This window comes from Marinobacter sp. V34 (assembly GCF_055524115.1).
The window spans coordinates 230687-288357 of sequence record NZ_JBUPZY010000004.1 but is presented as its reverse complement, the minus strand read 5'-3'; the positions used below and the strand labels follow the sequence as shown (position 1 = coordinate 288357).

Annotated in this window: 47 protein-coding genes (2 of these 47 running past the window's edge); 38 read left to right on the top strand and 9 right to left on the bottom strand. The window is 51.9% G+C overall.

Annotated features, from left to right (window positions below; translation table 11 throughout):
* The 7 genes from mdoH to prpF form a co-directional block, all read left to right on the top strand.
* Window positions 1-1854, top strand: partial view of a glucans biosynthesis glucosyltransferase MdoH gene (mdoH, locus tag AC0B60_RS09005; RefSeq protein WP_465085426.1) — the 3' portion only. 258 nt of this gene lie to the left of the window's left edge; the window shows 1854 of its 2112 coding nt (coding positions 259-2112); its start codon lies off the left edge, out of view; its stop codon occupies window positions 1852-1854.
* 29 nt (window positions 1855-1883) lie between these two features.
* Window positions 1884-3470, top strand: a complete 1587-nt coding sequence (locus tag AC0B60_RS09000; protein ID WP_465085425.1) for an OpgD/OpgG family glucan biosynthesis protein — start codon at window positions 1884-1886, stop codon at window positions 3468-3470.
* Window positions 3471-3598: 128 nt separating this feature from the next.
* Window positions 3599-4279, top strand: a complete 681-nt coding sequence (locus tag AC0B60_RS08995) for a GntR family transcriptional regulator (RefSeq protein WP_465085424.1) — start codon at window positions 3599-3601, stop codon at window positions 4277-4279.
* A 29-nt stretch (window positions 4280-4308) separates the two neighbouring features.
* Complete coding sequence (prpB, locus tag AC0B60_RS08990; RefSeq protein WP_278367441.1) at window positions 4309-5196, top strand: methylisocitrate lyase; 888 nt, start codon at window positions 4309-4311, stop codon at window positions 5194-5196.
* 33 nt (window positions 5197-5229) lie between these two features.
* A complete protein-coding gene (gene prpC / locus AC0B60_RS08985; RefSeq protein ID WP_465085423.1) occupies window positions 5230-6360 on the top strand; it encodes a bifunctional 2-methylcitrate synthase/citrate synthase in 1131 nt (376 codons plus the stop codon).
* Window positions 6361-6389: 29 nt separating this feature from the next.
* Complete coding sequence (gene acnD, locus AC0B60_RS08980) at window positions 6390-8987, top strand: Fe/S-dependent 2-methylisocitrate dehydratase AcnD (protein WP_465085421.1); 2598 nt, start codon at window positions 6390-6392, stop codon at window positions 8985-8987.
* Window positions 8984-10168, top strand: a complete 1185-nt coding sequence (prpF, locus tag AC0B60_RS08975) for a 2-methylaconitate cis-trans isomerase PrpF (protein ID WP_465085420.1) — start codon at window positions 8984-8986, stop codon at window positions 10166-10168. Before acnD ends, prpF begins: the two co-directional genes overlap by 4 nt.
* A gap of 73 nt (window positions 10169-10241) precedes the next feature.
* On the opposite strand, the gene AC0B60_RS08970 is transcribed toward prpF, so the two are convergent.
* Complete coding sequence (locus AC0B60_RS08970; protein WP_465085419.1) at window positions 10242-10982, bottom strand: PEP-CTERM sorting domain-containing protein; 741 nt, start codon at window positions 10980-10982, stop codon at window positions 10242-10244.
* Window positions 10983-11537: 555 nt separating this feature from the next.
* Between AC0B60_RS08970 and AC0B60_RS08965 the strand changes: the two genes are divergently transcribed.
* Window positions 11538-12368, top strand: coding sequence for a THxN family PEP-CTERM protein (locus AC0B60_RS08965; RefSeq protein WP_465085418.1), 831 nt, complete (start codon window positions 11538-11540; stop codon window positions 12366-12368).
* 72 nt (window positions 12369-12440) lie between these two features.
* Here AC0B60_RS08965 and AC0B60_RS08960 read toward each other — a convergent pair whose 3' ends face one another.
* Together AC0B60_RS08960 and AC0B60_RS08955 are read right to left on the bottom strand one after the other, a co-directional pair.
* Window positions 12441-13253: a PEP-CTERM/exosortase system-associated acyltransferase gene (locus tag AC0B60_RS08960; protein ID WP_465085416.1), complete on the bottom strand. Its 813-nt coding sequence runs from the start codon at window positions 13251-13253 to the stop codon at window positions 12441-12443.
* A gap of 118 nt (window positions 13254-13371) precedes the next feature.
* A complete protein-coding gene (locus tag AC0B60_RS08955) occupies window positions 13372-14994 on the bottom strand; it encodes an FAD-binding oxidoreductase (protein WP_465085415.1) in 1623 nt (540 codons plus the stop codon).
* Between the two features lie 459 nt (window positions 14995-15453).
* Here AC0B60_RS08955 and prpD point away from each other — a divergent pair, with 459 nt between their 5' ends.
* The 13 genes from prpD to AC0B60_RS08890 all read left to right on the top strand — a co-directional run bounded on the left by prpD (window position 15454) and on the right by AC0B60_RS08890 (window position 30261).
* Window positions 15454-16938, top strand: a complete 1485-nt coding sequence (gene prpD / locus AC0B60_RS08950) for a 2-methylcitrate dehydratase (RefSeq protein ID WP_465085414.1) — start codon at window positions 15454-15456, stop codon at window positions 16936-16938.
* A gap of 158 nt (window positions 16939-17096) precedes the next feature.
* Window positions 17097-17822, top strand: a complete 726-nt coding sequence (locus AC0B60_RS08945; protein ID WP_465085412.1) for a PEP-CTERM sorting domain-containing protein — start codon at window positions 17097-17099, stop codon at window positions 17820-17822.
* 189 nt (window positions 17823-18011) lie between these two features.
* A complete protein-coding gene (locus tag AC0B60_RS08940; RefSeq protein WP_465085411.1) occupies window positions 18012-19424 on the top strand; it encodes a TIGR03013 family XrtA/PEP-CTERM system glycosyltransferase in 1413 nt (470 codons plus the stop codon).
* A gap of 59 nt (window positions 19425-19483) precedes the next feature.
* The gene (locus AC0B60_RS08935) at window positions 19484-20128 is read left to right on the top strand and encodes an XrtA/PEP-CTERM system exopolysaccharide export protein (protein WP_465085409.1); all 645 of its coding nucleotides are present in this window, start codon (window positions 19484-19486) and stop codon (window positions 20126-20128) included.
* 57 nt (window positions 20129-20185) lie between these two features.
* On the top strand, window positions 20186-21712 hold the full coding sequence (locus AC0B60_RS08930) for an XrtA system polysaccharide chain length determinant (protein ID WP_465085408.1): 1527 nt from the start codon (window positions 20186-20188) through the stop codon (window positions 21710-21712).
* A complete protein-coding gene (locus AC0B60_RS08925) occupies window positions 21712-22626 on the top strand; it encodes a P-loop NTPase family protein (RefSeq protein ID WP_465085407.1) in 915 nt (304 codons plus the stop codon). Before AC0B60_RS08930 ends, AC0B60_RS08925 begins: the two co-directional genes overlap by 1 nt.
* Window positions 22619-23902 (top strand): outer membrane beta-barrel protein, encoded by a 1284-nt coding sequence (locus AC0B60_RS08920; protein ID WP_465085406.1) that lies wholly within the window; start codon window positions 22619-22621, stop codon window positions 23900-23902. Before AC0B60_RS08925 ends, AC0B60_RS08920 begins: the two co-directional genes overlap by 8 nt.
* 16 nt (window positions 23903-23918) lie before the next feature.
* A complete protein-coding gene (locus AC0B60_RS08915) occupies window positions 23919-24842 on the top strand; it encodes an XrtA system polysaccharide deacetylase (RefSeq protein WP_465085405.1) in 924 nt (307 codons plus the stop codon).
* Window positions 24836-25993, top strand: a complete 1158-nt coding sequence (locus AC0B60_RS08910) for a glycosyltransferase family 2 protein (protein ID WP_465085404.1) — start codon at window positions 24836-24838, stop codon at window positions 25991-25993. Before AC0B60_RS08915 ends, AC0B60_RS08910 begins: the two co-directional genes overlap by 7 nt.
* A 7-nt stretch (window positions 25994-26000) precedes the next feature.
* Entirely contained in the window at window positions 26001-27134 is a 1134-nt protein-coding gene (locus tag AC0B60_RS08905; RefSeq protein ID WP_465085403.1) for a glycosyltransferase, read from the top strand.
* A gap of 185 nt (window positions 27135-27319) precedes the next feature.
* Window positions 27320-28396 carry a CoF synthetase gene (locus AC0B60_RS08900; protein ID WP_465085607.1) on the top strand — a complete coding sequence of 359 codons (1077 nt, stop codon included), beginning with the start codon at window positions 27320-27322 and terminating at the stop codon, window positions 28394-28396.
* Window positions 28389-29492, top strand: a complete 1104-nt coding sequence (locus AC0B60_RS08895; protein ID WP_465085402.1) for a CapA family protein — start codon at window positions 28389-28391, stop codon at window positions 29490-29492. Before AC0B60_RS08900 ends, AC0B60_RS08895 begins: the two co-directional genes overlap by 8 nt.
* A 52-nt stretch (window positions 29493-29544) precedes the next feature.
* On the top strand, window positions 29545-30261 hold the full coding sequence (locus AC0B60_RS08890; protein ID WP_465085401.1) for a hypothetical protein: 717 nt from the start codon (window positions 29545-29547) through the stop codon (window positions 30259-30261).
* 21 nt (window positions 30262-30282) lie between these two features.
* Here AC0B60_RS08890 and AC0B60_RS08885 read toward each other — a convergent pair whose 3' ends face one another.
* Window positions 30283-31476 (bottom strand): glycosyltransferase family 4 protein, encoded by a 1194-nt coding sequence (locus AC0B60_RS08885; RefSeq protein ID WP_465085399.1) that lies wholly within the window; start codon window positions 31474-31476, stop codon window positions 30283-30285.
* Between the two features lie 102 nt (window positions 31477-31578).
* On the bottom strand, window positions 31579-33447 hold the full coding sequence (gene pth / locus AC0B60_RS08880; protein ID WP_465085397.1) for an aminoacyl-tRNA hydrolase: 1869 nt from the start codon (window positions 33445-33447) through the stop codon (window positions 31579-31581).
* 499 nt (window positions 33448-33946) lie between these two features.
* Here pth and AC0B60_RS08875 point away from each other — a divergent pair, with 499 nt between their 5' ends.
* The 8 genes from AC0B60_RS08875 (at window position 33947) to AC0B60_RS08840 (ending at window position 42595) form a co-directional block, all read left to right on the top strand.
* Window positions 33947-35278: a hypothetical protein gene (locus AC0B60_RS08875; protein WP_465085396.1), complete on the top strand. Its 1332-nt coding sequence runs from the start codon at window positions 33947-33949 to the stop codon at window positions 35276-35278.
* Between the two features lie 35 nt (window positions 35279-35313).
* Window positions 35314-36222 carry a glycosyltransferase family 2 protein gene (locus AC0B60_RS08870; RefSeq protein WP_465085395.1) on the top strand — a complete coding sequence of 303 codons (909 nt, stop codon included), beginning with the start codon at window positions 35314-35316 and terminating at the stop codon, window positions 36220-36222.
* A gap of 26 nt (window positions 36223-36248) precedes the next feature.
* Window positions 36249-37388, top strand: a complete 1140-nt coding sequence (locus AC0B60_RS08865) for a glycosyltransferase (RefSeq protein ID WP_465085394.1) — start codon at window positions 36249-36251, stop codon at window positions 37386-37388.
* 5 nt (window positions 37389-37393) lie between these two features.
* Entirely contained in the window at window positions 37394-38404 is a 1011-nt protein-coding gene (locus tag AC0B60_RS08860; RefSeq protein WP_465085392.1) for a polysaccharide deacetylase family protein, read from the top strand.
* Window positions 38405-38449: 45 nt separating this feature from the next.
* Window positions 38450-39838 (top strand): O-antigen ligase family protein, encoded by a 1389-nt coding sequence (locus AC0B60_RS08855; RefSeq protein WP_465085391.1) that lies wholly within the window; start codon window positions 38450-38452, stop codon window positions 39836-39838.
* Between the two features lie 123 nt (window positions 39839-39961).
* Window positions 39962-41086, top strand: coding sequence for a Mur ligase family protein (locus AC0B60_RS08850; RefSeq protein WP_465085390.1), 1125 nt, complete (start codon window positions 39962-39964; stop codon window positions 41084-41086).
* A complete protein-coding gene (locus AC0B60_RS08845; RefSeq protein ID WP_465085389.1) occupies window positions 41073-41714 on the top strand; it encodes an N-acetyltransferase family protein in 642 nt (213 codons plus the stop codon). Before AC0B60_RS08850 ends, AC0B60_RS08845 begins: the two co-directional genes overlap by 14 nt.
* Before the next feature lie 14 nt (window positions 41715-41728).
* Window positions 41729-42595: a polysaccharide deacetylase family protein gene (locus tag AC0B60_RS08840; RefSeq protein WP_465085388.1), complete on the top strand. Its 867-nt coding sequence runs from the start codon at window positions 41729-41731 to the stop codon at window positions 42593-42595.
* Between the two features lie 24 nt (window positions 42596-42619).
* Here the strand turns inward: AC0B60_RS08840 and AC0B60_RS08835 are convergent, their stop codons facing one another.
* Window positions 42620-43399 (bottom strand): sulfotransferase family 2 domain-containing protein, encoded by a 780-nt coding sequence (locus AC0B60_RS08835; RefSeq protein WP_465085387.1) that lies wholly within the window; start codon window positions 43397-43399, stop codon window positions 42620-42622.
* Between the two features lie 248 nt (window positions 43400-43647).
* Between AC0B60_RS08835 and AC0B60_RS08830 the strand changes: the two genes are divergently transcribed.
* From AC0B60_RS08830 to xrt, 9 genes are all read left to right on the top strand, one after another.
* Entirely contained in the window at window positions 43648-44775 is a 1128-nt protein-coding gene (locus AC0B60_RS08830) for a glycosyltransferase family 4 protein (protein ID WP_465085385.1), read from the top strand.
* Window positions 44776-44927: 152 nt separating this feature from the next.
* Window positions 44928-46307 (top strand): hypothetical protein, encoded by a 1380-nt coding sequence (locus AC0B60_RS08825; protein ID WP_465085384.1) that lies wholly within the window; start codon window positions 44928-44930, stop codon window positions 46305-46307.
* A 35-nt stretch (window positions 46308-46342) separates the two neighbouring features.
* Window positions 46343-47866 carry an oligosaccharide flippase family protein gene (locus tag AC0B60_RS08820; protein WP_465085383.1) on the top strand — a complete coding sequence of 508 codons (1524 nt, stop codon included), beginning with the start codon at window positions 46343-46345 and terminating at the stop codon, window positions 47864-47866.
* 17 nt (window positions 47867-47883) lie between these two features.
* Window positions 47884-49857, top strand: coding sequence for an asparagine synthase (glutamine-hydrolyzing) (gene asnB / locus AC0B60_RS08815; RefSeq protein WP_465085382.1), 1974 nt, complete (start codon window positions 47884-47886; stop codon window positions 49855-49857).
* Window positions 49841-50725 carry a glycosyltransferase family 2 protein gene (locus AC0B60_RS08810; RefSeq protein WP_465085381.1) on the top strand — a complete coding sequence of 295 codons (885 nt, stop codon included), beginning with the start codon at window positions 49841-49843 and terminating at the stop codon, window positions 50723-50725. The genes asnB and AC0B60_RS08810 overlap by 17 nt, the downstream gene beginning before the upstream one ends.
* 31 nt (window positions 50726-50756) lie before the next feature.
* Window positions 50757-51632 (top strand): glycosyltransferase, encoded by an 876-nt coding sequence (locus AC0B60_RS08805; protein ID WP_465085380.1) that lies wholly within the window; start codon window positions 50757-50759, stop codon window positions 51630-51632.
* On the top strand, window positions 51629-52702 hold the full coding sequence (locus AC0B60_RS08800) for a GNAT family N-acetyltransferase (RefSeq protein WP_465085379.1): 1074 nt from the start codon (window positions 51629-51631) through the stop codon (window positions 52700-52702). The genes AC0B60_RS08805 and AC0B60_RS08800 overlap by 4 nt, the downstream gene beginning before the upstream one ends.
* A complete protein-coding gene (locus AC0B60_RS08795) occupies window positions 52696-53826 on the top strand; it encodes a GNAT family N-acetyltransferase (RefSeq protein ID WP_465085378.1) in 1131 nt (376 codons plus the stop codon). Before AC0B60_RS08800 ends, AC0B60_RS08795 begins: the two co-directional genes overlap by 7 nt.
* 73 nt (window positions 53827-53899) lie before the next feature.
* A complete protein-coding gene (gene xrt / locus AC0B60_RS08790; protein ID WP_465085376.1) occupies window positions 53900-55447 on the top strand; it encodes an exosortase in 1548 nt (515 codons plus the stop codon).
* Here xrt and AC0B60_RS08785 read toward each other — a convergent pair.
* The 3 genes from AC0B60_RS08785 to AC0B60_RS08775 all read right to left on the bottom strand — a co-directional run.
* Window positions 55416-56504, bottom strand: coding sequence for a glycosyltransferase (locus tag AC0B60_RS08785; protein WP_465085375.1), 1089 nt, complete (start codon window positions 56502-56504; stop codon window positions 55416-55418). The genes xrt and AC0B60_RS08785 overlap by 32 nt on opposite strands.
* Before the next feature lie 89 nt (window positions 56505-56593).
* Window positions 56594-57262, bottom strand: coding sequence for a PEP-CTERM sorting domain-containing protein (locus tag AC0B60_RS08780; RefSeq protein WP_465085374.1), 669 nt, complete (start codon window positions 57260-57262; stop codon window positions 56594-56596).
* Window positions 57263-57410: 148 nt separating this feature from the next.
* Window positions 57411-57671 carry the 3' portion of a PA14 domain-containing protein gene (locus tag AC0B60_RS08775; protein ID WP_465085373.1) on the bottom strand. The gene runs 1704 nt beyond the window's last position, so 261 of the gene's 1965 nt are visible here — the last part of the coding sequence; its start codon lies beyond the right edge, outside the window — the gene reads right to left on this strand; the stop codon is at window positions 57411-57413.

Here is a 57671-nt window from a genome sequence, read left to right as displayed (position 1 = left end):
GGTGATCGTCACAGTCTTCTCAAACGACATCCGGAGTCGGAACTGGGAAATACGGCGCTGGCCAAAACCGCCATTGTTATGCCGATCTACCACGAGCCCGTGCAATGGACGCTTAGCGGGTTGAAAGCGGTCTATCAGGACATCGAACGAACCGGGCACCTGGACCATTTTGAATTTCATATTATTTCCGACAGCAGGGACCCGAATGTCTGGCTCCAGGAACAGGCCGAGTGGCATCGATTGTGTGAGGAACTGGGGGCTGAAGGGCGGCTGTTCTATCGTCGTCGGCGCGTCAATCTCAACTTCAAAAGCGGCAATGTTGCGGACTTTCTGCGGCGCTGGGGCCGCCGCTACCGCTACATGGTTGTGCTGGACGCTGACAGCCTATTGAGTGCGGAAACCATCGTGAAAATGGTTCGACTGATGGAGCGGGAACCCAACGTGGGTATCCTGCAGACCGCACCCTCCATTATCAACGGTGAGTCTCTCTTCGCCAGGGTGCAGCAATTCGCGAACCGCCTTTACTCGTCGTTGTTTGCCACCGGCCTGGCGGGTATACAGATGGGAGACGCTGCTTTCTGGGGCCACAATGCCATTCTGCGTGTTGAGCCCTTCATGGCGCACTGCGGTCTTCGTAAGCTGCGGGGCTTTGGGCTTTTTCGCGGGCCAATCATGAGTCACGATTTCGTGGAAGCGGCTTACATGGGCCGCGCCGGTTATGAAGTGTGGCTTGAGCCTGAACTCGGCAACAGTTTTGAAGAATCTCCGCCTACCATTTCAGATGAACTCTCCCGGGACAATCGTTGGTCCCGGGGCAACCTCCAGCACCTTTGGATTCTGCTGTTCGAGCGGAAGCTACGCTTGGCACACCGAATGGCACTGCTTAACGGCATCATGGCGTACCTGGCGTCGCCACTCTGGCTGGCGTTCCTGATTCTGACGACCGTTGAAGCCGTGCAAATGACAGTCGCCAGCATTAACTATTTCCCGGAGGGGCATCAGGGGCTTTTCCCCCTATGGCCGGAATGGCGGCCGGAATGGGCCATTGGGCTTGCGTTGAGCACCCTGTCGCTGCTGTTCCTGCCAAAATTCCTGTCCATCCTTGATGCCGTATTTCATGGCCTTGTGCGGGGCTTTGGAGGTGTCTGGCGGCTATTTTTGAGTGTGTTGCTGGAAATCGTCGTGTCCGTTTTGCTGGCTCCGGTCAGGATGATGGCGCACAGCCGATATGTACTCGGCGCTCTTCTCAACGTCTCTTTGTCCTGGGCCGGCCAGAATCGCACCGAAGAAACAACATGGCGGGACGCTCTTGTGACCCAGTTTCCCGGCATGCTCGTGGGGGCTGGCTGGTCCGCCTTTGCCTGGAGCCTGGACCCCATGTTTTTCCTCTGGTCCTTGCCCGTAGCGGTCCCACTTGTGTTGGCGGCCCCGACATCGGTGGTGCTCAGTCGTGTAGGGCTGGGGCGAGCGTTTCGAAAGAAAGGTCTTTTGGTTATCCCGGAAGAGCTCACGCCGGTCGCGGTATTGAACGACGCCAGAAGCGCAAGGGCCGTGAGTGATGAGGTCCCGGTGATTACCACTGTGGAAGCCGCCGTGATCCGGCCTCGCTTGAACCAGCTTCATCTTACCCTGGCTCGTGCTGACCGCCACCCCAGAAGGGCGGAGTTGCTGGCGCCATTGGTACAACGGCTCGCCGACAAAGGGCCGGATTCGTTGTCCCGGAACGAACTCAGCCAAGTGTTCCGTGACCGCACAGCGCTGGCGGAACTGCATCGGCTTGCCTGGCGTTCATCGCCGAATAGCTTCTGGGGGCGGCGAATATCCAGTCTGGGCAAGACAAAGCCTGAAGAGTAAAGAGCCTCAACATAAGACGGGAGCATGACATGGACAGACGCACACTGATCAAAACCTTCGTCAGCCTGGCGGGAGCCCAGGCGTTGCCCCTCTCGGCATTGGTTTACAGTGGTTCCAGCGTGGCGGGCGAGGTTGGTGAGCCCAAGCCGTTCAGTTACGCCTGGCTAAAAGGCCATGCGCGGGCGTTGGCCGACGAACCCTGGGTATCACATGAAGGGGAGTTGCCCGGCTCGTTGAAGAAGTTGTCCTGGGACGATTACCAGGCGATAGGTTTTCGCCCCGAAGAAGCGCTTTGGCGTAACGACGACAACGCGTTTCAGGTTCAGCTTTTCCATCTTGGTCTCTACTTCAAATCCCCGGTGCGCATCCACGAAGTGGAAAACGGCGAAGCCCGGGAATTGGCGTACAAGCCGGAATACTTTCGTTATGAGGGTGAACAGCCCCTGGGAACCCTGCCGGAGGATCTCGGCTACGCCGGTTTCCGTATTCACTTCCACACGGACTACGAGCGGGACCTGGCCGCCTTCCTCGGTGCCAGCTACTTCCGGGCGGTGGGGTCAGAAATGCAATACGGGCTCTCCGCCAGGGGGTTGGCGATAGACACCGCAATGGAAGGCGGGGAAGAATTTCCAAAATTTTCAGCGTTCTGGCTGGAGAAGCCGGAGCCGGGCAGCCAAAACATGGTGGTCTATGCGCTGCTGGATTCACCCAGCACAACCGGTGCTTACGTCTTTACGTTGACGCCCGGACGAAACATGGTGATGAGTGTGGATGCGGCGCTATACCCGCGAAAACCCATCCAGCGGGTAGGCATCGCGCCACTGACCAGCATGTATCAGACCGGTGAAAACGATCGGCGCATGGCCTATGACTGGCGTCCGGAGATTCACGATTCGGATGGTTTGTCGATTCTGAACGGGCAGGGCGAATGGCTGTGGAGGCCACTTGTCAATCCTCGTTCGCTCAGGGTAAACACGTTTGTAGACAATAATCCTCGCGGATATGGCCTGCTGCAGCGTGACCGACGGTTTTCGAATTACCAGGACGATGGCGTGTTCTACGAGAAACGTCCGAGCGTCTGGGTCACGCCCCACGACGATTGGGGTAAGGGCAGTGTGATGCTGGTGGAGATCCCCACCAAGGACGAAACGTTCGACAATATCGTCGCCTTCTGGCACCCCGAGAAGCCCCTGAAACCGGGGCAGGAGTATCTCTATTCCTACACGCTGTCATGGGGAGCAGAGCCGCCGATGAAACCAGAGGAGCTGGCCACGGTTCAGGCAACGCGCACGGGATTGGGTGGTGTTGTCGGGAAGGAGCGAGAATATTTCTCCTGGCGGTTTGCCGTGGACTTTGCCGGAGGCGCACTACCGCTGGTGGGAGACGATGCGGAGGTAGAGCCGGTGATAACGGCCAGCCGTGGGGAGGTGGAAATCACCTCCGCACGACCTCTGGACTCCATTGGTGGCTATCGGGCGATGTTTGATCTGGTCCCCGACGACTCTCTGGAGCCGATTGACCTGCGCCTTCAGCTCAAGCTTGGCGATCAGGTACTTACCGAAACCTGGCTGTACCAGTACACGCCGCCTCCCAAGGACGAGCGCACGCTCTATTAGCGTCGCCTCTGGGCAGTGATGGCTGCCTTTCTGTCAACAACAAAGCTATTCGGAAACTTTGGATTGTTGACAATAACCGAGTTTGGGCGTAGATTTCCGGTCATTCCAGTCACTATTGTTGACAAAATATGCCGGAAGCTATCGCCCAAACCTATACCCGTGCCGATGAAGCCTTCGATTGTCTGCAAACGGCCATTGTGAAGGGCGATCTTGCCCCTGGCGAAAAGATCGGTGAAGTCGAACTCTGCTCCCGCTTCAATCTTACCCGTGGCCCGCTACGCGAGGCGCTTGGCCGTCTTGAATCTCGAGGGTTGCTGGTGCGCCGGCCCCACGCCGGGGTAAAGGTGGTCTCAGTCAGCGCTGATGAACTCATGGAGCTCTACCGCATTCGCGAAACCATGGAGGGGCTGGCCGCCCGGCAGGCCGCCGAGCGGATGACCGATCAGGAAATCGCTGACCTGTCCGCCACCCTTGATAGCCATGAGCGCATGATCGAGCAAGCCCAGGGCCAGGCCTACTATCAGGCTGAAGGCGACTACGACTTCCATCACCGTATTGCCACCGGCAGCCGCAACACCAAACTCGCACAAATGCTGCTGGGTGATCTTTACTATATGGTCCGGATGTACCGCTATCGATTGAGTACCTCATCTGGGCGCCCTCACATGGCGCTGGGGGAACATCGGAGGATTGTTGAAGCCATCGCTCAGCGTGACGGTGAGCTGGCGGAATTCCTGATGAAACGACACATTAATGCGGCCCGCAAAAACATCGAGAAGAAGATCCAGCAAGGCGATTTAACGATCTAGAACCTTCACCCCAAACAACGAGGTTACCCATGTCCAAAACACTATCCCCAGGCGCACGCTTCCGCAAAGCCCTGAAAGAGAACCACCCCTTACAGATTGTCGGCACCATCAACGCCTATACTGCGATGATGGCCGAAAAGGTCGGTCACCAGGCCATCTACCTGTCGGGCGGCGGTGTCGCCAACGCTTCCTATGGCTTGCCGGATCTGGGCATGACCACTCTGAACGATGTGGTCGAAGATGTTCGCCGTATCACAGCTGCCACTGACGTCCCGCTGCTGGTGGACATCGATACCGGCTGGGGCGGGGCCTTCAACATTGCTCGCACAATCCGTGAAATGGAGCGCGCTGGTGCGGCGGCGGTTCATATTGAGGATCAGGTTGCCCAGAAACGATGTGGTCACCGACCGAACAAGGAAATCGTCTCCCAGGAAGAAATGGTGGATCGCATCAAGGCCGCCGTGGATGCCCGTCAAGACGATGACTTCTTCATCATGGCCCGTACCGACGCGTTCCAGAAAGAAGGCCTGGAAGCGGCCATTGAACGTGCGAAGGCCTGCATTGAGGCAGGTGCCGACGGTATTTTCGCCGAAGCGGTGACCGAGTTGGAACACTACAAGGCCTTCTCTGAAGCCCTTGACGTGCCGGTGTTGGCCAATATTACCGAGTTCGGTGCCACGCCGTTGTACAATCGCAAGGAGCTTGCAGAAGCCGGCGCCGGTATGGTGCTGTATCCATTGAGTGCTTTTCGCGCCATGAACAAGGCTGCACTGACGGTTTACGAAAACATCCTCGAGAAAGGTGACCAGAAAGACGTGGTTGATCTTATGCAAACGCGGATGGAATTGTACGATTTCCTGAACTACCACGATTTCGAACAGAAGCTGGACGAGCTGTTCCAGCAGAAGAAGGGTTAATCGAAATCCAAACAATGATGAGGGGGGAATACCATGGCTGAAGCAAAAAAACTCGAAGGCGCAGGTCTTCGCGGCCAGGTGGCTGGTGTAACGTCACTGTGTACTGTTGGCCAGTCCGGTGCCGGCCTGACCTATCGTGGCTATGACATCAGCGATCTGGCGGACCACGCCCAGTTCGAGGAAGTGGCTTACCTGTTGTTGCGCGGCAAGCTGCCTAACCGGCAGGAGCTGGAAGATTACAAGAAAAAGCTTGTGAGTATGCGTGAACTGCCATACGCCGTGAAATCCGTGCTGGAGCACATTCCCAAAGACGCTCACCCCATGGACGTCATGCGCACCGGTTGCTCCATGCTGGGCAACCTGGAAACGGAGACCGACTTCAGCCAGCAGGATGACAAGATCGACCGCATGCTGGCGCTGTTTCCGGCCATCATCACCTATTGGTACCGCTTTGCCCATGAAGGCGTGCGTATCGATACCGCCAGCGACGTGGATTCCATTGGCGGTCACTTCCTGGAATTGCTTCACGGCAAAAAGCCCAGCGAATTGCATGAGCGCGTTATGAACGTGTCGCTGATTCTTTACGCGGAGCATGAGTTCAATGCCTCTACCTTCACGGCTCGTGTGTGTGCCTCCACCCTGTCGGATATCCACAGCTGCGTAACTGGCGCCATTGGTACGCTGCGCGGCCCGCTCCACGGTGGCGCCAATGAGGCAGCCATGGCACTGATCCAGAAGTTTCAGACCCCGGATGAGGCGGATAAAGGCCTGATGGGGATGCTGGAACGCAAAGAGAAGATTATGGGCTTCGGCCATGCGATCTATCGGGAGTCTGATCCCCGTAACGCCATCATCAAGAAATGGTCCGAGGAACTCGCCAAGGAAGTGGGGGATACCGTTCTGTACCCGGTATCGGTTCGTTGTGAGGAAGTTATGTGGCGTGAGAAGAAGCTGTTCTGCAACGCCGACTTCTTCCATGCCTCCGCCTACCACTTCATGGGCATCCCAACCGAGTTGTTTACCCCCATCTTCGTGATGTCGCGGGTGTCTGGTTGGACGGCCCACGTGAAAGAGCAGCGTGAGAACAACCGCATCATCCGCCCAAGTGCCGACTACGATGGCCCGGCGGATTCGAAGTGGGTGCCGATTGACGAGCGGCCGTAATCCGATAAACCTGAATTTGAGTACCGCCCATGAACACTGATTACCGCAAACCTCTCCCGGGCACCGACCTGGAGTATTTTGACACTCGCCAGGCTGTGGAAGACATCCAACCTGGCGCATACGACAAACTGCCGTACACCTCCAAAATCCTGGCAGAGCAGCTGGTCCGTCGTTGTGCCCCGTCGGCACTGACGGATTCCCTCAAACAGCTGATCGAGCGTAAACGGGACCTGGATTTTCCCTGGTACCCGGCCCGCGTGGTCTGCCATGACATCCTCGGCCAGACCGCCCTGGTGGATCTGGCTGGCCTGCGCGATGCCATTAAGGAAAAGGGTGGTGATCCTGCGAAGGTCAATCCAGTGGTGCCCACCCAATTGATTGTGGATCACTCGCTGGCCGTTGAGCATGCCGGGTTCGAGGAAGACGCTTTCGAGAAAAACCGTGCCGTGGAGGACCGCCGCAACGACGACCGCTTCCACTTCATCAACTGGACCAAGACCGCGTTCAAGAATGTGGATGTGATCCCTCCGGGCAACGGCATCATGCACCAGATCAATCTGGAGAAGATGTCGCCGGTGGTTCAGAATCGAGACGGTATTGCGTATCCGGACACCTGTGTTGGAACCGACAGCCACACCCCGATGGTCGACGCCCTTGGTGTTATTTCCGTGGGTGTGGGCGGTCTTGAAGCCGAAAGCGTGATGCTGGGCCGAGCCTCCATGATGCGCCTGCCGGACATCGTGGGTGTGGAACTCACGGGCAAGCTGCAACCGGGGATCACCGGTACCGACATGGTGCTGGCCATCACTGAGTTCCTGCGCAAGGAGAGAGTGGTGGGTGCCTACCTGGAATTCTATGGCGAAGGCGCCGACAGCCTCACCGTAGGCGACCGTGCCACCATCTCCAACATGACACCGGAATACGGTGCCACGGCGGCGATGTTCTATATCGACGGCCAGACTATCGATTACCTCAAGCTGACCGGGCGCGAAGACGACCAGGTCGCCCTGGTTGAAAAGTACGCCAAGGAGACAGGGCTCTGGGCCGACAGCATGAAGAACGCCGAATACGAGCGAGTGCTGACGTTTGACCTGTCCAGCGTTCACCGTACTCTGGCGGGCCCGTCCAACCCCCACGCGCATCTTCCCACCTCCGAACTGGCCGAGCGTGGTGTTGCCGGCAAGTGGGAGAAAGAAGAGGGCAAGATGCCGGACGGCGCGTGCATCATCGCCGCGATTACCAGCTGCACGAACACCAGCAACCCCCGCAACATGGTGGCCGCAGGCCTGATTGCCCGAAACGCCAACAAACTGGGCCTGACTCGCAAGCCCTGGGTAAAGACCTCCCTGGCGCCGGGATCCAAGACGGTAAAAATGTATCTGGAAGAAGCCAGCCTGATGTCCGAGCTGGAAGAACTCGGCTTCGGCGTAGTGGCTTTTGCCTGCACCACCTGTAACGGTATGAGCGGCGCATTGGACCCGAAGATTCAAAAGGAAATTGTTGATCGGGACCTGTATTCCACCGCTGTGCTGTCTGGTAACCGGAATTTTGATGGTCGGATTCACCCCTACGCAAAACAGGCTTTCCTGGCATCACCGCCGCTTGTGGTGGCGTATGCAATTGCAGGAACCATCCGTTTCGATATCGAGAAAGATGCCCTGGGGCACGACAAGGACGGAAACCCGATCACCCTGAAGGACATCTGGCCGGACGATGCGGAAATTGACGCCATTGTGAAATCCAGCGTGAAACCAGAACAGTTCCGCAGCACTTATATTCCGATGTTCGACATCACCCGGGATGCGCACGCCAACACCAACCCGAACTACGACTGGCGCCCCCAGAGCACCTACATTCGCCGCCCGCCGTACTGGGAAGGTGGCATGGTAGGCGAGAAAACCCTCAAGGGTATGCGCCCGCTGGCGGTGTTGCCGGACAACATCACCACGGATCACCTGTCGCCATCCAACGCCATCCTGATGGACAGCGCAGCCGGTGAATACCTGCATAAAATGGGCGTGCCGGAGGAAGACTTTAACTCCTACGCCACCCATAGGGGCGATCACCTGACTGCTCAGCGCGCCACCTTTGCAAACCCGAAACTGTTCAACGAAATGGTTCGGGACGAGAGCGGCAAGGTGAAACAGGGCTCCCTGGCAAGGGTTGAGCCGGAAGGCAAGGTCACCCGTATGTGGGAAGCCATCGAAACCTACATGGAACGGAAGCAGCCGCTGATTATCATCGCCGGCGCCGACTATGGTCAGGGATCTTCCCGTGACTGGGCGGCCAAGGGCGTGGCCCTGGCGGGCGTGGAAGCCATCGTCGCCGAAGGCTTTGAACGCATTCACCGCACCAATCTCGTCGGCATGGGCGTTATGCCCCTGCAGTTCGAGGAAGGCACCACGCGGCAAACCCTGGGTATTGATGGTACTGAAACCTATGACGTAGAGGGCACAGCTGCACCGCGTGCACAACTCACTCTGGTTATCCACCGCAACAATGGCAGCACCGAGCGCGTTCCTGTGATATGCCGTTTGGATACCGCCGAGGAAGTGTCCATTTACAGTGCCGGTGGTGTGCTTCAACGCTTTGCCGAGGACTTCCTGCAATCGGAGGGCGCCGCATGACCCGCTCGCCCCAGATCAAAGTCCCCGCCACCTACATGCGTGGCGGCACTAGCAAGGGCGTGTTCTTTCGGTTGAAGGATTTGCCGGAAGCGGCACAAATCCCGGGCGAAGCCCGGGATAAACTCCTGCTGCGTGTGATCGGCAGCCCGGACCCTTACCAGAAACAGATAGACGGCATGGGCGGTGCTACCTCCAGCACCAGCAAAACCGTGATCCTGGCCGAGCCGACACAACCGGACCACGACGTGGACTACCTGTTTGGTCAGGTGTCCATCGACAAACCGTTCGTGGACTGGAGCGGCAACTGCGGCAACCTTACCGCCGCTGTCGGTGCGTTTGCGATCAATGGTGGCTTTGTGGCCAAAGATCGCGTTCCGGAAAACGGCACCTGTACGGTCCGTATCTGGCAGGCCAATATTCGTAAAACCATTGTGGCTCAGGTACCGATCACCAACGGTGAAGTGCAGGAAACCGGTGATTTCGAACTGGACGGCGTGACCTTTCCGGCTGCCGAAGTTCAGGTGGAATTCATGGACCCTGCCGATGGCGAAGGCGCCATGTTCCCCACTGGCAATCTGGTGGATGACCTGGACGTGCCCGGTGTTGGCACCCTCAAGGCCACCATGATCAATGCCGGCATTCCCACCATCTTCCTGAATGCAGAAGACATTGGCTACAAGGGCACGGAACTGCAGGACGACATCAACAGCAATCCCGAGGCCCTGGCGATGTTTGAAACCATCCGTGCCCACGGTGCCGTCAAAATGGGACTGATTCAGTCCGTGGAAGAGGCCGCCAGCCGCCAGCACACGCCCAAGGTAGCGTTTGTGGCAAAGCCGTCTGACTATGTGTCTTCCAGTGGCAAAGCCATTGAGGCAGGGCATGTGGACGTGCTGGTGCGGGCCCTTTCCATGGGTAAACTCCACCACGCGATGATGGGAACAGCAGCCGTTGCTATTGCCACCGCGGCTGCCGTACCGGGAACTCTGGTTAACTTAGCCGCTGGCGGCGGTGACAGAACCTCGGTGACCTTCGGCCACCCATCAGGCACCTTGCAGGTTGGTGCGGAAGCCAGCCTGGTCAACGGCCAGTGGACAGCCACCAAAGCCATCATGAGCCGCAGCGCGCGAGTGCTTATGGAAGGTTGGGTAAGGGTGCCCGGGGATTCGTTCGTGTTGTAGAGATGTCCCGGTAACTTATAGTGAGGGAAGTTTGTCGGATTACGGCCTGGTGGACGTAATCCGACAACGGTACCTAAGCCTTTCTACTACGTCGATTCAGCCCAAATCCCAACATGCCGAGTCCCATCAGGACCAGCGTGCTGGGTTCTGGGACTGGGGTTGGGTCTACCGGTGTGATGACACTTCCGCCTTCAAAATCATTGTTGTCGGTATCCGATAGAAAACTGAAGGTTCCAGCGAACGTAAGATCACCGAAATCAATGGCCATCGTGGTGAACAGGTCATTATAGAAGATCCCGTCAATCGACAGCTTATCGGAGTATTCCACATTCACCGTGGCTCCATCTGCAATATCATTGCTTCCGGTAAGCGTGAAGGGCTTGCCTAGTGCGGAGTTGGGTGACATAGATGTGGAGCTGACGATGTCAAAAATGGTATTACCCGGGCGGCCATTAATCAGGATATTAGTCACGCCACCGAGTTGGTTTTGGATATCCGAGGTGAATGTAAACGGGTTGCTAAAGGTGTCACCATTCATAGTGAGGCTCCAGCCACTGCCCGCAGCTTCGCCATAGTTTGACGAACCCACGGTGCCGTCGAAGCTGACAGTTTCGCAGGTCAGGCTGTCGAAACAGGTGGTCACTTCCATACCATTCATCAACGAGCCGTTGGTAGTAAACCCCGTCAGTGCATCGGTATTGTACAGGGTACCGTCGGTATTACTGACGTTCACGATCGGAGCTGCATAGGCATTGCCAGCCATTGCGAGCGCGAGGCACGGGCCCCAAAATATTCTATTGCTAAATCCTTTCATGTGTTGTTCTCCTTGGCTTTCACAAATTTTCGCGTGCGCATCCCCTGAATACCGGCATGCGAAATTCCAATAAGAAAAAATAGTGCCAATAGCAAAAATAAAAATATAAAACAGATGCTTAAATATTAATTATTTCTTGTTGTAACGAATTTGAGACAACAGGTGTATAGAAACTCAACACCTGACACTGAAATAACACACCCCGGCCCCTCTGGCCCGGTGTCAACATAATTTACGCACTACTTGACTAAACCAGCGTTCAAGTGAGTCTTTAATTCTGAGTTAACTATAAAAAAACGTATTTAAACATTTTTGTTCTAATGGAATCAGTATTCACGCAGCATAAGCGCACATGACGCCACAAGCGATTCATTTGAGCCTTTTCAATGTCGAATATGCTTACACTTTTATTTAAATACCACGTAAATTTTAATATTAAGTGCCTGAAAAATAATAATTTTTAAATTCTGGTATGGATGATGCTCCTAACCCGGTACCGCTGACGCGCTGGCTTTAATTCCAGTTGCCAGCGCCCACAGTCAAGGAGAGATAATTATGAACACAGCACTAAAAAGAACAGTTCTATCAACGCTCGTTGTCCCCTTTGCACTAGCTGCTCAATCTGCCAGTGCAGATATGATTATCGAGTGGGGGTATGACGTCGATAGCAACTTCGAGAACGTCATGTTCTCTCCGGCAGACGGAGATAACGACGGCAGTCAGGTTGTAAATGATAACTTCGTGTCATGGGGCGGTGATGCCGATGATCGGTCTTCTGTCGCGATTGAAGATGTATCTTCGGGAGGTGGTCTTTTCACCAATGTGAACACCGTAGATGGTGGAACATTTACCCACGACAACAATGTTATCAGTGCGGATTATCAAGCGCTGACAAACTTCGATCTGACATCCACGCTGACACTGACGCCAGTTGATCCTGCTGGCCCATCGCTACCTCCAACCTCCCTGACCTTCATGAGCTTCTTTAGTGAAACAATCAACAGGGATAACCCTGCGAACTGTGGTTTTACATCAACCTCAGGTTGCGATGATATTTTCACCATTGATAATTTTGACGATCTAGGTGCCGTGGATAATGGTGCAGGCGGCTTTGAGTTCGCCCAGTCGTTCACCATTGATGACTATATGTATACCGTGTTCCTTGAGGTGGCAGGCCTGGCTGTTCTGGATGACGATGCCTGTACAACGGCGGGCGCTTCACCTGGATGTGTTGGTCTCCTGACTTTAGAGGACACTGAAAACACCTTTGATACCAGTTTCCGTATCACGGCTTCAAAGGTACCAGAGCCAGGCACCCTGGCACTGCTGGGACTCGGTCTCGCTGGACTTGGTCTGTCACGTCGGAAAAAAGCAGCAAAGGCATAACGCCTGAATAGTCAGAACGTTTAAATAACGGTACTGATAAAAGAAGCCCCCGCCAAAGAAGCGGGGGTTTTTTTATTCAGTATCTGGTTTTGCTGGCAGGTAGCGTCCACTGTCGGTAATCAGCGACCAGACATCCGGACGACGCCTCTTTATACCGTCAATCAGTGATGCTGCTTCGGTGAAGGCCGGGCGGCGGAGGCCGTGATATTCCAGGACGGGACCTACGTGATCGAATTCCACGCCAAATCGCTTTAAGAGGCGCAGCTGTGCTGGCTCCATAACTGCCATCCAGTGGGTTATGCCATGTTTAACCGACATCTGGAGAATGGCAGCAAAGAGCCCAAGGCTGATATAGGGCACCGCGCGTTTACCCTGTTCCGAATCGCTATAGGAGGCGATCTCGCTGACGCCTGTGGCTGATTTGTCCTCATTGAGGCGCCGCCGAAACTCTCGACTTACTGCCATCCGGGATATTTCTGCGACGTGCTCACGGCGTGCATCTGAAACGGCTTTTTGTGCATACTGATCCATCCGATGAAGACAGGCGCCCTCCATGGGAAATTCAACTTGTTCCGGATTATCACCTGCCATAACGAGACGAACGGCTGCGACGCTGTGTCCCGTCGTTCGATGCCGGATCAGAGCGTGGGCAGATTGTGGGTCGTATGCATCGTGCTCCCGTTTATCGACAAAGCAACTGGGGTCCTCGAAAGGCCTGTCGATGCAATAAACCTGATATCGAACCTCGAAGACTTCATTAATTGCCTCTTGAGAAGTCGCCAATTCGACATTGAACACTGAGTTGAAGATGATGCTTATGTCTTCCTGAGATTTATCGTGTTTCCTGTTTTCTGTTTTATGCTGAAAAGCCACGCCGTTCTGCATATTTAGGTCCTCATTCTTCCCCGTTCAGGGAGTTGTTATGGCGATAGTCCTTGAAGAGAAAAACACCGTCCCTATTTCCCCTGACGGTGTACTACAGGTGTATCGAGGTAAACGCTCATTAGACCTCGGAATGCGTGATCCTGGGCACGTAACGTCCGGGTGCCAGGATGGAGTTGGGATCAACGGCAGCTTTCAGTTGACTGGTGAGCCTTGAGAAAGCAGATCCACCGGTATTCAGAACATCCATCGCGTCAATGTTAAGGCGGTAGGGCAGGAAGCCTTCCCTTTGCCCTGCAATGTACAGCGCGCGGTAACAGTCGTTCGCCCGTTCTGTCGCATACGCGTCCCTGCGATCAAAGAGCAGGGGGACGGTAGAGTCGAAGCAGCGATTGTTTACGGTGGTCAATGTAATAAGAGGATTGACACCGTACTGCGGGCAAATGTTTTCAATCATATCGATATAGCGGCGAACGTCATTCGCACGTATTGGGACCAGCGGCGCAAACCATATGAGCCCGCAGCCGTCGCGTGCGGGGTTTTTGGGTTGCCCGGTCTCGGGCAGGCTTCCTGATCGCCAGTAGGCCAACGCCAGCGCGACATCATTGGGGGTGCCATGCATGATTTCGAGCGCACCCGAGAGCGTATCCGCCATGCCTCTGACCCGTGTTGCCAACCTGCCGGGCAGTACGCGGGAAATGGTGCGTGCCATGTCGACTTTTCGCTGATTGATGAAGATAAGACGGTCGGTCACTGGGCCGAGAAGCCGCCGTAGCGTGCGCCGGGCCGCTTTTGCGACCTCCTTTGTTGCATAGATTGCCCCAACCCCGCTCCAAGCCGGAACGCCATAACTGTTAGCAAGACGTCCTACTTCATGATTAGGTAAAACACCGTTAACGGCCTTGTCTTCGGGGAAAGGGATCATCATCGAGAGCATGCGTTGGCTGTTAAGTAGATTGATCGCAACAACCGAGCCGCTAAGCGCTTGCAAAACAGCTCTGACGGTGGGCACTAGCGCTTCCAGTTTGGCATCGTCTTTTGTGGAAAAGAAAAAAGCAGTGATGGTTTCGGGAGCTGGTGCAAGAGCGATGGTCATATTAACAACCACGCCGAAATTTCCTTGGCTAAAAAGCCCGTCGATATAGGGGCCGATGCCCCATTTGAAAAGTCCGTCTACTTCCGCTCCACCAAGTTCGCTCAGCTGCGTACGGTAAAGGGAACCGTCAGGCAATATTGCTTCGATCTTTGTCACCGCCGCAAAGTGGTCGGTAATCGGTGTGATGCCGTAACCCCGCTCAAGTGCGTTACCAAGAATGCTGCAGGTGGGGCCTGCGCCGGTAACAGGCACGAGGTAATCGCCCTCATGACGGTCCAGGAATTCCCTCAGGGCGCCCTGGGTTACACCAGGGCCGACAGTGATGACGCCCATTTCGGGATCGAAATCGGAAATATGGTCAAGCCGGCTAAGATCAAGAATGGCACAGTCGTCTTCAACCGGGTTGGCGCTACCGTAGCCCCAGTTATTGCCTGTGCTCACGGGGTAGACGGCAACGTGCCATCGTTGCGCAACCTGCATAATCGCTGCGACCTGATCCTGGTTTTCCGGGCGGAGCACAGCGGGAATAGACCGCTGTGCTCCTATTGTGGAGGCGCCAGCATCTGCTGTGTCAGCCGAAACGACTCCCGAATCCCCCAGGATAGTGGTCCATTCGGCAATGGCAGATTCGGTAGAGGTGCTATTCATTGGCATTTCCAAGGTTTACCGAAGACTTAATAAATACGTCTTTAAACATTCGTGACGGGTTGTTCACCAATGGCGCAGAATTATAGGCTTGATGCCGCCCGGATAACTATATTGTAGCATTACAGCTTTGAAATAGATTTATGGTAAATAAGTGCCTTACAAACAGTCGGTTAAAGTGGAATAATAAAAACATGACATGGAATTATTTATTAAAACAAATTAACCAAGATTTGATTGCTATTCTGCTAATTAATAGCAGGGTAATTGCTTGAAGCGTCTGTGATTTCATAAATAATTGAAAAAATAGTGATTTTGGAATTAATTGGTTTCCATAGTTTCGTAAGGCAGGTAGATATATATCTGAGTAATAAGTGATGATTAACAATCATATACCCTGAATTTCAGGGGGGCATCAACTAGGCTTCACCAGCTAAAGTTTCAGATAGGGAGAAAAGTTTTATGTCAGCAACATTCGATCTCAACGAACGCCCCGAGTATGACGACCTAATCCAAACCATCGCCGACTATACCCTTAGCTACCGTGTGAAAAGCAAAGAGGCCTGGAACACTGCCCGTAACTGTCTGATGGACACACTTGGCTGCGGCTTGCTCGCCCTGCGATTTCCGGAATGCACCAAACATCTGGGGCCGATAGTGGAGGGCACAGTAGTACCCTATGGTGCCCGGGTTCCCGGTACATCATTCCGGCTGGACCCGGTAAAAGCCGCCTGGGATATTGGTTGCATCATCCGGTGGCTGGACTACAACGATACCTGGCTTGCGGCGGAGTGGGGTCATCCATCCGATAATCTCGGGGGCATCCTCGCGGTAGCGGACCACCTTTCCCAAAAACGGGTGGCAGAAGGCAAAGACCCATTGACCATGAAAGATGTGCTGGAAGCCATGATCATGGCCCATGAAATTCAGGGTGTACTGGCGCTGGAAAACTCCTTCAACAGGGTAGGGCTGGACCATGTGATACTGGTCAAGGTGGCGTCCACAGCCGTCACCGCGAAACTGATGGGCGCAAACCGGGCGCAGTTACTATCAGCGCTATCCCACGCCTGGGTTGATGGCCAGTCATTGCGAACCTACCGCCACGCGCCGAATGCGGGCTCTCGCAAATCCTGGGCGGCAGGGGACGCCACCTCACGTGCTGTGCGGCTGGCAGATATTGCCATAAGAGGGGAGATGGGTATCCCGAGTGCACTGACAGCTCCCCAGTGGGGCTTCTACGACGTGCTCTTCAGCAAAACCAACAAAGACCAGAAACTCAAGCCCGAGGATAAACGTCAGTTTTCTTTGGCCCAGGATTTCGGCTCCTATGTTATGGAGAACATCCTGTTCAAGATTTCCTTCCCGGCAGAATTTCACGCGCAGACAGCGGCGGAGGCCGCAGTCATACTGCACCCCCATGTCAAAGACCGCCTGGAGAAAGTTGACCGCATAGTCATCACCACCCACGAGTCCGCCATCCGCATTATCTCCAAGCAGGGTAGGCTCACTAACGCCGCTGACAGGGATCACTGCCTGCAGTATATGGCGGCGGTACCGTTGATCTTTGGCAGCCTGACCGCAGAACATTATGAAGACAGCTTTCACCAGGCCAACCCGGTCATCGACAGCATCCGGGAAAAGATGGAAGTGGTGGAGGATGAACGGTATACCCGTGAGTATCTGGAAGAGGATAAACGTTCAATCGCCAATGGCATCCAAGTGTTCTTCGAAGATGGCTCCAGTACGGACAAAGTCTCGGTTGAATACCCCATTGGTCACCGTCGCCGCCGAAAGGATGGGATCCCGCTCTTGGAAGACAAATTCTACAACAACCTGGTCACCCGGTTCCCTGGCCAGCGCTGCGAACAGATATTCCGACTCTGCAAGGATCAGAAGGCGCTGGAAAGTACGCCTGTGCACGAGTTTGCTGAGCTTTTCGTGATATGACACTGATACGGATAAGTTACAGGTGTGTCAGCTTAATTTACACACCAGGTGGTGCGGTTTCATAAGTGGCCGAAGCATAAACGGTTATGATTGTGGCACGGACCATGCAGTCAGTAATCCTGTGTAAGCGACACACATCAGATCAATGGAGTACTGATATGAAAAAGATAACAACCGTTCTCGCAACCGGACTGCTCTTTGGTGCCTGTTCCTGGGTTTCAGCGGCGCCTGTTCTCGCGATCAGCGCCCAGGGTGGTCTAGCAGCCGGCCAGGCAGAGAGCGACTTCCTGGCCACCCTTAGCGGTGGTTTCCTTACCGAAACCTTCGACGACAACACCTACTACACCCCCGGAACCCAGTCGGGCACTATTAATTCCCAGGCCGGCCTCGGTTCCTTTACCAGCGTGGTAGCCGGTTCGGGTGGACTTTGTGATAGTGGCATCTACGACTGCGATAACGGCCTTGCGGTGCTGGATGCAGGCACAACGCCATTCAATGGCCGCTACTCCGTCTCCGGTAGCAACTGGCTGGACAGTATGGACGCCCGGGAAATGAACATATCTCCGGTGGCAGGCTACAACGCCATAGGCTTTTACATGACAGATCCGAACGACGCTGGGGGTCGGTTCTCGATTGGCGGTGTAGATTTCAACTTCGGGAATATCTTCGGTTCTGCACTGGGTAATGGAAGTATTTTTTACATTACATTGTTCGATACAGAAGGCTTGGGCAGTGTTTCCATTTTCTCCAATAACTCCAATGACGGGTACGGCCTGGATAATGTAACCATCGGCATGGTAGCTGTTCCGGAGCCAGGCACATTGGCACTTTTTAGTCTAGGACTTGTAGGGCTGCTGGTGGCACGTAAACGGCAGAAAAAATAGCCCACTACAAAGAGGCAACTGGCGATTCGAGAACCTTGAATTGTCAGTTTCCTTTACATCGTGGCGGGTTTGTTTGCTCATCGGCGATTGCAGTTACGGAAATTTACAGTACACTGCTGTTCACGTAGCGCTGTATGTAGACGCACTGGATGCGTACTTTCATAGTTGCGAACAGCAAAAGGAGTTGGCGTGGCCCACGTCAGATTGTTCAGACACTACATTCATCTTCCGTATGTCATTCTCGGCCTGATTGATTTTCTGGTGCTGGCGTTTGCCTTCGCGTTGGCTGTGTTTTTCCGCTATTTCGGCGACGTTTCCTTCTTCCTTGAAAACCTGAGTTTTCTGTTGCCCTCAGCGGCCGTGTTTTCGGCAATCAACCTGCTGGTCATGGTAGCCCTCGGTGTTCATCAATCCCGCCTGGAAGAGGGGATGTCGGGGATGATGTTACGCACCATCTTGGCGCTGATGGTCAGTATCCCTCTGTGCGGGTTTGCCTACCTGCTTAACAGCGAATGGCTGTGGTACATCGGCACAAGCAGTGCACTGACCACTGGCTCAGTTTTCGGTTTTTTCCTTTTGGGCATTGCTCGCCTCTTCTTTTTTGCCACCGTCGGCAAAGAAAGCTTCAAACGAAAGGTGCTGGTATTGGGGGCTGGCTTCCGCGCCAGGCAGATTCACGAGGATCTCAAAACGCCCTTCAACCGTAAGGGCTTTATACTGACTGGTTTCGTGTCGCTGCCCGACGAACCGGTTGAGATCAGCAAAGACTACCTGCTAAACATTCCAACCACGCTCCAGCAATACATTCTCAAACACCCGGTCAATGAAATTGTGGTGGCGGTGGACGACCGCCGCAAAGGTCTGCCTATGGAAGACCTGCTGGAATGCAAAATGGAAGGAGTGCGGATTGTAGACGGCGCCGCGTTTTACGAAAGGGAATCCAGAAAAGTCGCCTTGGAAATGGTTACTCGTGGCTGGTTGGTATTTTCTGACGGGTTCACCGTTTCGTCCGTTTTCGGGGTTGGAAAACGCTCCCTCGACATATTGTCTGCCGCTCTTCTTTTGCTGGTCAGCTTGCCGCTGATGCTGCTGACTGCCATAGCCATCAAGATCGAGGATGGCTTCAACGCGAAGATATTTTACAGTCAGGAACGGGTAGGGCTTAACGGCCGCGTTTTCAAGGTACATAAATTCCGTTCAATGATAACCGACGCCGAGAAAAACGGTGCGGTATGGGCCAGCAAGGACGACGCACGGGTTACCCGGGTAGGGGATTTTATCCGCAAGGTGCGGATTGACGAACTGCCACAAATTTTCAATGTGCTGAATGGTACTATGGCTTTCGTTGGCCCGCGCCCCGAAAGGCCGGTGTTTGTAGAGCGGTTGTCGGAAAAGATTCCATTCTACAGTGAGCGTCATCGCGTCAAACCGGGTTTGACGGGCTGGGCCCAGCTTTGTTTTGCTTATGCGGACAATGAAGAGGACACTCGGGAAAAGCTCCGTTACGACCTCTACTACATCAAGAATCAAAGCCTGTTGCTTGATTTGTTGATTATAATTCAGACAGTAGAAGTGGTATTGTTCAAGAAAGGATCAAGGTAGTTTCGGGGCCAGCTCTCCCCGAGACATGGAAACAGATATGGACCCAGAGAGGAATAACAATGTCATCGAAGTATTCACTGCAGGGACTCCTGCTGTCCCTCACGGCGGTAGCATTTGTTGCAGGTTGTGCCGGGCCTCAGTCGTCATCTCAGGAAGCTATTGACCAAGCCCTGCGTCTACAGACCTCAACGAGTGTTGACGAGTACGTGCTTGGACCAACCGATGAAATCCAGATTTCGGTCTGGCGCAATGCAGACCTCAGCATGGTTGTGCCCGTACGACCGGACGGCCGAGTATCTATGCCGCTTATTGGTGATGTTCAGGCTACCGGTAAAACGCCCGAGCAACTGGCCAATGAAATCGAGATTGGTCTCACAGGCTTCATCCGCGAACCCCAGGTAACCGTTGTGGTCAAGTCCATGGGTAGTCACGAGTTCAGCGACCGTGTGCGGGTGACCGGTGCTGTCAATCAGTCCATCTCTGTGCCCCACCGGTCAGGCATGACAGTTCTGGATTTGGTATTGAGTGCGGGAGGCGCAAATCCTTTTGCTAAGCTCAATGATGCCATGCTTTACCGCGCTTTAGGCGACAGAATGGTGGCTATTCCTGTTCGTCTGGACGACATCCTCAACAAAGGGGATGTGTCAACCAACTACCGCATGCGGCCAGGGGATATCCTCACCGTTCCGGAACGGAATTTCTAAGACCAGCAATAACTATTATTTGAAGCAAATCGCGGAACCGGTCAATAGGTAAGACAGATGGCACTTCCACTAAGTCAGCTCCCTTCAGAAATGATCAGAGAGGTCCGGTCACGAAAATGGCTGGCCTTCCTGCTTTTTGCCATTATCAGTTTTGCCGTGCTGGGGGCAGGGTTTGTGTGGCCTTACAAATACCACTCCCAGGTTGTGATATTTGTGGATGACCGGAATATTATTCGCCCGCTAATGGAAGGCAGTGCCGTAACGACTGAAATCAGCGAGCGCACTTCGGTGGTCAGGGAAATGCTTTGGTCCCGAGACGTTATGTCGAAAGTTGCGAGAGACGAGGAGATTTTCGGTCAGAACGCGGAGCAGCTCAGCGACGAGGCTCTGGAACGAAGAGTAGACAGGCTTCGCTCCAACATGAATGTTCGCCCCCGTGGTGATAGTTACTTCAGCATTGGCTACACCTCCGAGTCGCCTATGAAGGCTTTCCGCATTGCGCAACGCCTTGGGCAGCTTTTCATCTCAGAGAATTCTGCAAGCAAACGCAAGGAAAGCCGTAATGCCTATAACTTTATCGATAAACAGGTTAAAAATTACGAAGCCATTCTTGCCGAAGTTGAGCAAAAGCTGAAAAAGTTTCTTTCGGAGAATGTTGACGGGACAGAAGGCGAAGCTAATGCCCGTATGGCGAAGTTGCGGAGGGATCTTGAGCTTGCACAGTTGGAGCGCTCCGAGCTGATGGCGCGGGCTGAATCGCTGGAGTCTGAACTTCAGAAAGTGGAGCCAATGCTCAGCCAAGGCCGCACGGCTGACGCCTATACCCGTCGAATTAGAGAGAAAGAAATTCAGCTTGATGACTTACGATTGCGATACCACGATACCTATCCGGACATCATTGCCCTGAAAGAACAGATTGCTGAACTGAAAAGGCAACGGAGCAGGGCTGCCCAGAGCGGTACATTGGATCAGGTCGCCACACAAGGCGACCAGTTGGTCAATCCTCTGTACCAGGACATCAGCTCAGAGGTCGCCAAAACCCGTGCAGATACTCGCACTCAGGAGTCGCGTATCAACTCGCTTCAGAGCCTGATTGCGGAACAGGAAAAGCGCATGGAGCGCATCCAGGAAAACAAAGCTCAGTACTCTGACCTTACCCGGGACATGGAAGTGAATGAGCAGATTTACAACGATTTGCTCAAGCGCCGTGAAAAAGCTCGGGTGTCTATGCATCTGGACATCGAAGGTCAGGGCCTCAACTTCCGCATAAATGAAACCGCCCAGTATCCACGGGAGCCGGCCGGCCCACAGTTCCAGCTGTTTGCGTCCGCGGGCCTGATTCTCGGAGCCTTGGCTCCGTTTGGTCTGGCAGCTGGCGTGTTGCAGATTGACCCTCGAGTGAGAGCCCGTAAACAGCTTGAAGATGGTATTGGTTTGCCCGTGTTGGCTGAAATTCCCCAGGTTAGAACACCCTATGAGAAACGCACAGATCGTTGGTTAACCATTTCAGTCTCTGTATGCGCTGTGCTGGTTGTCGCTGCCTATGGCGGTGTTGTCGGTGCAGCGCTGATGGGGGTCATTTGATGACAGAGCAAAAACAGGACAGGGAAAGGAAAGAAATGGAAGCGGATATCCGCCCTGATGATAAAACCTCAGATGCGATCGACGTAAATGGAAGAGAGCGGACCGGCGATCTGGAGAAACAGGGCAGGGCTTCTGATGGCGATCGCAAGAGCGGCTTCTCCCAATGGGAAGACTCTCGTATGTTGGTGCCTAGCTCGCTGGAGTTGGGGCCCGGCGCTGTTGATCGGTATGTGATCAGCAAGCAGATCGTCAAGATGCAGGAGCCCCGCCGGCTCACCCGCGACGACATGGACGAGCGGCGCATTATCTATCCGGAATCCCAGAACCGGGCGCTGGTAAACCGGTTTCGCCACCTGCGCACCAAACTGCTGGAGGTGTCAGGCGGTAACAACTTTACCATGGTGGTCAGCGGCGCGTGTGAAGGCGCAGGAACGTCGTTTATGGCGCTCAACCTGGCTGCTGCGTTTGCGTTCGACCAGTCGAAAACCGCATTGATAATTGACTGTAATTTGCGCTATCCCACGCTGCATTCCCAGCTTGATCTGGCCGCCGAAACCGGCCTGACGGACTTCCTGGAAGACTCAGACTACGACATCGGTCGGATTATCTATCCCACAGGCATTCCGCGCCTGCGACTTATTCCTGCGGGCAGTCAACGCGAAACGCCAGGGGAATTCTTTACCTCATTCCGTATGAAGCAGTTCCTGCAGGCCATTCGTCGGCGCTATCCAGACCGCTTCATAGTGCTGGATACTTCGCCTATCAGCGATTCGCCGGATGCCCGCATTCTGGGGGAGCTTTGTGATTATTCCATGCTTGTGGTGCCCCACGGCCGGATCACCGCGACCGCAATCGAGAATGCAGCACAGGCCTTTAACCCTGAAAAGTTTGTGGGAGCTGTAATCAATGGCTGAAGTGCACGGATCAGGGAAGATCCGATGGGTTATCTCCATCGGCGTTGGCTGTATGATGGCAGCAGGGCCTGCTATGGGTGCTACCAACAGCCTTTCGGGTGGTATCGATAACCGCTTTTCGGACAATGCACGTCGTGCCTCGGCAAACGAACAGAGCGACTTGGAAACCCGGGTGAACTTGAACCTTCAGCACCTGAGCGATCCGGGACAATGCACATCCTCAGTGGACATGGGGCTGGGTTATAGCTACTGGCATGACGACGCCTATGATTCCGAAGTGTATACCAACGGCACCCTGCAGGGGCAGTGCGAACTGGCGAGAGGGTTGGTGTGGCAGGCTTCCAACACCGTTAGTCATGTTACACGGGACACCCGCAGATCAGATACTCAGGACAACCTGACCCGCAGAAACGTGTTCAGCACCGGCCCGGTGTACACCCTGGAATTAACACAGGTCGACGAGCTGCAGTTCTCTGCAACCTACGAACAAACCGAGTTCGAAGAACACGAGGAGCCAGACAGCGATCGCGTTTCCGGCACTGTTGCCTACAACCATAGCTTTAGTGACACACTACAAGGTGGCTTGTCTGCGAGTGCTCAACGCACAGAGCTCGATACTGGCGGGGAACTGGACCGCGAATCCGCCGTTGTGACCTTCAGCAAGGTATGGGCAACCACTCAGGTAAGCGGCTCCATCGGCAAAAATCGCCTTGAAACTCGACTGGGTAGTCAGGAGGTCTCCACCGATGGCATTACCGGTACGTTTAGCCTGGTGCGTCAAATCAATCCCAGCAGCGAACTTTCCCTGAGCGCCAATCGCAAGCTAACGGATCAGACGTCCACTCTGGACCTTCGATTTGAGGACTTCAATTTCAACCTGACCGAATCGTCAGCGGTGGAAGTCACGGCTGCAAGGGCAGGGTATAACACCCGATTCAGCGATGGGTCTGCCCTCAGCACCGAGCTATCTGTCAGTCGCAGTGATTATGTCCGGACGGGTAATCGCGAGGAGCGAAGCGGTGTTAACCTGCGTTTTTCAAGACCAGTAACAGAGTTGCTCTCCTGGTTCACCAGCGCAGCTTACCAACACCAGCGGTTTGATGACGAAGGCACCGAGGATGACGTGGCTCAATTGTCAGCCGGTCTTGATTATCAACTGAGTGCCAGAATGGACGTTCGGTCCGCCATCGGTCACCGTCAAAAGACCAGCGACATTGCATCCAGGGAATATAACGAGAACTGGATTGCGGTTTCCCTTAACTATCGATTTTTCTGAGTAGGGGGACGTAGTGATGACGAATGATAACGGCTCTATCCGGATCGCCAACGCACTCACCATTGATGTGGAAGACTACTTCCAGGTGGCAGCCCTTGCCGAAGCAGTCGATCGTGAAGACTGGCATTCCATGGAATACCGGGTTGAGGCCAATACCCACCGCTTACTGGAGTTGCTGGAGCGACACAACACCCGGGCAACGTTCTTTACCCTCGGCTGGGTAGCGGAAAAATCACCTGGGTTGGTTAGAAATATTCAGCAGGCCGGGCACGAAGTGGCCAGCCACGGCTACAGCCATCAGCTGATTTATAACCAGACGCCCGAGGTATTTCGCGAGGAAACCAGGCGTTCAAAAAAGATTCTTGAAGACATTACCGGTGAACCCATTACCGGATACCGTGCCGCAAGTTATTCCATCACCAATCAATCACGCTGGGCGCTGGATATACTTGCAGAAGAAGGGTTCGTCTGGGACTCGTCCATATTTCCGGTGCACCACGACCGTTACGGCATGCCGGGTACACCGCGTTGGCCCCATCGGCTCACAACCGATAACGGCCATGAACTCGCGGAATTCCCCCTGAGCACCCTGAAGTTTCCCGGTTACACCCTACCAATAGCCGGCGGCGGCTATTTCCGGTTGTTTCCCTACTGGTTCAGCCGCTGGGGCCTGGGCAGTATCAACCGGCAGGGTCAGCCATTCGTATTCTATCTCCACCCTTGGGAAGTTGATCCGGGCCAGCCAAGACTGGATGTAAAGTGGTTCTCTCGCTTCCGGCACTATAATAATCTGGACGTGTGCGAACAGCGGCTTGATCAGTTGCTGGGCCATTTCCAGTTTACAGCCATGGGTGATGTGCTGAGAAACCTCAAGCTGCTTGAAAAAGAACCGCCGGGAATAGCCGGGCAAGACAAAATGGAATTCACATCGCCATGCTAGTCCCACTGTTCTGGCTTTCCCTGTTACTGCTTTTCTACATCTATTTTGGTTACCCGCTGATGGTAAAGGCAGTGGCCTTGCTCTGGCCTAGTCCCATAAAAGCCAACACGGAGCACCAGCCGAAGGTGTCCATCCTCATTGCCGCCTACAATGAAGCTCAGGATATTGAAGCCACCTTGCGGAACAAACTGGCGCTGGACTATTCGGCGGACAAACTGGAGGTCCTGGTGATCTCGGATGAATCCGACGATGGTACAGATGACATCATAGAGCGTGTTGCAAGCGAGTCTCGTTTCCCGGTCCGCCTGTTTCGTCAGGTGCCGCGGCAGGGAAAAACCGCCGGCCTGAACACCCTGGTACCAGAAACGACCGGTGATATAGTCCTGTTCTCAGACGCGAACTCCCAGTGGGACAGGCAGGCAGTCAGCAGGTTGTGCAGTAACTTCGCCGACCCCGATGTGGGCTATGTTACCGGCAAGATGGTCTATGTGAACGACGACGGTTCCCTTGTGGGAGACGGCTGCAGTGCTTACATGAAATACGAAAACTGGCTGCGCGAGCAGGAAACCCGGGTGGGCGCGGTAGTGGGTGTAGACGGTGGCATTGATGCCATGCGAAAGACGCTTTACCAGCCCCTACGCGCCGATCAGTTGCCAGACTTTGTACAGCCGCTGAAAGTGGTCGAGCAGGGCTACCGGGTAGTCTATGAACCCCTGGCCTTGCTGAAAGAAGAAGCCCTGAACGACAGCGGCAGCGAATTCAGTATGCGGGTACGAGTAAGCCTTCGTGCCCTGTGGGCGCTGAAAGATATGCGCCACCTGATGAACCCCCTGCGAGACCCGGTCTTTGCTTGGCAACTTATCTCCCACAAGCTGCTGCGCTACGCGGCCTTTGTTCCCTTGGCAACCCTTGCCCTGAGCACATTACTACTCGCTTCGACCGGCGCTATCTACACACTGGCCTTCCTGGGCCTGGTCACCTTCACTGCCTTGGCCTGGACCGGCCACAAGAGGGAAGGGGAGGGAAAGCCGCTGCCCGTAATTTACTCAATCCCCTACTACTTCATGTTGTTGAACATTGCCTCTTACAAGGCGACGGCAGCGTTCCTGAAGGGTGAGAAGAAGGTTATCTGGAATCCAAGGAAGGGATAGGCCATCAATGGGAATGAAGGTACTGCACCTTATTGACAGTGGTGGCCTTTACGGTGCCGAGAAGATGTTGCTCAGTCTGGTTCAGGAACAGGTGAACCAGGGACTCGAACCGATGATACTCAGCGCCGGAGAGCTGGGTATCGATGTAAAACCTATTGAGGCTGAAGCAAGGAGAAAAGGGCTGCCCCTAACTCCCTGGCGGATGTCCCCCGGCCTTAATCTGAAAGAGTCATGGAAAATCCTGAAATGGGCGCAGAAGAATAACTACAACCTTCTTCACTCCCATGGATTCAAGTTTAATGTCCTCCTGGGGGGGTATCCAGAAAGCCTCAGGCATATTCCGATGGTCGTCACCCTGCATGGATACGTCCATGCCCCCCGCTATTCGAAAATGTGGTTATACGAGTCGCTGGACCGGTTTGCCATTCGCCGCATGAGAGGTGTTGTTCTCGTGGGGGAGGCGATGAAGAAAGAGTTGCCAGGAAAGCTTTCAAGCGGGCACTCCGTCGTTATACCCAATGGCTTGGATATCTCAGAGCTTCAGACAATGTCCATGAGTTCACTGGACGAGCCTTTTAAATCATTTTACGACAATCATGAAGTTGTGATTCTTGGTGTCGGCAGGCTTTCCAGAGAGAAAGGGTTCGACAGGTTGCTCTCAGCCTTTTCCGAGTTCAGAAAAGAATTTCCAAAGTCGGGACTGGTGATTGTTGGTGAGGGTAAACTCCGCCAGAAATTCGAGGCATTGATTGAGGAGCTGGGTATTAAGGACGATGTGCTTATGCCTGGATACTGTAGCAAGGTACCCGTGCTGCTGCGACATGCGAGTGCGCTTGTTATGCCCTCCCTCACCGAAGGGCTACCAATTACCCTTCTTGAGGCGATGTCGTTGAAAACTCCGGTGGTCGCCTCCGTCGTCGGCGAAATACCCAAAATTCTAGGTGACGGCGAAGGCGGTGAACTTCTGAGTGACGTCGAGCCAGCGACAATTACCAGAGCTATTGAGAAATCCGTGAAGGACGAAGAGCTTTCCTCCCGGAAAACAGACTGGGGCTATGAGGTGGTACGCAAACACTATTCGTCGGAGGCAATGGCGAAAAAATACCTGGAGTTTTATAACGGGGTTCTTGCGAAACCATGATTCTCAGGCCTGCCAGATTTCTCCTTACCCGATGTTTGTTTCTCGCGATGGGCTTGCCCATCGCACGTTACAGGAAGGAAGTGGAGAATTTATGGAGTTTAAGCGAAGGGGCTAGAGAGGAAAAACTAGGTCGATTGTTGGCGCATAATCGTCCATGTAATTCCGAAGGTGCCGTAGTGAACAGGATGGATGTTCTGAGCTCATCTCCCTCATTGTCCAAGAAAAAACTTCGTGATCAATCTAGAGAGGGGCAGGGGGCGAAGGAAAAATCCCGGTTCGGCCGCCATACAGCAGGTACAACCGGAGAGCCAACTGAAATCACCCTTGATAAGAAAGAACTCGCCCGAATGTTGGGCGTTCGTGATTATTGCTTTCGTCACTATGGTTTAAAGCTTGGTCAGCGAGAGGCCAGACTATGGGGCAGGCCTGAATCCGGTGTGAAATCCTGGCTCAAGAACTTTGTAATGAACAGGCGAGTTTTCCATCCCGTGGGCGTGGACGCCACGAGGGAGGTGGCCGAGCTGTTGGAATGGAAACCGGATTATCTATACGGTTATGCATCCCTGTTGCTCGAAGCCGCGCAGATTCTCACGAGCATGGACATAGAGTTTAATCCACCGAAATGCGTGGTGTGTACCGCAGAGTCGATTCTCCCGGCTCAAAAGGCTTATATATCGCGGGCGTTTAAGGCTCCGGTAGCGGAAGAGTATGGATCAACCGAGTTTGACGTAATCGCGTTCGAGTGCACAGAAGGCCATCGTCATCTCGTAAACCCCTGGGTATTAATTGAGAACTCTGAAAGCAAGGGATGCCTGGTGACGGACGTTTCCAGAACATCTCAAAGCCTGATACGTTACGAATTGGGTGATCATGCAAGCCTTGAAAAGTCAGGCTGCACCTTGTTAGGTGCCACTGACGTTATCCATCACCTGGAAGGCCGTTCTATAAATCGTTTTGCTTACCTGTCCAGGAATGAGAAATTCCATGCACTGGAGTTTGCTCGAGCGGTGGATCGGTATCAATCAATGTCGGGCGAAGTTTTCGAGTTTTCCGTTTACCAATATCAATATGGCCGTTTTGTCCTGGAGACCTCGACGATCCCCGGGAAAGGCCGGCAGGACTTGTGCGAGTTCATTTCAGAGCATCTGTACCCCGTGGTAGGAGAGAGGGTTAGTATCATCCCCGCCGGTGAACGGATAGATACGGAGCCCTCTGATAAGAAAGGTTACTTTGTACAAGCAATGGAACTGGATCATGAGTGATAGAACAGCACTTACTATTGCAGCCGTGGGCGATATCTCTTTAGGGGACCACCCGGTTTGTGTCGGCCATGGAATGAGGGCCGTGATGGCTGCTCATGGAGTCGATCTCGTTTCTGAAGTAAAGGAATACTGGTCAGACAGTGATGTTGTAATCGGTAATCTCGAAACTGTAGCTTCGAATGTAGGCTTGAAGCCAGGAAAGCTGTCCTCCTTTGAAATGCGTGGGGACCCAGCATCGCTAACGACTCTCAAAGAAGCAGGATTTAACGTACTAACCGTCGCGAATAATCATGCGCTACAGCATGGACAAGATGCTTTCGATGACACCCTTGCTGGTCTGAGAAGCGCAGGCATCGAGTCAATCGGCGTTGATGATCAGAAAACGGGGAAAACCATTCCTTTCGTGCTCGAAAAGTCAGGTAAACGAAATGTATTCCTCGGCTATTCGATAAGACCGGAGGAGTGGAGTAAAGATGGTATCCCCTACAGCTATAGAGATTCTGTTGATTCAATAGTCTCAGAAGTTGAGGAGGTCAGGAAGGACGCAAACGGGGCTTTAATCGTTTCAATCCATTGGGGCTTGGAATATCTCGACTACCCAGGACCTGGGCAACTCGAACTCGGTAGGAAACTCGTCGATGCCGGTGCCGACGTAGTTATTGGCCACCATCCGCATGTTCTTCAACCTTTTGAATACTATAAGGAAGGGTTGATTATCTATAGCCTCGGTAATTTTCTGTTCGACCTTTGGCATCCGGAAACGAAACCTACTGCAGTTGCACGAATAACGATTGCGCCTGGTCACCCTCCAAGCGTTGACTTTAAGCCTGTCTATATAGACTCAAAGTTTTTTCCCCGAAAAGCGGATCAGGATCAAAGTTCCGTAGTGAGGAATTTGTTGTCTTTCGATGATCAGTGTGTTGACTCCATAATCAGAATGTCTCCGGAGGAGTACCGGTCCAGGTACAAGGCTAATCTGGCTATGGTCAGGCCACGGAAGTACAAATATTTCATAAGAAATATCTACCGATATCCGATTAAAATTATACTTCAGTCATTTATGAGAACCTGCTATAGACGACTGACCGGAACTTGATGGTTTTGCTTGTCGCCTGGTTGTATAGAGCTTTCGTTATGAGGATGAGTTGATGAGTAAAATAGTGGATGTTTTATGGACCGGGGGATGGGATTCAACCTTCAGAGTCATCCAAGTACTTTTTCAGGGTGATGACGTGAAACCTCATTATATCTGTGACCCTGGCAGGGCTTCTACAAGTCTGGAGATATCGGCGATGCACCGTATTGGTGAGCTGATTAAAGAGAATTCGAGTCTGAAGGGTAACCTGTTACCTATAAGCATCGTCGATTTTCCGGATTTTGAGAAATATAGTGATATTGAAGATGCTTACATCGATATCATGAAAGAACACTACATTGGTGAACAGTACAAGTGGATCGCTGATTATTGCAGGTATGAAAATATAGATTCAATCGATATATCTGTCCAAAATAATCCTTTTATACGAAAAAACCATTCAAGAGACGACTACCCTTTTTCAGTTATCTTTAGAAGTCTGAAGTTTCCTCTGATTACCTTTTCAAAGAATGAAATGAAGGAATGGTGTATCGATCACGGGTTCCTTTCAATTATAGAGGAGAGCTGGTTCTGTCACTCGCCTACACGAAGTGGTAAACCTTGCGGTGTCTGCAGCCCATGTATAGTGGTTGTCGAAGAAGGTATGGGTTATCGCCTGCCAGCTAGCGCCAAGATTCGATACTATTTCAGAATTCTTCCCAGATTGAAAAGTATCTTGAAAAATTATCCGAAATTTTACACTTACTTATACAAACTAAAATCAAGATAATCAAACTGGATTTCGGAATCGCTATTTATAAATATTATCGATAGTTGCATTCAACGTTCTGGCGTCATTTTCCCAGTTGTATTTTGACTCAATAGCAGCGCGCCCATTTTGACCCAGAACGGTTCTCCGTTCTGGGTCACGCAAAAGAACCATTTTTTCTGAGATATCGGTGGGATCTAAGTCCTTGCATACTACACCGCTGCAGGTTTCATTTAATATTCGTGCTATGGGAATAACCTCTGTAGCTAATACTGGTAATCCAGCCAGCATATAGTCGAATATTTTATTCGGTATAGTATGATTCCAATGGCCGCATACACGATAGGTCAGGGCGCCAACGTTGGCTGAGGCCATTAATTTTTCTACCTCATCGTGGTCGAGCCATCCGTGGACTTTAACACTTTCGCTAATCCCCAGCTCATTACTGAGTGCAATCAGGCGTTCCTTTTGTGCTCCTTTGCCAATGATGTCGATCCGAATAGCGTCGGCTGCCCCCTGGGTTTTTATATAATGAGCCGCGCCTTCAATTAGCAAGTCGAGGCCTCTGAGCTTTGACAGAAAACCTACATATACGATTCTTAGTTGAGTTCCCTGATGCTGATGTGTCGCTCCCTTAAACTTATCTTTCGGGGGAGTGTTGCTGACTATAGATATTTTGTCTGTGTTCACCCCCATTGCGATGAGTCGGTCTTTCGATTCCTGAATCATCACAAGTATGTGGTCGACTTTGGTTATGACCTTCCGCTCATAATTTCTAGCAATTTGGGGGTTTTTAAGAACTTTTGTTGTCAGTGACCTGGTGGAAAATTGCGCTGCGGATTCGTACATTTCCGGGTAGCACTCGGCCATGTCGAATACTACTTTTAATTTTCGTGTTTTAGCGACCAAAATGCCCGCTTTCACAAGAGGTAGGTCCCGGACAATTACTACGCCTTCATTTTTCCTGATATGCCGGGATGATCGTAAGAGAAGCCACAACCAGAATGGGTTGAACCAAAAAGGCAGATTCACGGCTGCCTGAACAAATCTTGGTAATCTGCGAGTTATTGGAAGGCGACGAATGGCAATCCCATTATTCTCGTCTATCGTGGGCAACTGATCTCTGTTACGTGCAACTATGGTAACGCTATGCCCGGCGCTCTTGAGTGTTTGCGCGAGTTTCTCTACCCGTACGTCCCACGGATAGTCTTCCTTGTAGACAACTAGAACTTCCATTTTGGTTTAAGCCATCCATTAAAAAGGCGCACAATGAAGAATCATTGTTGATGCTGGTCAGGTCGCCACGTATTGTTTGTTTTTTGGTTGGAATATGCAAGGTCAGACGTTGGCAGTATCTGAGTTTTCTATTTCCCGCAGTAGTACGCCTACGGCCTGATCGATACCCGACTCCAGAGCCTCCTCATCAGTGCTGGAGAAGGACCGCAGAACAGAGGTCTTGGTGGTTTCCGGGTTGTCTGCCCGCCGCACTCCGACCCTTAGCCGTTTCACCTCATAGGAGCCAAGTGCACCAATTATTGACTTCAATCCCTTATGACCGGCATCGCCGCCGCTCTGCTTGAGCTTCACCTGCCCCAGCGTTAAGTCCATTTCATCGTGGACAACCAGGCAATTGGCCAGGGCTCCGTTTGTACGATCAAGAAACTGCCGAGTAGGTGGGCCGCTGTGATTGATTTTCGACGCTGGCTTAAACAAATTTACAGTTCTTCCGCCGATCTTCAGTTCGCACACCAGGCCTTCTGGACAGGTGACCCAGGAGGCCTTTGCGTCGGCTGCCATCCGATCCAGAACACGATGCCCGGCATTGTGTGGTGTATTCACATATTCAGGACCGGGATTACCCAATCCCACGATTACTTTGTGGTCAGAATCGTTTCCAGTGAGCGGGGCTGCATAAGATTCAGGTGTCGTACTTTCGCCTTCTGCACTTCCGGTTTTGGGCGGTATCGGCTTGTACAATCTTGAGCAGTCACCACAAAAATCCTGGATTCCACATCGGGTGGCCCAGCAACTAACAGGTTTCTGCGTATGGTACATCAGCCTTACCAGGTGATCTGCTTTGTTGGAGCCTTTCAGAAGAACAAGATCCCCGGGCTGGAGAAGGTTGTTGAGGAACGTGGCAGCGTCACGTATCTCGCTAAAAGCGTGAAGGTTCTGGGCGTCAGTCGTACGCTTTGCTTTCATTGCTCTCGGAGCGTGAGGCCCCACAAAAATAACAATGTCGCCAACTTCCAGAGCTTGCTTGGCTACCTTGGGATAAAGCTTGGAGGCGGATAGGGAGTAATCGGAAAGGGTACCAATTACAAGAACCTTTCTTTTTGCTTTCGCCTCGGCCATGAATTCGAGAGGCGCCGAAAATGACCAATGAGGTGCTTTCCAGTCGTCTCGTAAAAAGGTAACGCCACCCGATGTTGAAACAATCTCCATTCTTCCTTCTGCAGGCTTCACGTCAGCGATAGCAGATATCGCGTTTGTTAATGGAATGCCTGAGGCCAAGCCAACACCAAGAGATGAAAGCACTGACAAGGCAAGATGTTTTCCGTGGAAGGCTGTTCTTACCTTGTATATGTCTCCATCGTATTCAAGCTTAAGAGTCAGTGGTTCTGGCCATACCGAGCTCACTGAAAGGAGTCTCAAAGTTGCACCTTCCGATTTTCCTACCCAGATAACCTTCCGGTTACAGCTATCACCTATGGACTTAACGAGTGGATCGTCGATGTTCAGTACCGCAACTCCGTCGGTGGGCAAAGCCGAAATCAGTTTACCTTTTTCCTGTGCGATGGCCTCCAGGCTCCTGAACGCCTTGAAGTGATCCCTTGCGACAAGAGTGAGGACGGCTATATTAGGGGTAAACAAACGAAGCGGCCTGTCCAGGTCTCCGGGATTGCCGCCTGACACTTCAAGAACGCAGTATTTATGGCGAGGGCTCACCCGGAGAAAAATCTTGGCAATGCCGTCTGGGTAATTCTGGGATCGTGGAGTGCTGTAACATTCTCCAACTGAGCCAAGAACGCTTGCGGAGAGATCCTTAACGGTGGTTTTTCCGGCACTTCCGGTGATGCCCACGAAAAATACCGATTTTAGTCTTTTGCTGTGAGCGAGTGCTAGCAAGTACCGGAATATATGCGCTGCGTAGCGGGCATATCTATAGATAAAGTTCCACGTGTTCTTTCGGATTCGGCCAATCATCGCGTTTCACTCCGTTGATATGCCGGCCAGTGTGGGCTGCCTATTGTTAACACAGTTAGACGTGAAACAACGCTTAGCAAGCCGACGGTCAAGTTCTGATTCTAAGTTAAGGTCGATCTTTAGCCCAGAGTCAGTTTCCGAATTGAGTATTGCGAAACATAAACCAATGCTCGAGCGAAACAATAAGGGCCCTAATGCGCCACACATCGCCAAAGGCGTCACTTGTAAGTTTGTAACTTTTAGAGATTGGTTACAGATGCTGGAAAACTGGCGATGTTGATTTTGGTGATCTTGCAGACAAAAATGATCACTCGGCCTTTTATGTCGAGATCTGGGCGAGTTGGGTCGGCTCGTATTGGTGCCAATTGACCTCAGCCCAAGGTATTCGGACTGTAGTGTGTTAAATTTTGTAGGTTGTTTGTCGCTTTGGGAACTTTGATACATTATTCGTGAGCTGGATTGTTACTATGTCAGCAGGCGGCAAAATTTGGAGAATTTCATGAGTATTTGTAAATCAAAAAAGCGCAACGTGGCCATACTTTTCATTGGTGGCCTTTTGGGCTGTGCTTTTCAGGTTCAAGCGGACCCTGTGGTGTCAACGGTGATTTTGCAGGAGGGAGGGCAAGGATCGGCAGAGCGGATCTCGGTGTTCGGGAATGGCTTTGGTAATAAGGCACAAGCCGCACCTTTACTCGTGGACCACGTCGACGTCGCCTATGAAAACGGAGTAAGAAATAGCATATATTCTGACGTAGATGGTTTGGAGGCTGTGGTCAGATCCTCTGACTCCAACGTAAGCCTCTGGGAAAAATCCAGCTTTAACGTTCGTGTGGATAACACTCGCGCCAAGCGGCATAGCGGATCTAAATCACAGTATTCTTTCGAAGGTGAGAACAACTTTCTGGGCTGGCCTAATGCATACGGTGGGCGTGATACTCCAGTGGACAACCGACAGCTTTACGTTTCCTGGTGGTATAAGCCAAAGGTTGATCCGGCCTCCTACTGGGCTTTTACGACTGAAACTCTTAATGGCAATTTTCAAGAGTCTGAGGTCTTGCTCGTAGAAGGCGGCTATGAGGGCGTTTATCTTGGTATTGATAGTGATGGTTTGATCAATGCTTCGTTCCCGGGAGTGTCCAAAAAGAATCTGGGAGGCTCTCGCATTGAAGGAAAGAAATCCGGCGCAACAGTGATTTTCCCTACGGAGTTTCGGGGTGGTAGTGGCACCGGTTTTGAGACACCAGGCTCTCAGAAATTTTTAAGGGTATGGGAGGATCCCAATGGCAAAGAGGGTATTCGTTTTTCTTGGACTCAAATGCATCAAACCGGCATGGGTGTTGTTAATTGGGATGCCAAATCACTCAATGCAGGAGAATGGAATCACCTAGAAGTAGAGCTTGATACGACAAAAGGTAGGGTTGATTTTGCTATTAACGGGGAGTTCTTTGGTGGTTATAACTTTGAACCTGCCAAGGATGCTTCAGGACGATATAGTCCCACGATTGCAGCGTTAGGGCTAAATGGAAAAGTTGGCAAACTGCAAGAGGGAGAAATCGATGATATATACTTCGATAACTCGCTCCAACGAGTAATCATTGGTGATTCGCCAGACTTTGATACGCTTACGCAGTACGAAGTTCAAAGGCCGGTTTCCTGGAATGATGGAGCGATTGAAGTTTCGCTATTCCTCGGGCAGTTTGAGGACAGGGGGACGCTGGCTGGTCTTTACGTATATGTATTTGATAAACAGGGAAATGTTAATCCTAGAGGGTACGAAATTTGCGAAGACTGCAAGGCCCCTCCGGCATCAACCTCCCTCACTGTCGAATAGTAACGCTTAACTTCATGTGAGGTTTTTAAAGGAGTATGGCTGAGGATGGTATTAATTTGATGCAGTCGCGCCCTCTGGTTTCCGTAGTAATCCCAGTATACAACAGAAGTCCATATATCAGGGAAGCGGTTGGTTCGGTATTAAAGCAGGATCATGAGCCTCTGGAGATAGTTGTTGTCGACGACGGCTCAACCGATGGGAGCTACGAACAACTGGAAGAAATGGCGAAAGAGGGCTCAATTCGTCTGTATACGCACCCTGGACATGAAAACCGCGGGCAGTCCGCTTCTTTGAATTTGGCAATTCGTGAAACCAGAGGCCAATTTATTGCTGTGCTAGACAGTGATGATCTTTTTGCTGAAGGGAAAATTTCATTTCAATTGGAGTTTTTGGCGAAAAATCATGAAGTTGGTATGGTTTATGGTCAGGGGTACGCAGTAGATGCTGGAGGTAATTTTCTCTTCAAGGTCCCGGCTGATGACCATGAGGAATCGGGTGATCCTAATCGATTGTTGTTGGATTGCTATATGGCTCTACCGGGCGGCGCACTGATTCGTAAATCTATTCTGGATCAGGTTGGTGACTTTGAAGAATCGTTTCGTGCCGGGCAGGATCACGACATGGCCCTTCGGATAATGGAGGCAACAAAGGTTGCCTACCTGCCAAAGCTCGCCTTCTATTACCGGAAACATGGCGACTCCATTAGTGCCAAGGGTCTCGAGCGACGCTGGAAAACCGGCATGGAGATCCTCCGCAGGGCAACTAAACGCTACCCCTACAAAAAAAGCACACTGAGGAAACGAAAGGCAGTACTGCATTTCCGGTTGGGGCAGACCTATTGGCGGGAGTCAGGTAAACTAAAATCGCTCGGTCATTTGCTCCTAGCCGGAGTTATGGACCCTATACGGGCTTTTGGCGTTATTCTTGGTCGCGAAAAGGCCTGATATTTACCATTGGAAGCGCAAATTTCATGCAGGTACAGGGACGCAGCGCGGACATGGAGCCAATTCTCTTTGTGATTGACCATTTCCGGAACCCCAATGCGGGAACCGAAGGTCAGCTCTTCCAGCTTGTGAAAGGGCTCGATAGAACCCGTTTTACCCCTTATCTGCTAGTCTTTAGTAACTCCGACTATCTTTGCGAGCAGGGCTTTCCCTGTGAGTATGAGGTGTTGGGCCACAGCCGCTTATCCTCCCCCTCCATGTGGCTTGCGCTCTGGAAGTTTGCGCGTCGGTTTCGGGCGAAAGGGGGCCGACTGGCTCATGTTTTCTTTAACGACCCTTCGATCATCTGCCCGCCAGTGTTTCGTTGCCAGGGCATCAAAACCATCATTTCCCGCCGCGACATGGGCTACTGGTACACACCGGCCTGGAAAGCTGCCTTAATCGTTACCGGCAGATTTGTTTCTGCGGTTATCACGAATAGCCGCGCAGTTAAGGCAGTTACCGCACAGAACGAGCTATTATCTCCTGGGCGGATTTACGTTGTTTACAATGGTTACGAAAGAGGTCCAGAGTCTGAAGCAATACCGTCTGATCTGGTCAATTTAAGGCGTCAGTTTCCTGGGGCTGTATTCGTCGGTTTGGTCGCCAATATCCGGCCGATCAAGCGTATTCAGGATGCAATTGTAGCCTTTGGTGGTGAGTACCATTGCTCTGACAGTGCCCATCTACTGATTATCGGCGATGGAGACTCCAGCGGACTGAGAAATCTTGCGACAGAGCTTGGCGTGAACAAACGTGTTCACTTTCTTGGGCGGCGATCTGATGTCACATCCTGTCTGGAGGCGCTTGATGTAGCTTTGTTGTGTTCCGAATCCGAGGGATTCTCAAATTCTATTATAGAGTATATGCAAGCCGGGCTGCCGGTAGTTTGCAGTAATGTGGGCGGTAATCCAGAAGCTGTCGAACATGGCGAAACTGGTTACCTTTATCCCTGTGGAGATGTAGCAGAACTGGCGAACTTCCTTACAAAACTGTCAGAGAGTGAGGAATTGCGTCGATCAATAGGTGACCAAGCAGGTAGAGTGGCGAAGGAACGGTTCGGGATGCGACAGATGGTTAATGAACACCAGAATATTTACAAACGGGTTATCGGGTCAAAGGGCTAGGTTGTATGTCACTAGTGTCCAAAGCTGTTCGTAAACTTGCCCCACTTGGCGGCTATGCACTTGCAAGGCAGTTGTGTCGCAAACAGCCACGTATCCTGATGTATCACCGTTTTCCAAATTCCACCGCAAACCGGGGCGGTGATTTTGAGTTTTTTGAAAGACAGGTCAAATATATTAGTGAGTATTATCAGCCATATACATTGGCCGGGCTTATCCAGTACGCCAACCAAAATGGCAAAATGCCTGAACATGCGGTGGTGATTACGGTCGATGATGGTTACCGCGACTTTTACGACGCCGCTTTCCCAATACTTCGTAAGCATGGTGTGCCTGCAACGCTATATGCAACTACCGGCTTTGTCGATGGCCGTTTGTGGTTGTGGCCAGACAAAGTGACTTGGTTGCTGAAAAATGCTCGTGAGGTAGTTGTTGATGCGAAGATTGGATCAGTTATGTTCCATACACTGCAATCATGCGAGAACTTGTATAACACTTGCTGGCAAACCTTGATAGCGTATGGGCTGTCTATTCCTGACGACGAGAAACAGGCGTTCATTTCCGATCTCGCCGGCGTGTTTGGTCTGGAGTTACCGGAAGCAATCCCTGAAGAATTCGCTCCAATTAGCTGGGATCAGTTGCGAGAAGTTGAGGCAGCAGGTATTGAAGTGGGAGGGCATACGGTAACGCATCCTACTCTGGGCCAGGTGACCGAGGCCCAGGCTCAGGATGAAATATACGGATGTCGAGATGAGTTGATTGAACACCTGGGAGATAAACCAAGAACTTTCTGTTATCCCAATGGTCAGCCGTCGGATTTTCAGGATTTTTTGTTACCCATGGTGGAACGGGCGGGCTACTTGGGAGCGGTGACCGCTTTCCCGGACAGCAGAGGTACAGAGAAGCGTTATGCTATGAGACGGCATGCTTGCGGCGATAACGAGTATCAGTTTTTGAAGGCGGTATCCGGTGTGGAATATCTCGGGCACCGGGTACGGGGTGAGGCGCAAAATGTTTAGCATCTTGGTAGGTATGCCTGTTCTTTTTACGGCGGTGAGATAGTTATGTCCCAATCAATGCTCCATCGCAAGGAAAGCGAAGCCACTTCGCTTAAGGGGATCGTTGGTGAGCAAACTGTAAATAGTGCCTGTTTTGTAATTTATCTTTACTTTGTGCTGGATTTTTTTCTGCGGTTCTCATCCAGAATTCCGGGTTATGGAATGTTGCGCCCTACACTTATGGGGGCAGCCATCATCTCCATATTGCTATTCGTACAACGGGAAAAATTTAAAGGGCGATTTGATGACCCGATTTTTAAATCAATACTGGTACTGCTCGGGTATATCGTTCTTAGTTTGCCGGTGGTTGAATGGCCCGGAAGCGTTATAAAAAGTAATCTTGACCCATTTGTCAAGGCATTGCTCTTTCTCTTCTTTACGGCCCTTATTATAGATACAGATAGAAGGCTAAAGTGGTTTCTTGGTGTGTTTGTTTTTTGCCAAGTATTTCGGGTTATAGAGCCGCTTTACCTAAATATTACAGAGGGTTATTGGGGAAGCTCAACACATCTGGGTGAAGGTGATTTTGCGGATCGCTTAGCGGGTGCACCCGCAGACGTTATTAACCCTAATGAATTGGGTTTCGTAATCGTCACGGCGATTCCATTTCTACATTATTTGCTCTGGCCCCTTGCTTGGAAAAGCAAGGCCCTTTATTTGATGCTTATGCCCGCGTTGCTCTACGCCCTGTTATTGACGATGTCTCGAGGTGCGTTTCTGGCGCTGCTTGTGGTTGCATTCTTTGTGTTCAAAGAATCTCGACACAAGATGTTCTTGGTGCTTGTAGGCATATTGGTGCTTACAATGGCGTTTAGTATCATGACGCCTGTTCAGAAAGATCGATATCTTTCTCTTGTCGATCAGGAAAATACTGCTGGGGGATCTTCTGTTGAAGGGCGCTTGAGTGGCTTGGTTGGTGAGTTCAAGTTAGGGCTGACGAGGCCCGTGGTAGGTCATGGTTTAGGGACGACTTCAGAAGCAAAATGGCACAAGTGGGGGACAACCAAAGCTAGCCATAACCTTTATGGTGAGCTACTAATTGAGCTCGGTATCATCGGGGCAGTATTGTTTATTCGCTTTCTATTTTTTATCTATCAGAGGTTTAAGAAAAACCGGATACTGTTTCAAGAGTTAGGGTTGAACCACAACAGCTTTTACTCAAGACTCAATAAGGCTCTGGTAGCGGTATTTTGGATGTATGCTGTCTACAGCATTAATTATTGGGGTCTTTCGCAATATTATTGGTATTTGTTTGGTGGCTTGGCGATAGCATTTGGCCGATTGTTAACTATTGAATATTCAAGGCATTCCCAGCTTGAAAAGTCAGGTGAGCTTCAGTTGCCTCAGCAGGTGGTGAAATCGAAATACCCGTTAGCTGAGAATATTCGTCGTTAAACAGGCCGAGGTTGTGGTCGCACTCGATTAAATGGGTATTTATATACGATGCTGAATTCGATACAGGGGCTGGCCGTGATCGGCGCTCTGTAAGAATAACCACTATTCAAGGAGTGGATGTAAGTGATTCGTACCCGTCGCCTTTTAGAAAGCTACCTTGCGTTTCTTGCCAAAATGGTGATGTTAAGGTTCCGCCCCAGAATTGTCGCCGTTACTGGTTCTGTCGGAAAAACCACCACGACAACTGTCATTTACGGCCTACTGATGGGTCTTTCAGAAAAACAGCTAATCGGTGAGTTTCGAAGCAATTCAACTAACAATATGAACGGTACGGTAGGTGTTTTTCTAACTGTACTTAATTCAAACCGTTATGTAGGGGCTGATTTTGCTGGATTGCGAGAGGTGGCGAGGCTTACAGCGACGACAATTTGTACAGTTTTGAATCCTGGCGCCACCTATCCTGAAATCCTTCTTCTTGAGTGTGGAATCTCCGGGAAAGGCGAAATGCGCCGAATGGCTCGGGTAATTAAGCCCAATATCGTTGTCGTGACGACGGTCGGTCATGCACATCTCGAGCGAGGGATGCTTACGCTTGATGATATCGCCAGGGAGAAGTCAGAGTTGGTGCGCGCATGTAAGCAAGAGGGCTTGGCGCTTTTGGGGGCGGAAAATGAGTGGACCAGAAATATGGCTCCGCTGTCCCGGTCGACCTCAAAGCTGGTAGAGGGTAAAGGTATAGCCTTCGGCGTAAACGCTGCGAGACTGGTGGCTGATTGGCTGGGAGTGCCTCGCAGTGAGGCGGAATTATTGCTAGAAAACCCGGCAACAGCGCCCCACAGGCTCGAAAAAATCGAGGGGAATGGATTTCTAGTCATAGACGATACCTTCAATGCGAACCCTCTTTCCATGAAGTTGGCACTGGATACTCTGCAATCGGAGCAATGTACTGGCCGAAAAGTAGCTGTTTTGGGGCAAATGAAGGAGCTTGGACCTAGTTCCCACGAACTCCACAAAGAAATCGCTGACTACTCGAGAGCGAAGGCAGACGTTGTGCTTGGAGTCGGTGAGGAGTTTGGCCGCCTTTATGAACCCGACGGTTTCTATAAAGACTCTGCGGAGTGTGCTCGTAATATCGGAAAATGGATCGGGAAGGGAGACTGTGTGTTGGTGAAGGGATCTCACAGTGTTGGAATGTTGCGTGTCGTTGAGGCTTTGACTGAAGGCGGTGAACGTAATGGTAGCTCTTAAACTATTTTTGTACCGTGCCAAAAATCGTCTTTTCTCCAGGCGCGCCTGGGTTGTGCTTCGTCGATCGCTCGAGCCCTGTACCGAAACAGGTATACCTGACGGAATTGAGGTGCGGGAGGCAAGTGAAAGTGATATTGACGCTATTGCCGAGGCGTTGCCGGATGAGCTGGCGGGAAGGCTTTCCCGTGAGAGGCGGATTGCTTCGGTAAGCGAACGTTTTAGGGCCGAAGTTCCCTGTATCCTTGCAGTAGAGAGTGATTCGGGCCAAGTGGTGGGGGGCTGCTGGTGTCGTAAGGTTGCGCGGGGGAGCATGTTGTGGCCGCTATTGCCCAGCCAGGATGTGGTTTTTGAAATTTCTACTTTGTTTGTGGATCCAGGGTATCGGGGTAAGCATCTTGGGTCTGTTCTTGTGGAATATGCGTGCAGCATGATGAAGGGTAGGGGCTTCAACGGATGTGTCTCACTGGTTTGGTATACTAGGCCTGCGTCGGTAAAGGCTCATTTGAAAATCGGTTTTAAGCCAGTTGGCGAGAAAGTAACCCTTTCTTTTCTTGGGATTCGTCGATCCCATGTTCATCCGGGGTTTCGCCAGGAGCGTCTTCCCCCAACCAGTAAGGCATCCTCATAATGGTACCTGCGTTGATGTACCATCATATTTCCCCGCTCACTGGCCCGCATACGGTCACTCCGGAATTATTCCGCGATCATCTGCAAATGCTGAGTGACAAGGGAATCCGTACATTGTCACTTGACGAGTTCGCAGAGTGGAGGCGAGGTGAGTGCTCTATTCACCAGCCTGCCGTGCTCCTGACATTTGATGACGCATGGCTGGACAACTGGGTATATGCGCTTCCAATACTGGAAGAGTTCAGCGCTCAAGGTGTTTTCTTTGTTGTTACGTCTTGGCCAGGGGACGGTGCGGCCAGGGTGGGTCTCGGAACTGACCCGGATTGGCACCCCTTCTCCCACACAGAATCCATGAAACTGGCGGGCACAAATTCAGGAGACAGTGTTTCGATGCGGTGGTCGGAGTTGTTGGCGGCGAGAGACACCGGCTTGGTAAGCCTCGCCAGTCATTCTCATGGGCATGGAGACTGGTGGAAGCGCGGGATTGGGGTGAAGGAACTATTGGATTATTTCGAGATGGACTTGAGGCACACAAAAGACACCCTGGAAGCGCAATTAGGCGTCTGTCCTCCACATTTGTGCTGGCCTAAAGGGCATTTTTGCAATTCCATGATGAAAATGGCTAAAGACAATGGATTTGTTCACCAGTACTCGACGCTCCGAGGTGGTAACCAGCAACAAGGCACCAAACAGATACGCCGGATAAGCGTTGAGAATCGCCCCGGAGAATGGTTATGGCGGCGTTTGGCAATATACCGTCATCAATTGACTGCGTCAGCTTTGGGTGTCGTTCATCAGAATTTACATTACGGACGAATGAGCAACCGTTACCCGGATTTGCCACGCAAGGAGTTTGTTGGCCCCAGGTTCCGATTAATCTAGCCAGAAATGATCGTCAGGATTTCCTTATGGTCTGGCTGCATCATAAACTTCCTGATCAAATCGGCACATTTCCGCTACTTTCTTTCGTAACTCCGGGGTCACAATTTCAGAAACCTTCCCGTCGCTGGTAGTGCGCTTGTTCTGAACGCCAAAAGAAACCCTGATACCGAGCTCCCGCCTTACATCAGATTCAAAGCGCTCCATGTCATCAGTAAAGCCGATCACAGAGAAGTGCTTGAGGTTCTCCTTGGCCTTTTCCATAAGCTTGGCCGGGTCATCGAGTGTTAATTCGGTATCACCACAGAAATATTCACAGAATTTAAGAGCGTTTCGCTGGCCCATAGGCGAATCCAGATAATCTCCGAAATCCTGATTGATCTTTGATTGGTGCTCGCGCTGATAATTATAGAAATACTCGGAGATGAATCGATCTACCGGGTCTCTCAGTACGGTGATCAGTTTATAGCCCCGGAATTGGTCGTAAGCATTATTATTGAACGGCACATGCCCGCCGATAAAGTAGATGTCTTTCCACATAAGGTAGTGGAGCAGTTCCACTCGGAAGGTGCGTATGCGGTTGAAATCCTCCAGGCTTGAAAAATCGAGTGGGCCATGTTGACGTTCCATCACGGCGGCCGTTCCCGGTGCTGCTATGGATTCCTCCGATAAGAAATATCGTAAGCGTAGGGCCCGGGAGACCGATGTGCCGGCACATTTAGGCACATGATGAAACACAACTCGTTTCCCCATGATCGCCTGTTTGAATTGGTTTCGGTTATTATAGAGGTTTTGAATCCAGCTCATTTCATCGTCCCTGGCTCAGTTGAAAATGATGGTGTCACTTGGCCCTGTTTCCGCTGGGAATTCTCCCATAAAAGCGATTGAACTCCTATTTGTCAGAGTGCGTCACCGCATTTTTAGCTCGATAGCCGTAGGTGTATGACATTCCGGCCCTCTTGCCTCATAATGCGCTGTCTGTTGGGAGTTCTGCCCGCGTAGCGGGTATGTGAGTCTTGGCATACGTTGTCGCTTAATCCAGGATGGACTCAGCAATGCGCATTCTCATGTCTGCTCTTCAGCCCGGTGGGGGCATTCGCACATTTTTTCGCTATATCTACAGCCAGCCTTGTTTTAGCGAGTGTAGTTTCACACTTGTCGCGCCTGGTCGAAGTCTTGCTGATTTTCTTGCCGAGTTTATTCCTGACAACCGCATTACGGTTGTTCCAGCCTGTCAGGGCAATTTGGCATTCACCAGGCAGCTTCGTGAGCTTATTGCCGATGGTGATTTTCAGCTTGTGCATTCACATGGGTTTTCCGCCGGTCTTTTAACGGAGCTTGCCCGAACCGGGTACCGTATCCCTCATCTGATGACAGCCCATGATGTCTTCTTGCCTGCCCAGTTTGCGGGTTGGAAGGGAAGAGCAAAGCACCTTGCTATGTCTCTTCTGTTTCGCCGTATGACAATGATTCACACAGTTACCGAAGATGCTGGCCGTAACTTGCTGGAGTTCTTTCCGGCGATAGAACGTAGCCGGGTACATGGAATTCTTCATGGCGTGGACACAGAGTATTTTCGTGATGGAAATCCAAGGGCGTTAAAGGCGGAACTCGGTCTTGAAGAACAAACTCCTTTGCTGGGTTTCTTTGGCCGGTTCATGGGGCAGAAAGGCTTTCGTTTGCTGGTTGACGCACTTGAAGAGATACACAGAGCTCATAGTGTTGTCCCATTGCCTCATGTTGCGACTTTTGGTTGGGGTGGTTTTATTCGGGAAGATTATGAATATCTGACGAATAAAGGGTTAACCGACTATTTTCACCAGTGCGAGCAGACGGATGATATGGCGGCGGCCATCAAAGGCGTTGATGTGGTTGTTATGCCGTCTCGTTGGGAGGCTTGTGGCTTGTTGGGCATGGAGGTGTTGGCAGCGGGTGTTCCGATAGTGGGTAGCCAGTGCATCGGATTACGGGAAGTGCTCGAAGGCTCGCCGGCCCAAACGGTTCCTGTTGGCGATAGCGGGGAATTAATGAAAGCGTTGGTTGCAGAGCTGAGTGAGCGCGAGTCCCGCAGATCCGATTTTGTACGGTTCCAGCCGGTCGCTGTCGAAAAATTCCATATTAAACGCCCTGCGGAAAGCCTGTGGCAGCTATATACCCAAATGCTGGCAGGAGAGCGCGCATAATGAGGCGGACGCATTTGCTGTTAGCGCGCACTTTGTCCGGGGGAGTATCTGAGCTGAGCCAGCTGAAAGATATAGATCCATACAGTGGAGGCTGTCAATACAGAGAGCTTTCTCCCGAGGACTTTCCTGAGTCCGCGCAGCCTCATCGGTATGTGGAACTGTACCCTGCGGACGACTCAGCTACCCCGGATATTACGCAGAACACGGCTACTCGACTGCTGGTTCGTGTTGATAATAATCTGCCGCTTGCTCAGAGCCTGTTAGAGCAAGGATTTCAGATTGCTGGGCGAATTGGTGCCGGCCGAAGGTTGTGCGCTGCCAATATCGAGCCACATTTTCCGGTTGAATTGTTTATGGCCGGCCCCGTTGCTCCTGCGGTGATTCTTGGCCGCGCCAACGTCAATCTTCTGGCTCAGGCTCGGGCGTTGGGGGGGAGTGGTATTCCTGTCTATTGTGTGCTCACACGGGGTGAGCCTTCGGTGATTGCCAGAAGCAGTCGGTATACCAGGGAAGTCTTTGATTGCCGGAAGGGAAGTGACGAGGACATCAGCGGTATTATTCGCCAGATTGCTAGCGATTCCGGTTGCCGCCCGATTGTATTTACCGGTGGGGATCTGGACATCGGATTGCTGGCGAGGATCTGGCCGTCCATTTCGGAGGTTGCACGTGTTGTGAGTGCGCCGGATAAGTGCTGCTATTTCAATGACAAAAAGATTCAGATTGAAACTGCCAGCGCTGCCGGTATCCGGGTTCCAGAGAGTAGGGTGGTTGACAGCGTTCAGGCGCTGGACTGCCTGGCTGAATTGACCTTTCCTGTTATCTGTAAACCTCTGGAACTCGCCAGAAAAGGTGAGTTCAGGGGAAAGATAGTTGTGGCAGAGAGCGAGGGGGAGTTACGTGCAACGCTGGAGCCGGTTCTGGAAACAGGGAAAGCCTCTATTCTGTTGCAGGAATATGTGCCCGGTGGCATCGATAATCTGCTGTTTGCATTGGTTACCTGTGACGACAATGGACAGGTGAGATGCTCAGTTACCGGTCGAAAACTGGAAGATAACACCAAAGGCGGCATGGGTACTGGTGAAACCCTGAAGGATCCGGAACTTGACCAGCAGGTAGCCAAGACGTTCCAGGCTTTTGGAGTGGGAGGGGTGCTGGGTGTTGAATTCAAGCGCCACTCCGGTACTGGCGAATTGTTTTATATTGAGTCCAATTTTCGACCGGAAAACATCCATTCGGTGAATGAGGCTGCGGGAGTAAATCTGCAATTGGCCGCCTACTTGCAGGCTGTCGGGCTGCCAGGTCTCTATGAACCACTGCCGCAGCGGCAGGCAACCTGGATGGACTTGTCGCTGGTCTTCCTCGCCCGCCTCAAACAGAAGGGGCGAATGGGTGTCTGGCCAAACACACATGGCGTTGTGGCTGATGCTCTTTGGGCAAAAGGGGACTTGCGCCCGGGGTTTGTATGGTACGCACTGAAACTGACTTCTCTCGTGCGGAAGTCTTTTGGCCTTTTGATAAAACGCAGACACTAGTGTCTAGATTTCCGTGCCTAGGTAGTCATTGATCAATGCTTAAACGAATACTTGTAAATACCAGCTCCAGCATGGCCCAACTGATCGTCAGTATGGTGGTGACTTTCATTATGGCCCCTATTTATCTGAAGCTGATGGGGCATTACGACTACGGGCTCCGGGAAATGATTCTGGCGCTTGTGGGCTACATGGGGATGCTCGATCTTGGTATGCGGCCGACCGTCAGTCGGTTTGTATCCATGCATAACGCTCAGAAAAGCAGAGATGAGTTGTTAACGGTTTACGCATGTGCCCTGGCATTTCTGGGTATGGTGGGCTTGTTACTGGCAACGTTTTTCTGGGTATGGGCGATGGTATATCCGGAGTGGTTAAGCCCGGATGATAGTGACGCGAGCACCAAATACGTACTTTTTCTTCTGTTTGTGGGTGCCCAGATATTCTTCGCCTTCCCAAAGACGGTTGTGGGAAGTGTTCTGGAGGGGCTCCAGCGATATTATTTCAAGAATATGGTCAATATCGTTTCGACTATTGCTATTGCCGTTATTAGTTACATTTATATGACACCGGAGAACGGGCTTGCACTGTTGGTTGGTCTGGGGGCGTTATCACAGGTGGTAAAACTATTGATTTTTGGTGCTGTTTTGCTGAAACCTGCGTTAGGTACGCTATACCCGAACATACGATACTTCTCCCGTGAGAAACTGCGTGAGATGCTGTCTTTCGGCTTCAAATCATTTATTCAAGGGGCCGCCTCCAAAGTTGAACGTCTATCAGACAAGCTAGTAATAGGAGCCATACTCGGGCCGGCTGCATTGCCGGTCTACACCATACCAGCTACTTTGGTTGGCTATATTTCCACGATCACCATGACTCTTACCCATACCTTCTTGCCAGTTTTCAGTGATCTCAGTGCAAAAGGCCATCAAGGCAAGATCAAATCAATTTATATGATCGTCAGCAAACTTGTTGTGGCGCTGGTTATTCCTATGGGTGTTGGCATTTGTCTGATCGGTGGGCCGTTTATCGCAATCTGGATGGAAGGAGAGTTCGATCCTGAGCTTGTGGACGCTGTGATGGTGTTACTGGTGACCTACACTTTGGTTCCCATGCTTAATCCATTCGCCAGCCGTTACCTGACTGCGATCAATAAACATGTAATATTTGCCAAGGTTGCGCCGCCGGCTGCGTTGGTTAATCTGGGGCTCAGTATCTGGTTGGTATTTGAGTACGGAGTTATCGGGGCAGCGCTGGGTTCAGTGTTGCCGGTATTTGTCGTTATGCCTATTTTTCTGAAGGTTGTTGCTAACAACCTGGACGTCACTATGGCGCAGTACATGAGACATGTGGTTCTTCCGGCCATTATTCCAGTGGCCGTAATGGGCTCTGGTCTTGCGTGGTGGCGGATTGAATATGGATTTCCGGGGTATCTGGATATTGTTCTCGCGGTTGTGGTTTCAGCAATGGTGTATGGCGTGTTGTATTGGTTGATGTCGCTCGGGAAGGATGAACGCGACATACTGATGCGAATTATGCCATCCCGTTTTAGGCGAAGCGTATGAGAAAGGGAGTTTTCTGAATGTGCGGGGTTGCAGGATTTGCCGGGCCGGAATTACCCGGTAGCAAGGAACAATGTGAATCCATATTGCATAGCATGGGGCGGGCCATTCAACACCGTGGCCCGGATGCCGGTAGTGTGTGGTTTGATGGGGACTTGAGGCTGGGGCTTTCGCACCGTCGCCTTTCCATCATCGATTTGTCTGAACTTGGCGCCCAGCCTATGGTGTCAGTGACCGGTCGGTACGTTATTTCCTTCAATGGTGAAATTTATAATTTTCAGGAGCTGAAAGCTGAGCTTGAGGGTGCCGGTGTCGGGTTTCGCGGTCATTCTGATACCGAAGTAATGCTTGCTGCATTCGAGACCTGGGGCGTTGAGCAGGCGTTGACTCGCTTCAATGGGATGTTTGCCTTCGCTCTTGCGGACAGGGATGAACGGAAGCTATATCTTGCCCGGGACCGGATGGGGGAAAAGCCGCTTTATTATGGATGGCAGGGTGGAACTCTGTTATTTGGTTCTGAGCTCAAAGCCCTTACATGCCATCCTTCTTGGCAAGGCGAGATAAATCGCAGTGCCTTGCCGTTGTTGGTACGCCATAACCTTATTCCAGCTCCTCACACGATCTACTCCGGTATTTTTAAACTGCCGCCTTCTTCGCTTGTAACCATTGACCTTACTCGCATTGAATCGGGGCGATTGCCGGAGCCCACCCGGTATTGGCGCCTGGAGGATCAGTTTGATGAGTCGCAGGACTGGACAGTCGAGACTGCCGCCAACGATCTCGAAGAGTTACTCACTGAGGTGATCGGTAAGCAAATGGTGTCTGATGTACCGCTGGGGGCTTTTCTCTCCGGTGGGGTGGACTCCTCCACCGTCGTTGCCTTGATGCAGAAGCAGGCTACAACTCCGGTAAAGACCTTCAGCATAGGCTTTAACGAAGAAGGCTTTAATGAAGCGGAACATGCGGCGGCGGTGGCCCGGCATTTGGGCACGGACCATACAGAGCTGTATGTGACCGAGCAGGACGCCCTGAAGGTGATTCCGATGCTCGGGAAAATGTACGACGAGCCCTTTGCAGACTCCTCCCAGATCCCTACGTTTTTGGTCAGCGAAATGACCCGCAAGAAGGTGACGGTGGCACTATCCGGCGATGGTGGGGATGAGTTGTTTTGTGGGTACACACGCTATCCCGGTATGTTACGCGGATGGCAAAAGCGGGGTTCGCTTGGTTCACGGTTGAAGTGGCTTGCCGGCCTGTTGCCGCCCGGATTGGCGGTTAAGGCAATAAGTACAATGGCTCCCTCTCAGAAGGGGCGCAGTGCAGATGCACTCCGGTTACGTCTGGCACGGGCCCGTGCCGTGGCTTCTTCACAGAACCTGTCAGAGTTCTACCGCCAGTCTGTCTCCCTATGGCCTGATCCATCCATGGCGTTGGTAGAGCCAGGTGAGGGCGATTATGGGCTGACCGGTCAGTTACCTGAAGAGGTGGCCGATGATAGCCTTAAAACGCTTATGTGGCGGGACCTGAACTGGTATCTGCCAGACGACATCCTCACCAAAGTGGACCGCGCTGCAATGGCCTGTAGTCTGGAAACCCGTATTCCGATGCTCGACCATAGAGTGGTGTCGTTTGCCATGGGGCTGCCCGCGGCGGTCAATATGCAGGGAAATATTGGTAAACAGGTTCTTAGGTCCGTGCTTTATCGCCATGTCCCCAAAAGCCTGATCGAGCGGCCTAAACAGGGATTTGCGGTTCCTGTCGCGGCTTGGCTGAGAGGGGCATTGCGGGAGTGGGCCGAGGACCTGCTGGACCCTGTGAAGCTGAGAGAGCAGGGATATTGGAAAACAGGCATGGTTCGGCAGGTATGGAGTGAACACCTTTCGGGACGTGAAGACTACAGTTTTGAATTGTGGGGTATTTTGATGTTTCAGGCCTGGTTAAAAGAACAGGGAGCATGCACTGCTTCAGGAGAACAACATGAATTCGCCTGCTAACCCTCTGGTAAGTATTGTTACCCCAACCTATAACAGGGCTGACTTTATAGAGCAGGCGGTTAATAGTGTACTTGCCCAGAGCTACACCAATTTCGAATTGCTGATTGTTGACGACGGCTCAACCGACAGTACCAGGGATCTGTTGGAGCCAGTATTGACGGACTCCCGGGTTCGCTATTTCCACCAGGAGAACCAGGGGCAGAGTGTCGCCCGTAATCATGCTCTCTCAGAGGCGAAGGGTGACTTTATATGTTTTCTGGACTCTGACAACTACTGGCCTGCTGAAAAGCTCGAAAAACAGGTCGCGCTTTTCAGGCAGCAACCGGATTACGATGTTATCTATGGGGACATCGTTGTTATCGATGAGGTTGGAACGGAAGTTACCCGAAACAATATGAGCCGCTATTCTGGCCATATAGCCAGATATATGATTCGCGACAATTGCGTGAGTATGAACACGGCCATGGCGCGGCGGAGGTGTTTTGACGAGCTTGGCGCAATGAGTGGTAAACGTCGTGTTGCTGATGACTATGACCTGTGGCTCCGGTTTTCAGCCCGGTTCCGGTTTCTCTATATACCGGATTTCTTTGCGTACTATCGGGTAATGGACGACCAGATTTCCTCTGATAAAACCCGGCGTTTTGATTCCAACTGGCAGATCATTACCGACTTCAGGCGCGAATTCCCGAATGCGATGTCGGAACAGGATTTCGATTTGGGGTTTGCTGCCTTCCATAATAGGAAGGCCCGTTATCTGGCAAGCCAGGGATCGAGGAGGGAAGCGCTGGCTGAGATGCTCAAGGCACTTAGGCTGAGCCCCTTGCGTCGCGCTTCCTGGCGCAGCCTTGCTGCGGTACTTTTGAAGTAGACCATGGCGGGTATAGTATCGAGGGCTTGTTATGGCTATTGTTAGCGTCGTTACGCCAACCTACAACAGGGCCCGGTTTCTACCGGATGCCGCATCCAGTGTTCTGGCTCAGACTTACGCTGATCTTGAGCTCCTCATTGTGGACGATGGTTCAGAAGACGATACCGCTAACGTGTTGGAGCCCTTTCTTAAGGACGGGCGAGTTCGTTATTTCTACCAGCAAAACCAGGGCCAGAGCCAGGCCCGGAATCTGGCGCTTGAACAGGCTAAGGGCGACTTTATAGCATTTCTCGATTCGGATGATATCTGGGCTCCAGACAAACTGGAGAAACAGCTGGCTGTTCTGCAAGCTAATCCAGACGTTGATATTGTTCATGGCGATGAGGCTGTGATCAATGAGCAGGGAGTTGTTATCAGCGCTGACAATATGAAGCGCCATTCTGGTCAGATAACTCGGTACCTGTTAGCGGACAACAGCGTGAGCATTACGACGGCGCTGGTAAGGCGACGGTGTTTTGATGAAATGGGCGGTTTCGATACGTCGGTTGGGGTTGCTGATGACTACGAGCTGTGGCTGAGGTTTTCTGCTCGGTTCTCTTACCGTTATGTTCCGGGCATCGTTGCCTCGTACCGGGTGATGGCGGACCAGATCTCATCCGATAAGCATCGGCGGTTCGCTGCGAATGAGACGATCATCCGGAAATTTCTGGCCAAGTATGATGATGTTCTGACTCCGGCAGAGCGGCGTTGGGGGGTAGCCCGGTTCTACTGCCGCAAGGCTAGGTACATGGCCCGCGTCGGCGAGCATGGCAGGGCAATGGCTGCCATTGCCGAGGCGTTTAGCAATGCGCCGCTGGATATGGCTGTCTGGAAGGCGCTGTATCGCGTTATGGTTCCTCGGAAATGACCGCAGAAAATGGTTTACCCCGGTGCGTTCCCTGGCAGCCAAAATACCGGGAGGGCGTACTCAGGCTCTTCAGGGACGTGTCCTACAAGGCGGAGTTGTGGCAATGGCAGTTTGAGTCCAATCCTTTTGATTTATCGTTTACGCCCGTGGTGCTGGTTGACGGCGAGGACAGGGTAGTTGGGTTCAATGGTGTGATGGCCGTCCGTGCCACCGACCGTGGCGAAGATATACGGGTTTTGTGGAGCTGTGATTTCTACCTTGCCGAGCACTGGCGCGGGCAAGGGCTGGGTAGTGCCATCAAACACGAGCTGCATAAGCAGGCACCTGTGGTCATGGCCTTTGGAATCAGTGATCGGGCCAGTGATGTGCTCCGTCACCTTGGTTGGGTGCCCAATGACTCGGTAAGGAGCTACAGGATGTTGCGCCGGCGCAGAGGGCTTCGCAGTTGGTTGCTGACCGTTCTCCAGGGCCTGAACAAGTTCCGGTTGGCGTTTTCTGCTGCGCCGGATGCAGTGGGAATGCCTATTCACGTGCGTTCAAGCCTTCCTGACAAAGAGCAGGTTGATTCACTTTGGAGGCGGTGCGCTCCAGACTACCAAAGAGCTATTCAAAGAAGTTTTGCCTACCTTGACTGGCGTTACCAGCGTCATCCATTGGGCCGGTATGGATTCGTTTGTGCGTGGGTGGATGAAAAACTGGTAGCAATACTGATTACACGTTTCAGCCGGGGCACGCTGCGTATTGTGGACTACTGCGGTCCGGCCCATAACCAGTCGCTTAAGCGAACGCTTGTGAAGGCGGCGCTCCGGCACTGGCCACATGCCAGCCAAGTGGTTTCTATTACCTCGGATTCTGAGTTGGCGAAAACGTTCCTGGCGGAAGGATTCGTTCAGCTCATGGGCCGGCCACGTTTCTACATTTATGAGCCCGACAAGGAACGCTCTGACCAGTTGTCTGACTGGTTTATTATGGCTGGTGACTCCGATGGCGAGTTCCTGCAGGCCGCCAGTGATTTTTACAATACCAAAACCGTACCGGGTGTGTCGGATTTGGAGCGTGCACTATGTTAACTGTCAAACCGGTTTCCGAGGCGGGCTTTGCCGCTATGGCGGAAGAATGGCAACGGTGCCTTGAGGCATCGGATGCCAACCCTTTGTTTATGAGCTGGCCCTGGCTTTATAGCTGGTGGGAAACCTGGTCTCAGATTCTGGGTATGGATCTGGTGCTGCTTGGTGTTTTTGATGAAGAAGGTGAGCTTGTAGGCATTGGCCCTTTCTGCAGACGAGTTCTGGTGACGCCTGCTGGTGTTCGGGTTGCCCGCCTCTATATGATTGGGAATGCTTGGCGGCTTGCGCCAACCGTTCGGACGGAATATTGCGGAATCGTTGCCCGCCGGGGATTTATGCAACGTGTCAGAGCGGCGCTCGCGCCTGCGCTGGAACAGTTGGAATGGGATGAGTTGATCTGTAGCGATGCACCCTTGGATCAGTTGAAGAATCTGGAAGCCGGAGGCCTTGACGATCGAAGGGCCTACCGGATTGTTCGCCGTACCACCGATACCGGAATTCGCATCGATACTTCGGATTGTTTTGGTGACTGGTTAGGCGGGCTCGGGAAAAATACGCGGCTGAAAGCCTACAATCGAAGGGCGTACTTACAGAAGAAGGGCGATCTTGTTTTCGTGAACCACGATCAAGGCCGTGATGGCGACTTTTTTGAGCGCCTTAATGCGTTTCATATTAAGCGCTGGGGGAAGCCAGCATTCGACAGGGAGGCTATCAGATTTCATCGCCTGCTCCTTGAGAGGCTTCACCTATGTGATGGTGAGCCGGCTATGAGCGTGATTCTCTATAACGGGCGCTGTGTTTCTATATTGTACGACCTGGTGGTTCGGGGCTGCCGCTACAATCTCCAGGCTGGGTATGAGGAAGATTTCGATGTGAAAGTGTCGCTGGGATATCTCCACCTGGGGTTCGCCATTGAGGCTGCGTTTAATCACGAAACAACAAGTGCGTATGATCTGCTGGCTGGCAACGGTAAGAAGGAGTTTTATAAATCGCGTTTTCATGGGGAGCCTGTGCATTTCGCTACGTTCCAAGTAGTTCGCAGCCCTTTGCTCAAAACTCTGTATCGTATTCAGGCGTCCAGTCCCCCATTAATCGCGAGGGCGTTCACTCGCAGGATGGGCTTGTGATCCATGCATGGCAAAAGCTGTCATGTGCAGGCACAATACCCGGGGTTAGATTACATGTAAGGGAAGCAGACATATGGCGATTGAAAGGATTCGTGATCGTAGCTTGGCTCACACAGTACTTCCATTCTTTGTAGTATTCGGCGCCCTTTCCCTGCTTATCTGGTCCACCGTTGAGGGGATCGTCAGCCGCTGGTTCAAGTTTGATGAATCATACTCCCACGGCCTTTTGCTTCTATTGGTTTCCGTTGTCCTTGTTGCAAGGACGGTGAAACGGGTATCACCTATTCCTGGCTTTTACCCGTTATGGCTGATTCCTTTTGCACTGGCGTTGTTGGCGTATGGCCTCGGTAACATCCTACGGGTGCAGGCACTGCAGGAATTAACCATTGTGCCGCTTTTACTGGGCGTCCTGGCAATTTTCCTGGGGTGGAAGCAGGTGCGTCTGTTTATTATTCCAGTGGGTTTGCTGTTCTTTGCGGTGCCGGTTTGGGATTATCTCTCCTGGACGCTTCAGCTGATTACGGTTGAGATCAATCAGTTGTTGCTAGGTTTGTTTGATATCGAGTTCGAGGTTGAGGGTGTATTTGTCTATCTCATCGGTGTGGGGGCCTTTGAGGTGGCTCATGGTTGTTCCGGCTTACGCTATTTGCTGGTAGGGCAGTCGCTGGCGGCCCTTTATGGTGAGCTGAACTTCCGGCGCCTGCGTTCCCGGATACTGTTCTTTCTTATTGCTGTTGTGTTGGCATTGTTGGCCAACTGGATACGCGTGTTCGTGATTATCTACATGGGTTATGAAACCAACATGCAAACTGGCCTGATTGAGAATCATGATAACTTCGGCTGGTGGGTATTTGCAGCCACACTGGTGCCCTTGTTCCTGATCGGCCGGAGACTTGAGCTAACCAGAGGTGAGCAGGCGGATATGGTTGAGTCGTTGCCCACTACAAGTGAGGCCCAGGGCGGCCGTAGGATATGGGCCGGCGCACTGGTAACCGCAGCTCTGCCAATACTGTTGGTTACCCTGTCGCCGTCTTCTGCGGGGCAAATTAAACCCTCACCGGATGTATTCGATATCAGCCTTGATAGAGAGCATTACGCGCCGTTGTTCGGAAACCGTTTGAATGGATGGCGGCCACAGATACGAAACCCAGACTTGGTGTTCGCCCAGACGCTGTTTGATCGTCAGGCCCTTTCCCAAGAGGCTGGGCCAGAACAGAAATTGTTTGTGGGTGTGTACAGTTATGCTCATCAGCGCCATAGGGCGGAACTTGTTCAGTATTGGAATCGAATTTACGACCGTAATGACTGGGTACCTGAAGAATTCTTCAAGGTGATGTCTCCTTCAGATATTCCTTTGCAAGGAGTGACGCTGCGAAACCTTTCATCTGGTATTCGAATTCATCTGGCATATGGTTATTATGTTGCGGGCCTTTGGGAGACTGACCAGTGGCGCGCAAAATTTGCCCAGATCGTGAGTTTTTTCAGCCTGCGCACGGACGCATCTCTGGTTGTTTTCGGAGTAGCTTGTAATGAGTGTGATGGCGAGGCAGCGGTTGTCGATTTCGTAAGCGATGTTTTTTCGCCGATTATCAACCAGATTGATCGGCAGTTTGTTGAGTAAGACTAGCAGTTTGTGGCGCTACAGAGGCGATAAGCTGCTCCAGTCGCTTTTCAAATGCCTGATGGTTGTCGATGGTCCATTGCTGAGCCTCCAATGCCTTCGCATTAATAGTATCGCTAGACTCCGCAAAAACTTGTTGTAGACAGAGCTCCAGGTTTTCAACAGTTACCTTGTAACGTGTTCCAAGGCGCGAGGGGTGGTTTTCGGACCAGGGTACAAGATAGCCTCGGCTGGTCGTGACCAGTTCATTCATCGGAGGGGCGTTGGTAGTGACTGCGACCGCTCCCGCAGACATCGCTTCTCCTAGCACCTGACCGTATCCTTCCACTTCTGAAGGGATGATAGCCACTGTCGTGCAACTCCAGAGTTTTTTCATTTCTGCGTTAGACAGATTCTTCTTCAGAATAATATTGGCAGGCAATGCACGTTCAACAAGTGGACTGTTTGCAACAATGATGAGAGTTGGCCATTCTGGATGCCTTTCCCAGGCGCCTATGACTACAGAAGTGCCTTTCGATAGACTGGAGCCGGCCACATGCAGATAGGTTCCGGGCTGTTTTAGATGCAATTGAGCGGTTAACGCTCGCCTGGCTCCAGGGGTAGAAAATCCCAGGAATTCCACTTTGCCATGTAGCTTTCTGAAGCGGCGTTCTGCTACTTGGGTTTTACAGAGTACCGCGTCGATATCAATGAGGTAGTGGCTGCGTTCGGATCGGAACCATTCCTGATTTGGAATCAGCCAGTTGGTGCATTGAGGGTTTATGTAGTGGGGGTGGATATTTTCAAGATGAATCACAAGATCCACGTTCTGGGTTCTGGCGCGGAATAAGCGCCTGAGCATTCTCTGGAGCGAGTTCGTAAGTTCAACAGCATGTGTGGAAGGAAAGCGCTTTTTCGCTCGCCCCCATTTCCCGGAAAGATTTCGAATCAGGAGGCTTTGGGGAGGAAGGGCTTTGACGGATACCTCATGTCCCAGAGATTGGATCGAATCTTTGAGCAGGTCAGCATCCTTGGTTAGTCCCCGGCCTGAAAGCGTATAAATGATTTCAACAAGCACTGAGATCTGTCGCTCCGATGACATAAAAAAAACCCCGCCGAATGGCAGGGTTTCTATTCTAACATAATACGCTCAAAGCGATTATGTCCTCACTTCTTGGCTCGGCGACGCAGAGCCAGTCCGACAATACCTAGACCGAGGAGGGCAACGGTGCCCGGCTCCGGCACCTTAGTAGCCTCAACTTTGATCAAAAGGTCATCGTGGTTGTCGTCGACCTGGTTGTTGTCATCAAGGCTAAGGATCAAAGAGTCTGTACCTAGTTCATTGACAACAAAGTTGAATGAAGTCGAGCCGTTGGAGTTGCTGTTGTCCTGACTTTCCAGGATAGATGAGGATCTTTTGTAGGTCGCAAACCCAAAATCCAGCGCAGTACCAGTGGTGCCGGTTACAATGGTTGAGAAAGTGTTTCCGACAGTACCTCTGTTCCTGTTGTTAAAAATCTCGACGCCGTTGTACAAGAACACGTTTTCCCAACCGGCTTCATAGCCAATGAAGGTGAAGGTCAGCCTGAACTTGTCATTCGAGGTGTAAACGACACTGTTTCCCATTAGGGCGGAGTCGCCTACGCTGTATTCTGGCGTGCCATCGACAAAGTAACCTTTTGGATCAGTGCTCCCCGTTGCATAACTGTTATCGCCGGGGACACTGTAGATTCCTGAATAAGAGCCAGAGCTATCCGTGCCGATATATGCTGCATTTGCAAGGCCAGAAACGGCAAATGCTGCCGCTACTACTACGCCTTTTGAAAATCCTTTCATGTTTACTACTCCAGTACACTATGGTTGTAACGTTTCAGTTACATGAAAGCATATTTCGGGCCAATTCATATAGTGTTGATATATAATGAAAATATAGTTTCGGCCGGATAGATGTGTAAAATAACTGGACAACTCCGAGATCCGTTGGTTATTGCACCAGAAATTCAACAGTGTCCGATGCCTGGCTGATCAATCCATCCGTATCCACCACCTGAATTGTAAAATACCACTTGCCTTCAGTCAGGTTCTCAAGGATATATTCGGTATCGTCGGACTCCGCACGAGCCTCTTGATGCAGATTGTCCGGCGACTGCCCATATTTGATTTTGTAGTAGCTGATTTCACTAAGCGAGATACCGCTGCCGTCTACGCGGGTACCAGGAGCGGTCCATTTCAAGGTCACGATTGA

What these genes read in the sequence shown, in the direction of transcription:
- AC0B60_RS09000 (WP_465085425.1), top strand. Translation starts at nt 1,884, where the DNA reads ATGGACAGACGCACACTGATCAAAACCTTCGTCAGCCTGGCGGGAGCC.
- AC0B60_RS08995 (WP_465085424.1), top strand. Translation starts at nt 3,599, where the DNA reads ATGCCGGAAGCTATCGCCCAAACCTATACCCGTGCCGATGAAGCCTTC.
- prpB (WP_278367441.1), top strand. Translation starts at nt 4,309, where the DNA reads ATGTCCAAAACACTATCCCCAGGCGCACGCTTCCGCAAAGCCCTGAAA.
- prpC (WP_465085423.1), top strand. Translation starts at nt 5,230, where the DNA reads ATGGCTGAAGCAAAAAAACTCGAAGGCGCAGGTCTTCGCGGCCAGGTG.
- acnD (WP_465085421.1), top strand. Translation starts at nt 6,390, where the DNA reads ATGAACACTGATTACCGCAAACCTCTCCCGGGCACCGACCTGGAGTAT.
- prpF (WP_465085420.1), top strand. Translation starts at nt 8,984, where the DNA reads ATGACCCGCTCGCCCCAGATCAAAGTCCCCGCCACCTACATGCGTGGC.
- AC0B60_RS08970 (WP_465085419.1), bottom strand. Translation starts at nt 10,982, where the DNA reads ATGAAAGGATTTAGCAATAGAATATTTTGGGGCCCGTGCCTCGCGCTC.
- AC0B60_RS08965 (WP_465085418.1), top strand. Translation starts at nt 11,538, where the DNA reads ATGAACACAGCACTAAAAAGAACAGTTCTATCAACGCTCGTTGTCCCC.
- AC0B60_RS08960 (WP_465085416.1), bottom strand. Translation starts at nt 13,253, where the DNA reads ATGCAGAACGGCGTGGCTTTTCAGCATAAAACAGAAAACAGGAAACAC.
- AC0B60_RS08955 (WP_465085415.1), bottom strand. Translation starts at nt 14,994, where the DNA reads ATGAATAGCACCTCTACCGAATCTGCCATTGCCGAATGGACCACTATC.
- prpD (WP_465085414.1), top strand. Translation starts at nt 15,454, where the DNA reads ATGTCAGCAACATTCGATCTCAACGAACGCCCCGAGTATGACGACCTA.
- AC0B60_RS08945 (WP_465085412.1), top strand. Translation starts at nt 17,097, where the DNA reads ATGAAAAAGATAACAACCGTTCTCGCAACCGGACTGCTCTTTGGTGCC.
- AC0B60_RS08935 (WP_465085409.1), top strand. Translation starts at nt 19,484, where the DNA reads ATGTCATCGAAGTATTCACTGCAGGGACTCCTGCTGTCCCTCACGGCG.
- AC0B60_RS08930 (WP_465085408.1), top strand. Translation starts at nt 20,186, where the DNA reads ATGGCACTTCCACTAAGTCAGCTCCCTTCAGAAATGATCAGAGAGGTC.
- AC0B60_RS08925 (WP_465085407.1), top strand. Translation starts at nt 21,712, where the DNA reads ATGACAGAGCAAAAACAGGACAGGGAAAGGAAAGAAATGGAAGCGGAT.
- AC0B60_RS08920 (WP_465085406.1), top strand. Translation starts at nt 22,619, where the DNA reads ATGGCTGAAGTGCACGGATCAGGGAAGATCCGATGGGTTATCTCCATC.
- AC0B60_RS08915 (WP_465085405.1), top strand. Translation starts at nt 23,919, where the DNA reads ATGACGAATGATAACGGCTCTATCCGGATCGCCAACGCACTCACCATT.
- AC0B60_RS08910 (WP_465085404.1), top strand. Translation starts at nt 24,836, where the DNA reads ATGCTAGTCCCACTGTTCTGGCTTTCCCTGTTACTGCTTTTCTACATC.
- AC0B60_RS08905 (WP_465085403.1), top strand. Translation starts at nt 26,001, where the DNA reads ATGGGAATGAAGGTACTGCACCTTATTGACAGTGGTGGCCTTTACGGT.
- AC0B60_RS08900 (WP_465085607.1), top strand. Translation starts at nt 27,320, where the DNA reads ATGGATGTTCTGAGCTCATCTCCCTCATTGTCCAAGAAAAAACTTCGT.
- AC0B60_RS08895 (WP_465085402.1), top strand. Translation starts at nt 28,389, where the DNA reads ATGAGTGATAGAACAGCACTTACTATTGCAGCCGTGGGCGATATCTCT.
- AC0B60_RS08890 (WP_465085401.1), top strand. Translation starts at nt 29,545, where the DNA reads ATGAGTAAAATAGTGGATGTTTTATGGACCGGGGGATGGGATTCAACC.
- AC0B60_RS08885 (WP_465085399.1), bottom strand. Translation starts at nt 31,476, where the DNA reads ATGGAAGTTCTAGTTGTCTACAAGGAAGACTATCCGTGGGACGTACGG.
- pth (WP_465085397.1), bottom strand. Translation starts at nt 33,447, where the DNA reads ATGATTGGCCGAATCCGAAAGAACACGTGGAACTTTATCTATAGATAT.
- AC0B60_RS08875 (WP_465085396.1), top strand. Translation starts at nt 33,947, where the DNA reads ATGAGTATTTGTAAATCAAAAAAGCGCAACGTGGCCATACTTTTCATT.
- AC0B60_RS08870 (WP_465085395.1), top strand. Translation starts at nt 35,314, where the DNA reads ATGGCTGAGGATGGTATTAATTTGATGCAGTCGCGCCCTCTGGTTTCC.
- AC0B60_RS08865 (WP_465085394.1), top strand. Translation starts at nt 36,249, where the DNA reads ATGCAGGTACAGGGACGCAGCGCGGACATGGAGCCAATTCTCTTTGTG.
- AC0B60_RS08860 (WP_465085392.1), top strand. Translation starts at nt 37,394, where the DNA reads ATGTCACTAGTGTCCAAAGCTGTTCGTAAACTTGCCCCACTTGGCGGC.
- AC0B60_RS08855 (WP_465085391.1), top strand. Translation starts at nt 38,450, where the DNA reads ATGTCCCAATCAATGCTCCATCGCAAGGAAAGCGAAGCCACTTCGCTT.
- AC0B60_RS08845 (WP_465085389.1), top strand. Translation starts at nt 41,073, where the DNA reads ATGGTAGCTCTTAAACTATTTTTGTACCGTGCCAAAAATCGTCTTTTC.
- AC0B60_RS08840 (WP_465085388.1), top strand. Translation starts at nt 41,729, where the DNA reads ATGTACCATCATATTTCCCCGCTCACTGGCCCGCATACGGTCACTCCG.
- AC0B60_RS08835 (WP_465085387.1), bottom strand. Translation starts at nt 43,399, where the DNA reads ATGAGCTGGATTCAAAACCTCTATAATAACCGAAACCAATTCAAACAG.
- AC0B60_RS08830 (WP_465085385.1), top strand. Translation starts at nt 43,648, where the DNA reads ATGCGCATTCTCATGTCTGCTCTTCAGCCCGGTGGGGGCATTCGCACA.
- AC0B60_RS08820 (WP_465085383.1), top strand. Translation starts at nt 46,343, where the DNA reads ATGCTTAAACGAATACTTGTAAATACCAGCTCCAGCATGGCCCAACTG.
- asnB (WP_465085382.1), top strand. Translation starts at nt 47,884, where the DNA reads ATGTGCGGGGTTGCAGGATTTGCCGGGCCGGAATTACCCGGTAGCAAG.
- AC0B60_RS08810 (WP_465085381.1), top strand. Translation starts at nt 49,841, where the DNA reads ATGAATTCGCCTGCTAACCCTCTGGTAAGTATTGTTACCCCAACCTAT.
- AC0B60_RS08805 (WP_465085380.1), top strand. Translation starts at nt 50,757, where the DNA reads ATGGCTATTGTTAGCGTCGTTACGCCAACCTACAACAGGGCCCGGTTT.
- AC0B60_RS08800 (WP_465085379.1), top strand. Translation starts at nt 51,629, where the DNA reads ATGACCGCAGAAAATGGTTTACCCCGGTGCGTTCCCTGGCAGCCAAAA.
- AC0B60_RS08795 (WP_465085378.1), top strand. Translation starts at nt 52,696, where the DNA reads ATGTTAACTGTCAAACCGGTTTCCGAGGCGGGCTTTGCCGCTATGGCG.
- xrt (WP_465085376.1), top strand. Translation starts at nt 53,900, where the DNA reads ATGGCGATTGAAAGGATTCGTGATCGTAGCTTGGCTCACACAGTACTT.
- AC0B60_RS08780 (WP_465085374.1), bottom strand. Translation starts at nt 57,262, where the DNA reads ATGAAAGGATTTTCAAAAGGCGTAGTAGTAGCGGCAGCATTTGCCGTT.